The sequence below is a fragment of the Sphingobacterium sp. 40-24 genome, assembly GCF_001899705.1.
Classification (GTDB): Bacteria; Bacteroidota; Bacteroidia; order Sphingobacteriales; family Sphingobacteriaceae; genus Sphingobacterium; species Sphingobacterium multivorum.
In genome coordinates this window covers 1-57346 of record NZ_MKWH01000038.1, presented here as the reverse complement: position 1 = coordinate 57346, position 57346 = coordinate 1, and the positions used below count along the sequence as shown (strand labels likewise).

The 57346-nt window shown below is 42.6% G+C and carries 63 protein-coding genes, 1 tRNA gene and 1 pseudogene; 53 read left to right on the top strand and 12 right to left on the bottom strand.

Going from position 1 to position 57346, the window contains the following annotated elements; translation table 11 throughout:
- Positions 1-82 precede the first annotated feature (82 nt).
- The 4 genes from hpf to BGP15_RS16105 all read right to left on the bottom strand — a co-directional run bounded on the left by hpf (position 83) and on the right by BGP15_RS16105 (position 2358).
- Positions 83-442, bottom strand: coding sequence for a ribosome hibernation-promoting factor, HPF/YfiA family (hpf, locus tag BGP15_RS16120; RefSeq protein ID WP_286753256.1), 360 nt, complete (start codon positions 440-442; stop codon positions 83-85).
- 14 nt (positions 443-456) lie between these two features.
- Positions 457-1338, bottom strand: coding sequence for a tyrosine-type recombinase/integrase (locus BGP15_RS16115; RefSeq protein WP_286753255.1), 882 nt, complete (start codon positions 1336-1338; stop codon positions 457-459).
- A 101-nt stretch (positions 1339-1439) separates the two neighbouring features.
- The gene (gene rpsU / locus BGP15_RS16110; protein ID WP_046672133.1) at positions 1440-1634 is read right to left on the bottom strand and encodes a 30S ribosomal protein S21; all 195 of its coding nucleotides are present in this window, start codon (positions 1632-1634) and stop codon (positions 1440-1442) included.
- A gap of 91 nt (positions 1635-1725) precedes the next feature.
- Entirely contained in the window at positions 1726-2358 is a 633-nt protein-coding gene (locus BGP15_RS16105) for an HAD family hydrolase (RefSeq protein WP_286770096.1), read from the bottom strand.
- 263 nt (positions 2359-2621) lie between these two features.
- Between BGP15_RS16105 and BGP15_RS16100 the strand changes: the two genes are divergently transcribed.
- Positions 2622-2695, top strand: a tRNA-Ile gene (locus tag BGP15_RS16100).
- 184 nt (positions 2696-2879) lie between these two features.
- Positions 2880-4187 (top strand): phage integrase SAM-like domain-containing protein, encoded by a 1308-nt coding sequence (locus BGP15_RS16095; protein ID WP_286770095.1) that lies wholly within the window; start codon positions 2880-2882, stop codon positions 4185-4187.
- A gap of 262 nt (positions 4188-4449) precedes the next feature.
- On the opposite strand, the gene BGP15_RS16090 is transcribed toward BGP15_RS16095, so the two are convergent.
- On the bottom strand, positions 4450-4659 hold the full coding sequence (locus BGP15_RS16090; protein WP_286770094.1) for a hypothetical protein: 210 nt from the start codon (positions 4657-4659) through the stop codon (positions 4450-4452).
- A 276-nt stretch (positions 4660-4935) separates the two neighbouring features.
- Positions 4936-5829, bottom strand: a complete 894-nt coding sequence (locus BGP15_RS16085; protein WP_286770093.1) for a helix-turn-helix domain-containing protein — start codon at positions 5827-5829, stop codon at positions 4936-4938.
- A 202-nt stretch (positions 5830-6031) separates the two neighbouring features.
- Between BGP15_RS16085 and BGP15_RS16080 the strand changes: the two genes are divergently transcribed.
- The 14 genes from BGP15_RS16080 to BGP15_RS16015 all read left to right on the top strand — a co-directional run bounded on the left by BGP15_RS16080 (position 6032) and on the right by BGP15_RS16015 (position 20277).
- The gene (locus BGP15_RS16080) at positions 6032-6670 is read left to right on the top strand and encodes a flavodoxin (RefSeq protein WP_286770092.1); all 639 of its coding nucleotides are present in this window, start codon (positions 6032-6034) and stop codon (positions 6668-6670) included.
- 11 nt (positions 6671-6681) lie between these two features.
- Positions 6682-7425, top strand: a complete 744-nt coding sequence (locus tag BGP15_RS16075) for a carboxymuconolactone decarboxylase family protein (RefSeq protein ID WP_286770091.1) — start codon at positions 6682-6684, stop codon at positions 7423-7425.
- A 7-nt stretch (positions 7426-7432) separates the two neighbouring features.
- Positions 7433-8515, top strand: a complete 1083-nt coding sequence (locus BGP15_RS16070; RefSeq protein WP_286770090.1) for an alpha/beta hydrolase — start codon at positions 7433-7435, stop codon at positions 8513-8515.
- Between the two features lie 19 nt (positions 8516-8534).
- The gene (locus BGP15_RS16065) at positions 8535-9620 is read left to right on the top strand and encodes an alpha/beta hydrolase (RefSeq protein WP_286770089.1); all 1086 of its coding nucleotides are present in this window, start codon (positions 8535-8537) and stop codon (positions 9618-9620) included.
- A 12-nt stretch (positions 9621-9632) separates the two neighbouring features.
- Positions 9633-11267, top strand: coding sequence for a carboxylesterase/lipase family protein (locus tag BGP15_RS16060; protein ID WP_286770088.1), 1635 nt, complete (start codon positions 9633-9635; stop codon positions 11265-11267).
- Between the two features lie 38 nt (positions 11268-11305).
- The gene (locus BGP15_RS16055; RefSeq protein ID WP_286770087.1) at positions 11306-11794 is read left to right on the top strand and encodes a nuclear transport factor 2 family protein; all 489 of its coding nucleotides are present in this window, start codon (positions 11306-11308) and stop codon (positions 11792-11794) included.
- Positions 11795-11825: 31 nt separating this feature from the next.
- Complete coding sequence (locus tag BGP15_RS16050) at positions 11826-12887, top strand: alpha/beta hydrolase (RefSeq protein WP_286770086.1); 1062 nt, start codon at positions 11826-11828, stop codon at positions 12885-12887.
- Positions 12888-12950: 63 nt separating this feature from the next.
- A complete protein-coding gene (locus tag BGP15_RS16045) occupies positions 12951-15104 on the top strand; it encodes an outer membrane protein assembly factor BamB family protein (RefSeq protein ID WP_286770085.1) in 2154 nt (717 codons plus the stop codon).
- Positions 15105-15144: 40 nt separating this feature from the next.
- Positions 15145-15639 carry a (R)-mandelonitrile lyase gene (locus tag BGP15_RS16040; protein WP_286770084.1) on the top strand — a complete coding sequence of 165 codons (495 nt, stop codon included), beginning with the start codon at positions 15145-15147 and terminating at the stop codon, positions 15637-15639.
- Between the two features lie 210 nt (positions 15640-15849).
- Complete coding sequence (locus BGP15_RS16035) at positions 15850-17031, top strand: hypothetical protein (RefSeq protein ID WP_286770083.1); 1182 nt, start codon at positions 15850-15852, stop codon at positions 17029-17031.
- A gap of 156 nt (positions 17032-17187) precedes the next feature.
- Positions 17188-18366 carry a hypothetical protein gene (locus BGP15_RS16030; RefSeq protein WP_286770082.1) on the top strand — a complete coding sequence of 393 codons (1179 nt, stop codon included), beginning with the start codon at positions 17188-17190 and terminating at the stop codon, positions 18364-18366.
- Positions 18363-19310 (top strand): helix-turn-helix domain-containing protein, encoded by a 948-nt coding sequence (locus BGP15_RS16025; RefSeq protein ID WP_286770081.1) that lies wholly within the window; start codon positions 18363-18365, stop codon positions 19308-19310. Before BGP15_RS16030 ends, BGP15_RS16025 begins: the two co-directional genes overlap by 4 nt.
- A 142-nt stretch (positions 19311-19452) precedes the next feature.
- A complete protein-coding gene (locus tag BGP15_RS16020) occupies positions 19453-19953 on the top strand; it encodes a MauE/DoxX family redox-associated membrane protein (RefSeq protein WP_286770080.1) in 501 nt (166 codons plus the stop codon).
- A 30-nt stretch (positions 19954-19983) separates the two neighbouring features.
- A complete protein-coding gene (locus BGP15_RS16015) occupies positions 19984-20277 on the top strand; it encodes a hypothetical protein (RefSeq protein WP_286770079.1) in 294 nt (97 codons plus the stop codon).
- Positions 20278-20339: 62 nt separating this feature from the next.
- Here the strand turns inward: BGP15_RS16015 and BGP15_RS16010 are convergent, their stop codons facing one another.
- The 4 genes from BGP15_RS16010 to BGP15_RS15995 are packed head-to-tail and all read right to left on the bottom strand — an operon-like array spanning position 20340 to position 26801.
- A complete protein-coding gene (locus BGP15_RS16010; RefSeq protein ID WP_286770078.1) occupies positions 20340-21710 on the bottom strand; it encodes a RagB/SusD family nutrient uptake outer membrane protein in 1371 nt (456 codons plus the stop codon).
- Between the two features lie 11 nt (positions 21711-21721).
- Entirely contained in the window at positions 21722-24922 is a 3201-nt protein-coding gene (locus BGP15_RS16005) for a SusC/RagA family TonB-linked outer membrane protein (RefSeq protein ID WP_286770077.1), read from the bottom strand.
- 34 nt (positions 24923-24956) lie between these two features.
- Positions 24957-26411, bottom strand: coding sequence for a TlpA family protein disulfide reductase (locus BGP15_RS16000; protein WP_286770076.1), 1455 nt, complete (start codon positions 26409-26411; stop codon positions 24957-24959).
- A gap of 3 nt (positions 26412-26414) precedes the next feature.
- Positions 26415-26801 carry a hypothetical protein gene (locus BGP15_RS15995; RefSeq protein WP_286770075.1) on the bottom strand — a complete coding sequence of 129 codons (387 nt, stop codon included), beginning with the start codon at positions 26799-26801 and terminating at the stop codon, positions 26415-26417.
- Positions 26802-27427: 626 nt separating this feature from the next.
- Between BGP15_RS15995 and BGP15_RS15990 the strand changes: the two genes are divergently transcribed.
- Positions 27428-27802: a helix-turn-helix domain-containing protein gene (locus BGP15_RS15990; protein ID WP_286770074.1), complete on the top strand. Its 375-nt coding sequence runs from the start codon at positions 27428-27430 to the stop codon at positions 27800-27802.
- Between the two features lie 82 nt (positions 27803-27884).
- Here the strand turns inward: BGP15_RS15990 and BGP15_RS15985 are convergent, their stop codons facing one another.
- On the bottom strand, positions 27885-28103 hold the full coding sequence (locus BGP15_RS15985; RefSeq protein ID WP_028069958.1) for a hypothetical protein: 219 nt from the start codon (positions 28101-28103) through the stop codon (positions 27885-27887).
- Between the two features lie 363 nt (positions 28104-28466).
- Here BGP15_RS15985 and BGP15_RS15980 point away from each other — a divergent pair, with 363 nt between their 5' ends.
- The 4 genes from BGP15_RS15980 to BGP15_RS15965 all read left to right on the top strand — a co-directional run bounded on the left by BGP15_RS15980 (position 28467) and on the right by BGP15_RS15965 (position 31162).
- The gene (locus tag BGP15_RS15980; protein ID WP_286770073.1) at positions 28467-28742 is read left to right on the top strand and encodes a hypothetical protein; all 276 of its coding nucleotides are present in this window, start codon (positions 28467-28469) and stop codon (positions 28740-28742) included.
- A gap of 169 nt (positions 28743-28911) precedes the next feature.
- Complete coding sequence (locus tag BGP15_RS15975) at positions 28912-29316, top strand: hypothetical protein (protein WP_286770072.1); 405 nt, start codon at positions 28912-28914, stop codon at positions 29314-29316.
- Between the two features lie 29 nt (positions 29317-29345).
- Positions 29346-30191: a DUF8464 domain-containing protein gene (locus tag BGP15_RS15970; protein ID WP_286770071.1), complete on the top strand. Its 846-nt coding sequence runs from the start codon at positions 29346-29348 to the stop codon at positions 30189-30191.
- Positions 30192-30208: 17 nt separating this feature from the next.
- Positions 30209-31162: a DUF8464 domain-containing protein gene (locus BGP15_RS15965; RefSeq protein WP_286770070.1), complete on the top strand. Its 954-nt coding sequence runs from the start codon at positions 30209-30211 to the stop codon at positions 31160-31162.
- A 273-nt stretch (positions 31163-31435) separates the two neighbouring features.
- On the opposite strand, the gene BGP15_RS15960 is transcribed toward BGP15_RS15965, so the two are convergent.
- Entirely contained in the window at positions 31436-31732 is a 297-nt protein-coding gene (locus BGP15_RS15960) for a hypothetical protein (protein ID WP_286770069.1), read from the bottom strand.
- Between BGP15_RS15960 and BGP15_RS26990 the strand changes: the two are divergent.
- From BGP15_RS26990 to BGP15_RS15805, 32 genes and pseudogenes are all read left to right on the top strand, one after another.
- Positions 31731-32069 (top strand): annotated as a pseudogene (locus BGP15_RS26990) (DNA cytosine methyltransferase); the annotation flags it as partial. The gene BGP15_RS15960 and the pseudogene BGP15_RS26990 sit on opposite strands and share 2 nt — an antisense overlap.
- Positions 32070-32108: 39 nt before the next feature.
- Positions 32109-32780, top strand: a complete 672-nt coding sequence (locus BGP15_RS15955; protein WP_286770068.1) for a hypothetical protein — start codon at positions 32109-32111, stop codon at positions 32778-32780.
- Positions 32777-33187, top strand: coding sequence for a ribbon-helix-helix domain-containing protein (locus BGP15_RS15950; protein WP_286770067.1), 411 nt, complete (start codon positions 32777-32779; stop codon positions 33185-33187). Before BGP15_RS15955 ends, BGP15_RS15950 begins: the two co-directional genes overlap by 4 nt.
- On the top strand, positions 33184-34365 hold the full coding sequence (locus tag BGP15_RS15945; RefSeq protein ID WP_286770066.1) for a relaxase/mobilization nuclease domain-containing protein: 1182 nt from the start codon (positions 33184-33186) through the stop codon (positions 34363-34365). The genes BGP15_RS15950 and BGP15_RS15945 overlap by 4 nt, the downstream gene beginning before the upstream one ends.
- A 38-nt stretch (positions 34366-34403) precedes the next feature.
- Positions 34404-35039, top strand: coding sequence for a ParA family protein (locus tag BGP15_RS15940; protein WP_286770065.1), 636 nt, complete (start codon positions 34404-34406; stop codon positions 35037-35039).
- A complete protein-coding gene (locus BGP15_RS15935) occupies positions 35036-35383 on the top strand; it encodes a hypothetical protein (RefSeq protein WP_270089744.1) in 348 nt (115 codons plus the stop codon). Before BGP15_RS15940 ends, BGP15_RS15935 begins: the two co-directional genes overlap by 4 nt.
- Positions 35380-35700 (top strand): hypothetical protein, encoded by a 321-nt coding sequence (locus tag BGP15_RS15930; protein WP_286770064.1) that lies wholly within the window; start codon positions 35380-35382, stop codon positions 35698-35700. The genes BGP15_RS15935 and BGP15_RS15930 overlap by 4 nt, the downstream gene beginning before the upstream one ends.
- A 7-nt stretch (positions 35701-35707) precedes the next feature.
- Positions 35708-36013 carry a DUF4134 domain-containing protein gene (locus BGP15_RS15925; protein WP_270089746.1) on the top strand — a complete coding sequence of 102 codons (306 nt, stop codon included), beginning with the start codon at positions 35708-35710 and terminating at the stop codon, positions 36011-36013.
- 42 nt (positions 36014-36055) lie between these two features.
- Positions 36056-36364 (top strand): DUF4134 domain-containing protein, encoded by a 309-nt coding sequence (locus tag BGP15_RS15920; RefSeq protein ID WP_028069947.1) that lies wholly within the window; start codon positions 36056-36058, stop codon positions 36362-36364.
- On the top strand, positions 36361-36672 hold the full coding sequence (locus tag BGP15_RS15915) for a DUF4133 domain-containing protein (RefSeq protein ID WP_286770063.1): 312 nt from the start codon (positions 36361-36363) through the stop codon (positions 36670-36672). The genes BGP15_RS15920 and BGP15_RS15915 overlap by 4 nt, the downstream gene beginning before the upstream one ends.
- Positions 36644-39133, top strand: a complete 2490-nt coding sequence (locus tag BGP15_RS15910; protein ID WP_286770062.1) for a TraG family conjugative transposon ATPase — start codon at positions 36644-36646, stop codon at positions 39131-39133. The genes BGP15_RS15915 and BGP15_RS15910 overlap by 29 nt, the downstream gene beginning before the upstream one ends.
- Positions 39130-39792 carry a hypothetical protein gene (locus tag BGP15_RS15905; protein ID WP_286770061.1) on the top strand — a complete coding sequence of 221 codons (663 nt, stop codon included), beginning with the start codon at positions 39130-39132 and terminating at the stop codon, positions 39790-39792. Before BGP15_RS15910 ends, BGP15_RS15905 begins: the two co-directional genes overlap by 4 nt.
- The gene (locus BGP15_RS15900) at positions 39789-40448 is read left to right on the top strand and encodes a hypothetical protein (RefSeq protein ID WP_182982319.1); all 660 of its coding nucleotides are present in this window, start codon (positions 39789-39791) and stop codon (positions 40446-40448) included. Before BGP15_RS15905 ends, BGP15_RS15900 begins: the two co-directional genes overlap by 4 nt.
- Before the next feature lie 53 nt (positions 40449-40501).
- Complete coding sequence (locus BGP15_RS15895; protein WP_286770060.1) at positions 40502-41176, top strand: hypothetical protein; 675 nt, start codon at positions 40502-40504, stop codon at positions 41174-41176.
- Positions 41177-41178: 2 nt separating this feature from the next.
- Entirely contained in the window at positions 41179-41964 is a 786-nt protein-coding gene (locus tag BGP15_RS15890; RefSeq protein WP_286770059.1) for a hypothetical protein, read from the top strand.
- An 18-nt stretch (positions 41965-41982) separates the two neighbouring features.
- Positions 41983-43125 (top strand): TraJ family protein, encoded by a 1143-nt coding sequence (locus tag BGP15_RS15885; protein ID WP_286770058.1) that lies wholly within the window; start codon positions 41983-41985, stop codon positions 43123-43125.
- Between the two features lie 21 nt (positions 43126-43146).
- The gene (gene traK, locus BGP15_RS15880; protein WP_286770057.1) at positions 43147-43767 is read left to right on the top strand and encodes a conjugative transposon protein TraK; all 621 of its coding nucleotides are present in this window, start codon (positions 43147-43149) and stop codon (positions 43765-43767) included.
- Positions 43768-43786: 19 nt separating this feature from the next.
- Entirely contained in the window at positions 43787-44185 is a 399-nt protein-coding gene (locus BGP15_RS15875; protein ID WP_286770056.1) for a hypothetical protein, read from the top strand.
- Positions 44186-44200: 15 nt separating this feature from the next.
- Positions 44201-45364, top strand: coding sequence for a conjugative transposon protein TraM (gene traM, locus BGP15_RS15870; RefSeq protein WP_286770055.1), 1164 nt, complete (start codon positions 44201-44203; stop codon positions 45362-45364).
- 20 nt (positions 45365-45384) lie between these two features.
- Positions 45385-46233 carry a conjugative transposon protein TraN gene (traN, locus tag BGP15_RS15865; protein WP_286770054.1) on the top strand — a complete coding sequence of 283 codons (849 nt, stop codon included), beginning with the start codon at positions 45385-45387 and terminating at the stop codon, positions 46231-46233.
- A gap of 84 nt (positions 46234-46317) precedes the next feature.
- The gene (locus tag BGP15_RS15860; protein ID WP_286770053.1) at positions 46318-48354 is read left to right on the top strand and encodes a type IV secretory system conjugative DNA transfer family protein; all 2037 of its coding nucleotides are present in this window, start codon (positions 46318-46320) and stop codon (positions 48352-48354) included.
- Positions 48355-48407: 53 nt separating this feature from the next.
- Entirely contained in the window at positions 48408-48932 is a 525-nt protein-coding gene (locus BGP15_RS15855) for a M23 family metallopeptidase (RefSeq protein ID WP_286770052.1), read from the top strand.
- Position 48933: 1 nt separating this feature from the next.
- Positions 48934-49092: a hypothetical protein gene (locus tag BGP15_RS15850; RefSeq protein ID WP_286770051.1), complete on the top strand. Its 159-nt coding sequence runs from the start codon at positions 48934-48936 to the stop codon at positions 49090-49092.
- Positions 49082-50308, top strand: coding sequence for an ArdC family protein (locus BGP15_RS15845; protein WP_286770050.1), 1227 nt, complete (start codon positions 49082-49084; stop codon positions 50306-50308). The genes BGP15_RS15850 and BGP15_RS15845 overlap by 11 nt, the downstream gene beginning before the upstream one ends.
- 28 nt (positions 50309-50336) lie before the next feature.
- On the top strand, positions 50337-51152 hold the full coding sequence (locus tag BGP15_RS15840; RefSeq protein WP_286770049.1) for a DUF4099 domain-containing protein: 816 nt from the start codon (positions 50337-50339) through the stop codon (positions 51150-51152).
- 89 nt (positions 51153-51241) lie between these two features.
- Positions 51242-51772 (top strand): hypothetical protein, encoded by a 531-nt coding sequence (locus BGP15_RS15835; protein WP_286770048.1) that lies wholly within the window; start codon positions 51242-51244, stop codon positions 51770-51772.
- 117 nt (positions 51773-51889) lie between these two features.
- The gene (locus BGP15_RS15830; protein WP_286770047.1) at positions 51890-52489 is read left to right on the top strand and encodes a Crp/Fnr family transcriptional regulator; all 600 of its coding nucleotides are present in this window, start codon (positions 51890-51892) and stop codon (positions 52487-52489) included.
- 113 nt (positions 52490-52602) lie between these two features.
- Entirely contained in the window at positions 52603-53253 is a 651-nt protein-coding gene (locus BGP15_RS15825; protein ID WP_286770046.1) for an NADPH-dependent F420 reductase, read from the top strand.
- A gap of 28 nt (positions 53254-53281) precedes the next feature.
- The gene (locus BGP15_RS15820; protein WP_286770045.1) at positions 53282-53977 is read left to right on the top strand and encodes a hypothetical protein; all 696 of its coding nucleotides are present in this window, start codon (positions 53282-53284) and stop codon (positions 53975-53977) included.
- A gap of 173 nt (positions 53978-54150) precedes the next feature.
- The gene (locus BGP15_RS15815) at positions 54151-54798 is read left to right on the top strand and encodes a hypothetical protein (protein ID WP_286770044.1); all 648 of its coding nucleotides are present in this window, start codon (positions 54151-54153) and stop codon (positions 54796-54798) included.
- A 186-nt stretch (positions 54799-54984) separates the two neighbouring features.
- Positions 54985-55941, top strand: coding sequence for a restriction endonuclease (locus BGP15_RS15810; RefSeq protein ID WP_286770043.1), 957 nt, complete (start codon positions 54985-54987; stop codon positions 55939-55941).
- 54 nt (positions 55942-55995) lie between these two features.
- Positions 55996-57342, top strand: coding sequence for a PHP domain-containing protein (locus tag BGP15_RS15805; protein WP_286770042.1), 1347 nt, complete (start codon positions 55996-55998; stop codon positions 57340-57342).
- The last annotated feature ends 4 nt before the right edge of the window (positions 57343-57346 follow it).

Genomic DNA, 57346 nt, shown 5'->3' with positions numbered 1-57346 from the left:
CGCTCTTTTCTGACTATAACAACAAAAAAAGGAGGCCAGTTACTACTGACCTCCTGTATGTATTCCTATGTTTTGATCGTTATTAATCGTATTCTTCTTCCTCTTCTTCCTCTAGCGCAAGTACTTCATTACGCCCATTGATCACTGTATTTTTCGTTTTTGTTTTATGTTTGTTAATCTGTCTACGCAAGGATTCTACAGCAATATCTGTCGCCTCCTCAAAGCTTTTCGCTTGCCCTTTCGCAAAAAGCTGGCTTCCCGGGATATTTAATTTAATTTCTGAAATTTTATTTGCCTCATCATCGACATTTTCCAATCGCAGGTAGCATTCGCCACCAATAATGGAATCCAAAAACTGCTCCAATTTTCCTGTTTTCTTTTTGATAAACTCGATTAGCTTTTGATCAGCAGTAAATCGAATGGATTGCACAGTAATGTTCATTTTTCCTCCTTTTTTTAAGCTTTTGGATGAGCTTGTTTATAAATAGACTTCAGTCGTTCTGCTGAGTTATGCGTGTACACTTGCGTTGCCGCAAGCCCCGCGTGCCCCAGCAGCTCCTTAATTGCATTTAAATCCGCCCCATTATCCAATAGGGCTGTTGCGAAAGTATGTCTCAAAATATGAGGACTTCTCTTACCTTGAGTCGAAATCAGCGTCAATTGCCGATGTACAATAGCATAGATCAGCTTGGCATATGCTGGCTTTCCTTCTTTCGTAACGATTAGTAAGCTGTTATTAGTATCAACAAATTGCGTCGCCTTTTGTTGCAAATAGTTTTTCAATTCTTTCAATAAAAGATTATTGATCGGAACCAAGCGTTCTTTGTTCCTTTTACCTAATATAAGAATATTTTTATTAAAAAAATCTATATCCTGCTCCTTAATTTTCAACAATTCTGCCAACCGAATCCCAGTACCGAACAACAATTCCATCACCATATAATCGCGGCAGGATTCAAACCCATCCTGCTCCTGCCCCATCTGATCCAACAAACGGACCAGCTTTTCCTTTTCAACAACAACCGGTAATTTTTTAGCAGTTTTTAACGCTTTAATAAGCGTCATGGGATTTTTCGCAATACACTCTTCTCTTTGCAAAAATTTAAAATAAGTTCGCATTGAAGACATACTCCGGTTGACTGAACTTGCATTTTTTCCGGACTCTACCATTTGCGCAAAATAATGACGCAAATCACGGTATACGATATCCTGCACAGTCAGCCCCTCACGATTCAAAAAAGACTGGAACATCTCCAGCTCATGCTTATAGGCAATAACCGTATGTTCTGAATACCTTTTTTCAATCTGCAAAAACCGAATAAACTCCTTTTCCAACATATTTTCCCTCGCTATATAGCTTAAATTACAAACTTAAAAGCACAAAAAAAAGGGAAAAGCTAGGCTTTTCCCTTTATATTTTAAAATTCTCAGCGAATCAATTAATTAGCTACATCTTGATTCAAAGATTGTTTGTAAATCGCTTTTTTCACTTGAATGCGACGAGTTACAGATCTCTTTTCGTAAGCTTGACGTGAACGCAATTCTCTTAAAACTCCAGTTTTTTCGAATTTCTTTTTGAAACGTTTCAATGCTCTATCTAAAGATTCTCCTTCTTTTACATTTACGATAATCATGCGTTATATATACCTCCTTTCGTCGCTTTTAAATTTAAAGTGGGACAAAGGTAAGCTATTTCTTTTTAAAAAGGAAAACAAAATTATTTTTTTATAACAATCCGTATTCTTCCAACAAAACTTTTAAGGGTTTCTCCCTAGTACACAATGCTGTATGCCAACCCAATTGTTTTGCTGTCGCCAGATGTTGCGGACTATCATCAATAAATAAAGTCTCCGCCGGATCCAATTGTTGTTCTTGCATGACCAATTCAAATATTTCCGCATCTGGTTTGCGCATCCCCACTAAATGGGAATAATAGGTCTTTTCAAAAAAACCTTCATTGTCGGCAACACCATATTTTTGATGAATATCATTCATACAATAGGCATAATGAATTGCATTATTGTTACTTAACAAAAATGTTCGGTATCGATCTTTCAACTGAACTAGAATCTCATGGTAACCTTGTGGTACACCAAGCAGCAAACTGTTCCAGGCCGTATCAATCTGTTCGTCCGTCAGGGCTGGATTTTGGGTTAATGCTCTTATCCCCTCACGGAATTGCGTAGAATCAATTTTTCCTTTATCAAAATTATCAAAAAGTGCACTTTGACCATGATGTCCAAATACGGCATCCACATTTTCTATACCTAACTGAGTAAAAGCATCTTTCAATTTTACAAAGTCGATCATAAAGATCACATTCCCATAATCAAGAACAATATTTTTAATTTTTTCCATTGAATTATTTTGAAATATCGATACAAATATCGATAATTGCATCGTCAAAACGGCACAACAGCTGTTTAAATTGACAAAACAAACGACCTGCTCCTATAGCTCAGTCGGTTAGAGTAGAAGACTCATAATCTCATGGGCTAAGGCACTAAAAAAGAGTTTTTTAGTACTGAAAACCTCTCCTAAACAGAGAGAAAATTTCAGAAAGTTTAAAACTCAAAAAATTTGAGCATTTTTGTCTATATTTGACAAATAAAATAACATAAGCGCCTATAGCTCAGTTGGTTAGAGTAGGAGACTCATAATCTCTTGGTCACAGGTTCGAGCCCTGTTGGGCGCACTAAAAGCCGTTTCAGAAGAAATTTTGAAGCGGTTTTTTTTTCATTTCTTTGAGCCGATTTCGTCGGCGAGACAGTCACGGGTAAATCGCCCCTACGGCTGGTTTTACATAGTTTTTTGTTGAACTTCACGCAAAACCGTAACAAATAGGTAACGGAAATTTTTGCGTGCTAATTGAAAAAATTATGGCAACCGTAAGCGCAAAGGTTTATGAACACCACAAGAAAGCAGATGGAACTTACAACGTAAAAATTTGTGTCCATCACAAAAGTGAAAGAAAGTTTATTGACACAAATCACTTTGTTGTCAAGAAGCAACTTACCAAGGATTACAAAATCAAAGATCCTTTTATTGCAGACAAGGTCGAACAACAACTAAGAGATTATCGCAAGATGATAAGTGATCTCGACGATCGACTTGATTATTTTTCAGCTACATCATTGCGGGATTACCTGCGTGACAAGGACGGAGACATCGACTTTATTAAGTTTTGTACCCAACACATCGAACGACTAAAAAAAGGAGGAAAAAAAGAAAAAGGAACGGCAAAAAATCAAAGCACAGTTCTCAACAGTTTGATAGATTATTTCAAACGTCCAGTTGTTTCCATTAAGGAAATCAACTCCAATATGCTTGTAGCGTATGAACGATACCTAAGATCAGAACGGACAATGACACGTTACAATCAATTGGGTAAAGCTGTTACCACTACAAAAAAAGGTTTAAAAGATAGTGGACTGCACAACCACATGAGAGATTTACGAACATTGTTCAACGCTGCACGAGAACTTTATAATAATGAAGACCTCGGCATCTATCGCATCAATCATTACCCATTCAAGAAATATAAGGTTGGTTCCCCACCCCTTACCAAGAAAAGAAACAATACACTTGAAGAGGTATTAATTATCCGTGATTGTGTCACAAAACCCGGAAGCCGTGCGGAATTGGCAAAGGAACTTTATATGCTTTCATTCTACTTATGCGGAATAAACGCAGTAGACCTTTACCAACTGACAGAACGTGAAATTAGAAATGGTCGTGTGGATTATAATCGGTCTAAAACAGAGGATAAGCGCAAAGACAACGCATTTATCAGTATTAAGATCGTTGATGAAGCAAAACCTTTATTAGAAAAATATTTAGGTCAATTATCAATTCGATATTCAAGTAGTGACTGCTTAAATTGGGCGTTGTGTAAAGGCATGGAACAATTACGTAAATTGACTGGCATACCCGAACTTACTTTGTATTGGGCGAGACACACGTTTGCCAACACGGCAAGGAATGATTGCCGTATGTCCAAAGACGACGTGGCTCTTGCACTTAATCACGTTGACGAGGGCAATCGTACAACAGATATTTACATCGCCAAAGATTGGAAAATTGTGGATGACGTACAACGGAAAGTCATTGCGCAGCTAAGAAAAATTGAAATTAAGGTGATGAAGAAAGTACAGAAGGAGAACGAAACAGAAAAAATCGCCGCCTAATAAAGTAGAATGGATTACATGGGAATATTTTTCTCATGTAATTCTTTTTAAGTATTTAAACGCTTAAATTTGAATAACGATGAAAAATGTAATTTGGTTCTTTATTACCTGCATCATTTCAACAGTTGGATATTTTGCAGCCTTATCTATGAAAACTCCGTGGGTAGGATTTGCCGTTGCTTTTGGTATATGGTTTATATTTATTTGGACTACTACGAAGCCAAGAAGACGAAGACGTTAATATATTGGGTGGTGATACAATCTATTGTTCTACTACCCATTCACTCTCCTTTCTGATATTCTTTACTCCATTATTATCCAGCCATGCTTTGAAAGCGTATTCGTCATCAGGAGTAAACTTTACCGTATCGCCACTATGCAACATTAGTGTGAAATCTTTAAGAATACATATATACTTGAAAACTTCCGAAGCGGGATATTCAAAATTCGGGAAACACGTTGAGGCCGTCATATTATTAAGAGTTGATTTTAACCACTATGCCGACGTCAAAAAAAGCGTAGGCAACAACTTACAGCACTGAGGTCTTAGGAAACCCAACAACAATAAGTGCGCCCACGCCGTAGCATGAGCGTTCTACACTTGTTGTCCTGCTGTTTTGAAAGTTCCTAAGTTTCAGTGCCGGACTCAAAGCAAAAACGCTTTAAGAATATCTTTACGCAAAGATACTAATTAAGTCCAGCATTATATATAAAGAAATAGGCTGCTTAATTTAAGCAGCCTATTTCTTTAATTCAACGACCTAAATTCATTAGGTGTTATACCTGTTTTCTGTTTGAAAAGCCTTGTGAAATGTTGCGGATATTTAAAACCTAATTCGTAAGCTATTTCGCTAATGGATTTATCCACATCAAAAATCCGTTCTTTGGCTATATTAATTACTTTGGCTTGAATGTACTCTTGTGCTGAGATACCTGTTTCCTTTTTGACTAAATCCCCAAAATAATTGGTAGATAAATTGAGTTCGTCAGCACACCATGAAACGGATGGTAAACCTATACTCTGGGGTTTGTCCGAAGCAAAATAGCTGTTTAATATTTCTTCAAACCGTTCCAAAACCCCTTTATTGACATTATCTCTCGTAATAAATTGGCGGTCATAAAAACGAGTACAGTAATTCAAAAATAGCTCAATATTCGATACGATCAGTTGCTTGCTATGCTTATCAATGGCATGTTGCAGCTCATATTCGATTTTGGCGAAACAATCTTCAACGATTTTTCTTTCCTGTTCCGACAGATGCAGGGCTTCATTGACGGCATAAGAGAAAAAATGGTAATCCCCTATATTTTTCCCAAGTGACGTTCCTGCAATCAAATCGGGTTGGAACACCAAAGCAATTCCTTGTGGCTGGTAGTAATTATTGCCGTTCTCCCCTATGACCTGATTAGGAGCAAGAAAAATCAACGTTCCCCCCTCATAGTCGTAGTTGCTCAATCCGTAACGCAGATCACCACAATATATTTGTTTTAGAAAGACAGTATAAAAGCCATAACGCAACCGTCTAAGCTTTCTCGGATTGGCTTTATCCAAATGAACTACACTTACCAATGGGTGCAGGGTTTCATTTTTGTTAAAATCATTGTATTCTTTGATGCTGTTGAAATAAAGTACATCTTCCATTGCCTTATTATTTAATTACTTACTATACAAACTTACAAAATCATTCCCCTCTATTATACGCTGTTCCATCCAAATCAGTGATTTTGGTAGGTAAAACAGTAATTGGTATAAGTAGGAACCTAATAATTACCCTGAACTTTGTAATGTCAATAATTTGAGATAGTTATCACCTTTAAACATTAGGACATAAATTATATATAGAATGATGAGCAAGAGAAACTGGATAATGCAAATAGCACTTTTAATATTTATGTTGCCCGTGTCCTGCACACCAGCACAGCAGGAAACAATTAGTCCAAACGGACAATTAAACATTGATCCCGAACGCACCCTAATTGTTTATCTTTCCCGAACACAGAACACAAAGGCAGTCGCCGAAATTATCCATAATAATATAGGCGGTACTTTGGTAGCGTTGGAATTGGAGACACCATATCCCCAGCACTATCAGACAACGGTAAATCAGGTAGCCGAAGAAAACAGAACTGGCTATTTGCCACCGCTCAAAACAAAGATTGACAACATTGAAAAATACGATACAGTGTTTATCGGTTTCCCCACTTGGGGAATGCAGTTACCCCCACCTATGAAAAGTTTTTTAAACCAATACGATTTAAGCGGTAAAACGATAGTGCCGTTCAATACCAACGGAGGCTACGGCATAGGTAGCAGTTTTGAAACCGTGAAACAGCTATGCCCCAACAGTACCGTATTGGATGGCTTTTCGACCAAAGGCGGTGTAGAGCGTGACGGCATTTTATATGTGATGGAGGGCGAAAAAGAAAAACAGGTACAAGTAGAAGTCAAAAAATGGTTGCAGAAAATTAAAGCAGTAAACTAAATATTATTTGTATGAAGATACTAAATAGAAAATCAGTAACCCTATTGCTATTAGCAATAGTTGGTATTTTAAGTAATCTAAACGCCAAACAGAAGATGACAGCAGAAAACGAATTAAGCCCGAAAGAACAAAGCATAGTCGCTATTTCCTCACTTACGGCAAAAGGCGATTTGGACAAGCTGAAAACAGCTTTAAATGCAGGGCTTGAAACAGGTTTAACCGTCAATGAAATAAAGGAAGCATTGGTACACACGTATGCCTATTGTGGATTTCCCCGTAGTATCAGAGGCTTGCAAACCTTTATGGAAGTGATTGAGGAGCGCAAAGCCAGCGGCATCAATGACAAGACAGGCAAAGATGCTTCACCCATTGACCAGACAGCCAATAGGTACGACCGTGGTAAAAAAATTTTGGGAGAATTGACCAAAACGCCACAACCCGAAACGCTTTCGGGTTACTCGGCATTTGCCCCGACCATAGATACCTTTTTGAAAGAACATCTGTTTGCAGATATTTTTGAACGGGACGTACTGACCTATGCAGAAAGGGAATTAGTTACCGTTTCCGTAATAGCGTCGATTGGTAAGGCAGAACCCATGTTGCGTTCACATTTAGCCATCTGTCTGAACGTAGGCTTAACTCCCCAACAGTTGCAAGAGTTTGTTTCCGTCATTAAATCGACCATAGGTAAAAAAGAAGCCAAATCCGCACACAAAGTTTTGGACGAAGTGCTTGCAACCAATAAATCAAAATAAATATAAGATGAGAAGCATTACACTTTTAATGATAACATTCGCTATGTCAGCCTGTACAAATACAGAAAACACAGAGACACAGACCAACGGAAATTCTTTGGTCATCAAGGAACAGGGCAGTTTTGCCGTAGGCGGAACAAAGTTATCCGCACAGGGAAACTTTGATCTCGCTAACCCCTTGAAACCCGATGGACAAACCTTTCACGGCGACCATGCCTATGTTTTCTATCAAGTTCCCGCAAAGGCACGAAAGTACCCATTGGCATTTTTACACGGAGCAGGGCAGTCCAAAAAAACTTGGGAAACGACCCCAGATGGACGGGAGGGATTTCAGAATATCTTTTTAAGGAAAGGTTTCGGGGTTTATTTGCTTGACCAACCCAGACGTGGCGAAGCTGGTAGGAGTACGGTTGAAGAAACCATCAAGGCAACCCCCGATGAACAGTTTTGGTTTACCCAATTCAGAATAGGCAATTATCCCGATTACTTTCCCAACGTACAGTTTCCAAAAGACAAGGCTTCACTGGAACAGTTCTTTCGGCAGATGACCCCGAATACAGGGGCTTTTGATACCAACGTTATCACCGATGCTGTTTCACAGCTATTTGATAAGATTGGAAAAGGTATTTTGGTAACGCATTCACAGGGAGGTGGCCCCGGTTGGTTTACGGCAATAAAAAACGATAAGGTCAAAGCGGTGGTAGCCTATGAACCCTACAGCAGTTTCGTATTTCCACAAGGCGAATTACCCGAACCGATACAATCAACAGGGCTTTTCGGCGCACTGAACGGCGTAGAAATACCTTTGTCTGATTTCGAGAGGTTGACCAAAATCCCCATTGTAGTTTATTACGGCGATAACATCGCCAAAGAGCCAACCGATGTGTGGAACAAAGATCATTGGCGGTCGGGTTTGGAAATGGCAAGGTTATGGGCTGAAACCATTAATAAGCATGGAGGCGATGCAACAGTTGTACACTTGCCCGAAATAGGAATTAACGGTAATACACATTTTCCGTTTTCCGATTTGAACAATATCGAAGTAGCCGACCTTTTGGCAAAATGGCTAAAAGAAAAAGGCTTGGATTAAAGTGATATACATTAAGATAATGAACAGAAAAATCAAAAATTATGTGATGGCCTTGTCTTTGGTTGTCCTGTCCAGTACAATACTTTTAGCACAGAACAGTACGGGTAAAAAGCCGCTGATGATTGAACAACAAGGTAGTTTTTCCGTTGGAGGTACCGTCATTACAAATCCCGGCAAGTATGACCCGGTGAACCGTACACCGGACGGACAGACCTTTCATGGAGACCATGCTTATGTTTTCTATCAAAAGCCTGTTGATGCCAAAAGGTTGCCACTGGTATTTTGGCATGGGATAGGTCAATTCTCAAAAACATGGGAGACAACCCCCGATGGACGGGAAGGCTTCCAGAATATATTTTTAAGGAGAGGATTTGGTGTCTATGTCATTGACCAACCAAGACGTGGTAATGCCAGCCGGAGTACGGTCGAAGCAACGATTTCCCCTACACCCGATGAGCAGGATTGGTTCGGCACTTTCCGCGTAGGTGTATGGCCGGATTATTTTCCGGGAGTTCAGTTCTCCAAAGATCCCGAAACGCTCAATCAATATTTCCGTTCGATGACTCCGAGTCTCGGACCTATTGATCCAGCCGTGGTCACCGATGCCGCAGCGGCCCTCGCTGAAAAGGTCGGGCCTTTGATCTTGGTAACACATTCCCATTCGGGAGGTTTCGGATGGATAACAGCCATTAAAAATCAGAACGTAAAGGCTATTGTATCTTATGAACCCGGTTCGGGCTTTTTGTTTCCCGAAGGAGAGGTTCCTGTTCCTGTAGAAAGTTCCGCAGGGCCATTGGTAGCCACTGCAATTCCAAAAGAAGAATTTCAAAAATTGACTAAAATTCCCATCGTTATTTATTACGGCGATTTCATACCGGAAAAATACGATGCAGGCAATCCCGGTGCCGATGGATGGCGGGCAAGATTAGAGATGGCAAGGAAGTGGCGCGACGTTGTCAACGAACATGGCGGAGATGTAACGGTCGTCCATTTACCCGAAATCGGTATCAAGGGCAATACACACTTCCCGTTTTCCGACTTGAACAATATCGAGGTTGCAGATGTGATGTCGAAATGGTTGGCTGAAAAAGAGTTAGACAACTAAAAACATAAAAAAATGAAAAATCTGTTAATAGGCATTACGTTGTTCCTTTGTGCTACTTATACCTATGCACAAAAGGTAGCCGGACAATCTGACCATGCCATAGAAGTCAATACGGCTTCTGGAGTAGTTCGGGGATTGACCGAAAAAGGCGTTTCCGTTTTTAAGGGTATTCCCTATGCTGCACCACCGACAGGAGAATATCGTTGGCGACCACCGCAACCTGTATCTTCATGGCAGGGAGTGCGAGACGCTACCAAAGATTGTGCTGACTGTCCACAACGCTCCTGGCCGGGTTCAACGGCAATCCAGTCCGAAGACTGTCTTTTCCTTAATGTGTGGACTCCGGCAACTGCCACAGAGAAATCAAAACTACCCGTGATGGTTTGGATTCACGGTGGTGGCTTCGTAGGGGGAAGCGGCTCCGGGCCAGCTTCTGCAGGAAGTGCATTTGCCAAACAGGATGTTATCCTAATAACTATCAATTACAGGCTCGGCCGTCTTGATCATTTTGCATTTCCCGCATTGAGCAAGGAACATCCAGAAGAATTTAAGGGCAGCTACGCCTATATGGATCAGATTGCAGCACTACAATGGGTACAGAAAAATATTGCCGGGTTTGGTGGTGACCCGAATAACGTTACCATATTCGGACAATCGGCTGGCGGTGTTTCGGTACATTCGCTTTTGACAATACCTACCGCAAAAGGCCTCTTTCACAAAGCAATCAGTTTATCCGGCGGTGGACGTGATGGAGTACTTACGGGTAGACCTATCAATAAAGAAAACGCTGATCCTCTTTATACCGTTTCAGCGGAGAAAATCGGAGTAAACTTTGCACGCAAACATAACATCGAAGGTACAGATGCCAACGCATTAGCCAAACTTCGTGCATTAAGTGTGGAAGAAATCGTGGATGGTGGACAGGAAAACGACAGCTCTGGCCTTCGGATCTATTCAGGGCCAATCCTCGATGGGAAATTGGTGATAGAAACAGCGGAGAGCGCATACAACGCGGGCAGGCAGATTAATGTCCCACTCATTATCGGAAGTTGCAGCGCGGAGATAAGTGGTGCATTTGTCAATAACGCCACTTCAAAGGAAGAGTTGTTTTCAGCATTTGGCGAATTGGAAGCTGAGGCTAAAGCCGCGTTCGATCCCAAAGGCAATAAAGAATTGGCTGAGGTGATGACACGGTTAAACACGGATTGGGTATGGGCGGAGCCAGCAAGAATGACGGCAAAGGTGTTTGTTGCTGGACGGCAACCCACGTACGTTTACCAATTCGGTTTCGTCTCTCCACCACAGCGTGAGCGTTCTAAGTATGGTGCCGGACACGGCTCGGAACTACCGTTTGTGTTCAACACACTCAATGCCCGATGGGGAACAACTACCGAGCCAACACCCGAAGAAAAAGAATTAGCCAAGAACATGAATACCTATTGGGCTAACTTCGCTAAAACAGGTAATCCCAATGGCGAAAGGCTTCCGGTATGGCCCCCTTATGACACCCGGAAAGAAGAAATACTTGATATAGACTTGGATGGCAAGGCTGTCGGCAAGGCTGATCCGCGAAAGGCAAGATTGGATGTAATTGAAAAAGCATTCGAGAAGAATCGAGAACGGATACAATCAAGAGGTGGCATCTAATCTCAACAATTATTTGAAATCAAAAAAAGAATATAAAGATGAAAGCAATATCTTCTATCATTAGAATCATTATCGGGCTAATAGTTGCGCAATCGTCTTACGCACAGTTGCATCCAATAGAAACAAATAAGACTATCGGAAATTATACGATTGAACAACAGGAGATCATTAACCTATCTAAAGAAAAATGGCAATGGATGTCGGATAAAAAGGTTGATACCCTTAATACCCTTTTTCACGAGAAGGCTGTTTTTGTCCACATGGGAGGTAGCATGACAAAGGAACAAGAGCTTCGTGTTATCAAAAGCGGAGGCATTCACTACAAGCAAGCCGATATTCACGAAGTATCGGTAAATATCATGGGTACTGTTGCCATTCTCTTAAATAGGATTACACTGTTGGCTGTAGTTGGAGGGAATGAAGTAACCAATCCATTCATGGTTACTGAAGTGTATCTAAAAGAGGGAGAAGACTGGAAATTAGGTTCTATGTCATTCACAAGATTGTTAACGGCTTCCGACCGATAAGTAATTTTAATACCATAACAAATTAAATAAGATGAGAAATTTAACATCAATAATTGCAGTAGCTATGACGACAATAGCGACAGAAACAGTTAACGCTCAATACCACCAAAAGGCAGAACAAAACCCTTATACATTGGTATATGACGGAGCGATCACAGAGAACGTAAAAGGAAAAGTGAATATTCACCCTGTTACCTACAAACTGAACGGAATTGAAATAGCAGCCAATGTTTATACTCCGGCAGATTACGATGCTTCCAAGAAATATCCGGCAGTAACAGTAGCACATCCTAACGGTGGTATCAAAGAGCAGACAGCCGGACTATATGCCCAACGTTTGGCAGAGGCGGGTTATATCACTATTGCTGCCGATGCATCATATCAGGGCGCAAGTGGCGGTGAGCCCCGCCACACGGATAAACCACAATACCGGACAGAAGACGTTCGTGGTATGGCCGATTTTATTTTGCAATATCCGGGTGTCGATGCGAACCGTTTAGGAGCATTAGGTATTTGTGGAGGTGGCGGTTATACGCTAAATGCCACCAAATCAGACAAACGCTTTAAAGCGGTGGCTACGCTAAGTATGTTCAATTCAGGTGAAGTAAGACGTAACGGATTTCTTAATGCTGAATTAAATACCATTCAGGAACGTCTAAAAAAAGCGTCGGATGCCCGTTTGCAGGAAACGGCAGACGGTAAAATAATCTATGCAGGTGTAGCGAGTGTGACAGATGAAGAAATAGCTAAGGTTCCAACCAAATTTTATCGTCAAGGATATGAATATTATTATAGAACACATGCACATCCTAACTCGACATTTTTGTACACAATGAGCAGTCTTCTTGACTTGATGACTTGGGATGCAAAAGATCAGATTGAACTGATTGACCAGCCTCTACTGATGATTGCAGGAAGTGAAGCCCAGACAAAATACATGACGGATGAAGCTTTTGCGAAAGCTACCAATGCAAAAGATAAAGAACTTTTTGTGATCGATGGAGCAACCCATATTGAAACTTATTGGAAGCCCGAATATGTATCGCAAGCGGTAACTAAACTGGAAGCGTTTTTTAAGAATTATCTTAAATAATCTTCCGATAAAATTCAACAGGTACTAACGATGGTTTAGTTTATTGATAATAAGAAAAAAAACATGACAATATGCCTTAAAAATAGCTTCCGATATTTGACAGCCCTCGGTATAGTTTCCTGTCTTGTGGCATGTAGTTCCAATGAAAGTAAAAATGGAACATGGACTGCTTATAAAGGCGATGAAACAAGTTCGAGTTACTCGCCGCTGGACGAAATCAATGCATCCAACGTAAGCCAGTTGGAGAACGCATGGACTTTTCAGATGACCGATCTGGAACAGGGCGAACAACCCGTATCCAGCCAGAGCAATCCAATCATAGTGGGTGGTATCATGTATGTAAATTCCGGAAAGCAAACGGTGTATGCCATTGATGCGGCTACAGGTAAAGAAATCTGGTCTTGTAAGACCTTAGATGAGGGTGTGCCAAGTGCAGCCAGCAGAGGTGTTACCTATTGGGAAAGTGGAAACGATAAGCGGATTTTATATTCTTCGGGTAATTATTTGATGGCCATTGATGCCAAGAATGGAGAAATCATCCGTTCGTTTGGCATCAATGGAAGAATTAATCTTAATGAGGGCATGAGAGATGATCCCGAAAAAATTTCGGTAACGCTTTCTACTCCCGGAAGAATATTTAAAGACTTAATCATCATCGGGGCGCGGACACCGGACTTATATGGAGCGCCCCCCGGATATATCCGCGCCTACAATTGCAAAACAGGCAAATTAGAATGGACTTTTCATACGATCCCGCACCCCGGAGAAATCGGTTATGAAACATGGCCACCCGATGCATACAAATATGCAGGAGGTGTTAACTGCTGGGCGGGCCTTAGTATAGACACGGATCGAGGTATGGTTTATCTGGCGCTCGGCTCCCCGTCGTATGACTACTACGCTGCCGACAGAACGGGCGAAAATCTTTTTGGAAATTGTGTACTCGCATTAGATGCTGCCACGGGCCACTACAAATGGCATTTTCAAACAGTCCACCATGATTTGTGGGATTACGATCTGCCAGCTCCACCAAATTTGGTCACTTTCAAAAAAGATGGAAAGCAGATTGATGCAGTAGCACAGGTGACCAAACAGGGTTTTGTTTTTGTTCTTGACCGTGATACAGGCGAACCCATCTATCCCGTGGAAGAACGAAAAGTTCCAGCTTCCAATATGCCGGGTGAAAAAGCATGGCCTACACAGCCGTTCCCTGTAAAGCCAAAAGCCTTTGTGAAACAATTTATGACAGAGGATGATTTAAATCATTACTCCGATGAAGATCACAAAGCCATCTTAGAACAGTTCCGATCCGTTAGGTATGAGGGGTTGTTTACACCACCCGATTTAAAAGGAACATTATCGCTTCCTGCTTCAAGAGGAGGCGCAAATTGGGGTGGAGCAGCTTATGACCCTATCACTACATATCTTTATATCAGGGGAAACAATCTGCCGGAGATTCAGACTATTGTTGATCTCGATAAGCACTTTGCTACCCGTGACAACTCGATTTTTGAAACGGGTCGGGTAATTTATATGCAACACTGCTCGTCCTGTCATGGTGGAGATAAAAAGGGGGTTCCCCCTACTTTTCCATCATTGGTAGACCTTAAAGACAAAATGGAAGAAAAAGAAGCACTTGAAAAAGTAAGGATGGGCGGAGGTGCAATGCCAGGCTATAAAGGTGTACTGACCGCAGATGAGGAACAAGCTATAATGGCTTATTTATATGATAAAACAGGAAGCCAGACGGCACAGGCAACACAAGAACAACCAAAAGAAAAAGAACCCAACACTATCAGATATGGTAATATCACAGGTTACCGTACATGGTCCGGGCCAAGTGGAAATCCAGCAATGAAAGGCCCGTGGGGTACTTTAAATGCACTTAATCTTTCCACGGGTGAATATGAGTGGCAGATTCCTTTAGGTAATGACGAAAAATTACAGGAGAAAGGAGGCCCTATTACTGGTTTGCTCGGACGGTCAGGCCCGATGGTCACTGCAGGAGGATTGGTGTTTATCAGCGGTGCCGAGGACAAAAAATTATGGGCATTTGATAAACGTACAGGCAAAATGATTTGGGAAACTGAATTACCCGCAGCCAACAACGCTAATGTATGTTCTTACTATGTAAACGGTAAACAGTATGTTGCCTTGTCTGTAGGAGGCACAAAGGAAAATCCTGCGGGTTCAATTATGGCATTCAAACTTCCCTAAACATAGGATTAATGCCGCTAAACTTTAAAAGAATAAAAACATGAATATAAAAAATACAGCAATACTATTCCTTTCCGTAATGTTGGGAATTTCTTGTAATCAACAATCCCAAACAGAACAAGCTATGCAAGAGAAAACACAAGAACCTATTTTTGCCAAAGGCGAAAAGGTAACGAACGATAATTTTACGGGAACGGTTTGGGTTAATTATTTATCGGAAACAGATACCATCCATAATGTAAATATCGGTTCAGTAACATTTGAACCCGGAGCAAGAACAAATTGGCATTATCACAAAGGGGGTCAGATACTTTTGGTAACCGAGGGAAAAGGTCTGTATCAAGAAAAAGGCAAGCCAGTGGAAGTAATTAATAGAGGCGATGTAATGAAATGTCCACCCGATATAGAGCATTGGCATGGTGCTACATCCGATGAGGCGATGACACATATTGCTATCGGTACAAATACCAATGTTGGTGGAGCAGTGTGGTTGCAACCTGTTACCGATGAGGAATATAATAGTAATAAAAAGTAAATAGACGCTTACGAGCATTAACTAAACGGCAAAGTGAAATATCACATTGTATTTGATATGGCGAGTTTAAAAAATTAGCGGGTCACTATCATTAATAAATTCCAGATACACCCACTTTAGGGAGGTGTCTGGAATTTCTTTTTAAACGATTACAAATTCAAAGAGCATTATCGAACAAGAATACATTTAACTCAATACGCATATCTACTTATGGAATACGAAAAATACCCATTAGAATGGTTAGACCTATTGGTAATGGTTACTCTAAATCCAACTAAAACAGACGTTAAGGCACTTACCCAAGAACAAGCGGAACGGATCGAAAGTCGTTTGAGTGATGAAATCCTACATTTGCAGTCACTTATAAAAAGTCAAGTGTTTTTCATTAACAAGGAAGATGAAATAGGCTTACTCATAAAACAATATCATGCTTCGCTGATCGCCTTGCTTGACCAAACGATCAGGAACCAAGAACTAACAGAACCCGACGCAGAACCGATACAAAACTTAAATAAGATACTTCTTACAAGTCTTGATGAACTTTTCTCGTTTTTAGAAATTCGATTTTCCAAATATATTAGTCTCGATGAACGATTGCCTGTCACCTATTTTGATGTGACTAAACGTGAACTTAAAATAAAGATAGAGAGGCTACAAAAGTGTACTTTGGATAATCCGGTTGTGAAACTATTGGTCAATAAGATGACAAATTTTATAACATCGCCATCACATCCGTATGATCTGACTTTTAGAGTTGTGCTGTACTTTAGGGAGCTTATAAATGGATTGGAAAAGATTGATTGGTTGCATAATGACAATGAAGAATTTTCCCAATTAGAACATCTGCTGATATATTTGAATTTCAACAGTAAAAAATTTATGAATTTGCTTACTGATCGTCTTGCTACCGAAGTTAATCGTTATGAGCAGCCCGTACAAAAAATGGATAAATTATTGTATTTCTACAAAGCATATAACCAATTGCATCGTAAACCAGATATGAAACTCAATCCGAAATATCGGGATTTGGACACGGTGATCGGCAATTGGTTTTCGCAGGAAATAGTTTATTTGGAAAAGAAATTGAGATTAGTTGTATTGCCATTACAGGGTAGCAATGGTATCGAACAAACACCAAAACAAAAAATCCTTTGTGTCCTTTCAACCGATCAAATGGCATTGATACTTCGCGCTACAGACGATCTAAGGATTATCCAGGCTAAATCACTAAATGAGGTTTTTAGAACGATAGCCCCTTATCTTTCTACCCCCTATAAAGAAGATATTTCACACGGTGCAATGCGAAGCAAAGCCTATAGTCCCGAAGAAAGAGACAGACAAATTGCTATCGAAACATTGGAACGGATCATAGAGAAAATCAAAGAATATTAGCCTAAGAAAAACCTAAACCTTTTCATATTTCTGCTTAAATAACCACGGGTACAAAAAGGGAACACCAAAAGTTGTACTTGTAGCCGCTTATGCTTTGTCCTATTTTGGGTTTTATTCAAAACCTTAGTTGTATGTCAGATTATAAGTTTTGTGTTTATGGAAGGAGTATCAATGAATTGGCTGTACACATTGGAAGACAGTTTACATCCCAGTAAACTAAATATCTACGAAGAACACGACATTCTTTATCAATTAATGGCCGATTTAGAGAAAGAGATTAAGCAGTTTCGGCCTTATTTTATTGAACAGCTTGGAAATTCAGAGAAAGTTGCAAGAATTTATCTCATTCAATTAATAGAAGTGAGCAATAAAATCTATACCTATCTAACTAAAATGTCTGCATTGTGGACCAAAGGCCGTTTCCCAAACTACATACGGGATATTTATCGTCACATTCTTTCTTTATTGGGATCACTTATGGAAATGTGCGGAGGCTTTGACCGAGAAATTCAATTGGGACTTCCTTTAACAAACTATTCATTATCCAATATAAGGATCATGTTAAACCAAAAGTTTGAAATCGTCCGTAAACAAATCGGAAACTCCAATATAGATAAGCAACTAAGCGAGCTCTTGTTGTCCGGTCTGCAATCCCATATCCGAAAAAAAGAAATGAAGAAATCCGATCTGGATTATGCCTGTCTGATATTGGACAGACTGGAAGATTCGGAAAGCTATTCAACGCCGGAAATGGAAAACCTCTTGTACCAATATGATTTTAATACCCCGGCTTTTTTCAATTACTGCATCATAAATTGTAACCGAGTGCTCTTGGACACGCCAAGCCTGCACGAGCAGATGGAAATACTTATCGGATTCGAGGATAGAATAAACGGACTACCCCCAAGAACCGCTTTAAGATGGATGCTCGAAGACATATCCATTAGAGAACAATTAAGGGTATTTCTAAAAGAGAAGAAAGCATATCTTCATCAACGGATGGAGTTGCGCCGATCCGAAATTGAAGATCATAAACTCACCGAGGAAAACGAACGTATGGAGGTAAGCGTTCCTGTTACTCAATTAGGTGTATTCGTGAGGTTGTTTATGGAGAGAGGGATTTTACCTAAAGAAGATGTAGGACGGACTTTTGCACACTATGCACGACACTACCGCACACCTAAGACATCTTTTATCTCCGCCGAAAGCCTGCAAAAGAAATCTACCAATATAGAATATTCAACAGCGAATAAAGTTAAGGGGCATTTGATCGGTATGGTCAACTGGCTGAACGAGCATCACAATACGAACCGAGATAAAGAGCATACTTCATGAAGATACCCTATACACTCTATATCGACGACGAGCGGTTATACCTCAATGAGCAGCCCCAAGATTTTCCCGATTGGAATAGGTATCAGTTGCCCTTTGCTAAAGAAAAACGTCTTATGAAAGTACCGGAGTTACAATTGTTCAGTCAACAGTTGGTTCACAATCCATTCTTTATTGATCTGATTGAGATTGATGTTAAAGAACACACTTACATTCCTTTCGTTATACACGATAGGCAACTATATATGTATTTTATGTTAAAGGGAAGTTTGCTCTATACGACCGAAAAGAAAAGACCAATCGTAAGGACACAGGCCAATACGCTCATGATGTCATACTATGATAAAGGATCATATTTTGCCTATGCCAAGAAAGGAAAACATATCGCGCTGGTCGTGAGCATAGACCCCGACTGGATCAGGAGCATCACCCATGATTATAAAAATATCCAATGTATCCTGCAAAGGTTCACCCATAGTAAACGTCTTTATGATACCATGTATATGCGTCGCATGGATCGAAAAATACAGCGGTGGCTTTATAAAATTTATAGTTACTCACGGGAGAATAAGGGAGCATTAGACGGCAACTTACGTAAGTATATCAGTCTATTGCTGGAATACTACGACAAGGCATTAGAAGATCAGGACAGTGATATAGCTTTTGAAATCAAAACTTTTGTAGAAGCTAACTATCGCGATGCAAGGTTGAGCATTACGTTTTTGTCCGATCACTTCAACATGACAGAACGAACCTTGACAAATATATTCAAACGAAGATACCATCTTAGTGTCCAACAATATTACACCGATCTACGCATGGAAAAAGCGATCAACCTAATGGATCAGGAGAGCATACTCATCAAAGACGTTTATATGAAAGTTGGATATACCGATGAACGAACATTTCGCTATGCTTTAGAGAGCTACCAAAAACGCAATAAGTAAACATTTTCCCGAAAATTGAAAAATATGGTAAGATTTTAGCACAAGTTTGCTCAATTTTTACCGTTTCTTTCTTTCCCACGTTTCCATCTTTGGTGAACTTTATACCAAAGGATGATACAGCTATCATTAGCAATCAAAAGCAATGGAAACAACAATTACATATCAAGACCAACGAAAGAGAAAACAGATCGCTTTCAATATAGTAATTGCACTGTTACTACTCCTTTGGGTGCCCGTGAGCATCGATAAGATAATAGATTTTGCATCCTTTAAAGATGGTATCTTAAAACAACCTTTTTCTAATGATTTAGGCTATGTGCTAATCTATACCCTACCAGCTTTGGAGCTGTTGATCGCATTCGCCTTAGTATCCGAGAAATTCCGCAGGATAGGTTTAATCCTATCCACTTTATTGATGGCTGTCTTTACAGGATATATAGGCGTGGCTCTCCTGGGCGCATGGGAAAAACTACCCTGCGGATGTGGATCGGTGATTAGTGGAATGACTTGGATACAGCACTTTTTCTTTAACCTATTTTTCTTGGCCCTAAGTATCAGTGGACTTTATTTATGGTACAAACTACGAGGTAGTGACGTGGGAAACAGAACTACCGAGGGCGGGTCGGCCAAAAGACAGATATAAAATATTGTATAACGTCAAAATTCTAAGACAATGAAAAAGTTGAAAGTAAATTTAATGATGGTTCTTGCTTTAGTAATCGGAGTAGCAACCATGTCGTTTAAAATGGCAAGTACAGCAAGTACTTATCATTACACAGGTACTGCAAATCCGGGTGTATTTGCTGACCCTGCCAATTGGCAACCCGGAACTTCTCCAGTAGCTTGTAATACTGGAGAAGAAACGCCTTGTCAGATAACTGCGGAAAACCAAATGGACTTGCAAAGCAAGCTGAATGGGAAAGATAACGACGAAGTATTGGCTATCGTTGACAGTAAACGGGAATAATTCAGAAATATTCCAAAACGTAAAAGGGGCACTCTAAAAATAGCCCCTTTTACTTGTAGTAATTATCTTGGATTTTGCTGTATTCCACCAATTTCTATTACAGTTTCAGGAATAGCAATGGCATAACGTAAATCATTGGGTGGTAATGTTATAGTTTGACCGTTAACCGTTCGTGTTAATGTTATATTGTATCCGTCCCTATTCAACCTTTTAATATCTGACCATCTAAGGCCACGATACACCAATTCCTTTCTTCTTTCATTTAAAATCGTCTTCAATGCGACATCTTTATTAGTAAAAGAGTAAGGTATAAATTGATTGGTATCCCATCGTTTTATCAGTAATTTATTCAGCGCTTTCGCAGCTTCGCTAAGGTCATCTAATCGGGAATTACATTCTGCGATAATTAAAAGTAACTCACTTGTAGTAATTCCTGTAATAAGAGCAGTACCACCCGTATGCGTACCTTTAAATCTATACTCGCCGTCAGCAACTTCACGGAAATATATTTTTTTTCTCAAATCCCCATCATCATACAGGTTATACAGTGATAGCGATATTCTTGCTATATTAAAGTTGTTAATATTAGATGAAAACATTCGTGTTTGAAATACGATTTCTTTACTTATTTGATTTACTGCTGGAATAGGATAGTTTGCATTTGGTTCTAATCCATTAAAGTCGATCAAGTCGTTACTTATTTCAAACGCCTTTTCTGCATTATCCAATGCATCGGCATAATTTCCCATTATCAAATGAGTTCTTGCCAACAATCCATAAACAGCAGCTTTAGTCGGTAATGTAGGCGAAATAATTGTCGGCGGTAATAATGGAAGTGCATCCGTTAAATCTTTCAGTATCCGTTCGTAGGTTTCTTGTACGGATGACCTTACCGACGTAATGTTCATATCAGGGTCCAACCGCAATACCATTCCTAAGTCTGTATTTGCCGTTGACTTGTTATACACGGGAGCCCATATTTGTACACCATCAAGATAACGGGCTGCCCTAAAAACCAAAGCCTGTCCTTTAATATAATCCGCCTCTTGTCCATTCAAATTGTTTTCTTCAAGTCCTTGTAGAACCGAATTGCAGATATAAATTATTCTATAACAATTATACCATTCATCACCTGCCGAAGACAGCGGACGACTTACATAATCTGGTTGCCATGTGTACTGTCGTTTATCACTTTCATAAAACAAACCGTTATAATCTGCATCTTTTAAAAAATGGTCATCACAGCTTGCTTCCCCTATTGAGCAAAATATATGATTAATATCATAAGCATTATTAAGTAAGGATTGCAAGTCATGTAGAGTTGTAGGAATGGCTAAACTCTTATCCGATTTTTCTTCAAGAAACTTTTCGCATCCTGAAAAAAGCATTGTTAGTAACAATAAAAATGTAATTATTTGAGTGTTCTTTTTCATCGTAATATCTTTTATAGTTTGGCTTTAAGACCAAGTGAATAATTTGCAGGAGTTTTAATATTGAAGAAGCCTAAAGCAAAGTCAGGATCAATCCCTGCCTTGTTAGCTCGCCATAATACCCCAAGATTATTTGCATTGAAAAATACCTGCAATCCCTTGATACCCTTTCCTTTGTTCTCTGCAACCGTAAGGTCATAAGCGAGGTTTATATATTGGAGTCGGATATGATCGCCTTTTTCTACTAAAACGCTGGAACCATTGTAAAAGGCATCCCGATTAAGGTCTGTTGTATATGGATTTACAGGTATGTTTGTTTGTGTCTCATCACCTGGCTTTTGCCAACGTAGTGCATAATCGGAATGCCCTTGCCAGTTATAAAACAGGTTGGTATAGTTAATCGAGTTACGTCTAAACCAATAACCGAATTTGTATGAAACACCAACTTGCAAACTGATATTTTTATAGGACACTGCATTGATTAGTGAACCAAATTTGGTAGGAATTGACGAACCAAAATATTCAAGATCTTCCACCTTAGTACCTGTTCCAACAATACTGCTATAATTCTTACTTACCTCTCCATTTAGGTATCCCTGCGCTTCTCCCGTATTGGGGTCAAGTCCAGCCCATTTATACGCATAAATTGCATATACAGGATTTCCCTCAATGCCCGATATGGGTGGAGAGGAAACATTGACATATTGTTGCGCCAATGTTCTTTCTATTCGATAGCTGACAATTTTATCCTTGTATAAACTAAAATTCAGTATGGTGCTCCACTTAAATGCACGATCTATATTTATACTTTTTAGTTGAACATCCCAGCCGTTTCCTTTCATACTGGCTACATTTCGCATCATTGTGGGAGGTACACCCGTTGTATAATCCATTGGAGCCATTCCAAAAAGATTTATACCCTTTTTTTGATAATACTCTATTGAACCAGATAAACGGTCATTCCGCAGTCGAAAATCTACAGCGAGGTTTAGCATTTTTGAGGTCTCCCATTTTAATAATGGATTGTAGTAATTATTAAATTGTGCGTACACTGCCCCTGTAAAAATGTTTACATTGTTGGGATACCAAATTGTATTTACCGCAACCATAGCGGGGTCAATATTACCACTAAAACCATAAGTTGTACGCAGATTTAGATATGGTAAAAAATCAACTTTGTAAAACTTTTCATTGGATAATTTCCATGCAAGTCCTGCCGACCAAAAGGGGTTCCATTGATCGTTAGTTTTTAAACCGAAAAGGTTACTTGCATCACGACGGGCGCTTGCCGAAAGTACATATCTGTTATCAAACGTATAAGCAGCATTAGCGAAATAAGATATAAACCTTGTACTTGTTTCGCCGAGGTGTTGACCTCGATAGACTAAATCGGCTCCGCCGTGTATAAGATTTGGATATGTTTTGGTATAATCCACATTTCCCGTAGTTAAGGTGTTTGGATTATAACCATAGAAACGTGCTTGATTTAATTGGGTTTGAGCGGAACGTGCTTCCCCACCAATTAAGGCAGTTATATTGTGCTTACCATAGGTGTTGTCAAAGTTAAACTGACCACGCACATTATTAGCGCTTAAAACATTGTTGGAGTTATCCAATATGCCGCCATAAGGTACAATGTAAATTACATTCCCATTTACGATTTGAGAAAAACGATTGATATAATCCCTCGCCATATAACTGTTTTCGTCGGCAAGGCTTGTGTTTGTTCCAACCTGTCTTTCGTATTGGTAATTTACAATAGCATTTAATCCCTTAATAATTTGGTAATCGATGGTAGTCGTTGCCAGTATATCGGATACTCTGCCGTTTGAGGTTTGGTATAGCCAATCCGTTAGCGGATAATAATTCCAGTCAAGTAATTTTCCATCACCAAGATTCTGGACGTAGCTTTGATTATAGTCCCTTGCAACGGGAATGGCATTCCCATTTGCATCAGCAATCTGCATGTAGGGTACAAAACTACCACCTTTCATATAGATATTATTGTAGCCGTAACGCCCTGACTTATTTTGGTTTTGCGTATAATATAGTCCAGTACTAAGAGAAAGCCGCTCAATTGGACGGTAGGTGTTTTGAAAGCGAAGATTAATGCGCTCGTAAGTACTTCCCAAATTATCCTTATTACTGTCGTAACCCACCGAAGAAGTCCAAGAAAACTTGTTTGCTCCACCTTGAGCACTTAAAAAGTATTGCTGGTTAACTGATGGCTTGTACGTATATTGATTGAATTGATCTCTTGCATCCACATTTCTTAAAGCATCAATCTGTTTTTGTGCCTGCTCTTGTGTTAATGTCCCCGCGCGGGCTTTTTCTAAAAGGTCAATTACTGGACTGATTATCGGATGGCTTGGAGAATTAATATCGCTATCGTAATAACCTCTGTTAAACAATTCCTGCTCTACGTCAATATAATCACTGGATGACATCTGCCGTATATAACCTAAATCCGGCTTGGCCCCGATAGTTAAGTTGGAATTAAAATCTAAGGAAATAGGTCTGTTAAAGTTTCCTGTTTTCGTTGTAATAACAATAACACCGTTGGCAGCTCTTGCCCCCCAAATACTGGAAGCCGATGCATCTTTCAAAATAGTTATATTCTCTACAATGTTTGGATTGATATTGTTAATATCACCGTCATACGGGAAATTATCTACAATAATCAAGGGGTCTTTTTGCCCACTTATGGTACTTAATCCCCGTATCATCATTTGTGGCGCGCCTTGCTTTCCGTTATCCATCACCATACTATTTGCAATAGCTGGCAGTCGGGAAAGAATATCTGTACCCACTTGCTGGTTAAATAGTTCATTGCTCACCGTCGAAAATGACCCTGTTGCCCGTTCTTTGGGTATTTTCTGATACCCGGTCGATACGACATCCACTTCATCTAATAGGCGTATAGATGCAGTCAAAGAGATATTTAAAATCTCTCTTTGTGGAAGATTTACCTTTACTTTTATAGGTTCGTAGCCTACATGATTAACTAACAAAACAGCAATAGAACCACCGACCGTTTGGATAGTAAAATTACCTTTGTCATTGGTGCTAACTGATAGGTTTGTTCCTTGTAGGGATACAGTTGCTCCCTCGATAAGTGTGCTATCATTAGCGGTAATAATTCTGCCTGATATACGCTCCTGCGCATATAACGAAACAGAAATAAACGTTGTGATAAGAAGTAAAATAGTTTTCATTCATAAAAGATTTAGATAGTTAAAAATATTGAGGCTACTTGTCCTTGATTACGAACATATTGAGGTCTCTTTTCGCGGGTACGAGATCGAGATCGTAACTGTTCAACTGCTTTTTTAAACTGGCTAAGTCGTTAATACCGGAAAATTCAATATCAACATTATCAGTATAGCCAGTTTCATCTACTATAGGTAACTTAATATTCGCTCGATCACTAAGCATATTCATCACCGCAATAAGTTTTTGATTGGTCAAGATGATTGGCGACGCAGAAAAATCAATCTTAGGTTCTCCGCCTTTGCTCTTAATTTTATCTTTTTCAGAAGTTCTAACCAACACAAGGCAATCAACCATGCGTTTCTCAATAGTACCCGTGTATTCAGAATAACGGTTAAGGTCAGCCAGCATATAATAATAAAGACTGTCTGCTTTTTCTTCAGGAATAATCAACTCGTAATTGTAAAAATTAGACTTATCGGACTTTCCGTCTTTTTTTATTAGGTGTAGCAATGCAGGTTCTGCGACTTCTGTTATTATGCGTTTTGAATTAAATTGCTCGCCATTTTTACTAAATAATTCGTATAATATCGGATTATATATACTCATCATTGTCGCATTGGTCATTTGTCTACCGTAAACTTTACCGTCTTTCGTTTTCTTAAAATTATTTCCTGACGGTAATCCAGGATAATACCCCTTTGCAAAAATGGAATAGCTATTTAATTGTAAGTTATCACTAAAGTGTTCCGAAAGAAATAAAGGTCTATTGCGATCAATATCGATCTTTGCGACCATGTTCGTTTTTCGGTCATTTAACACCGCTTCTATATTAGCTTGACTGACCTGATCGGCTTGTGTTGTATTCAGCACACGCCCATCGGGCGAAATCCAAACAATATGAGGTACACCCATGTGTGGAAAGTATCGGGAAAGAACACTATCGGCAATTACCGAATGAACATAGGTATGTTCCTTACCTACACCCGTTGTAAAGAACTTAGTTATTTTGTCGGTATTTTCTGGTGTTACCGCCAAGACCTTAATCTTGTCGCCAAATTCATTTTGCAAATCATGCAGCTTAGGAAAATTTCGGATACAAGGCACGCACCACGTGCTCCAAAAATCCAAAATGATTAACTTGCCTTTATAATCGCTTAGGGTACTGCTCTTTTTACCCTCTGGATCGTTGACCACTTGTAAGGGAATACCCCACAATTCATTTGGGATCGGATCGCCAATATTAGGAGCTGTAATGTTTTGTTTGTTAACAGTCCCGAACTCGGTTCGGGACTGCGATCGGGCTCCCCCGACACTAAACAACACGAAACATAATACTAAAAAGTGCCTGCCGAACATTACCAGTCTATGCCCTCTAATGGCAGGCTTTAAATATTTGTTATATAGGAATGCAATCCTTTTTAGATCAATCATTCCATTACTTTTCCCTAACAACAGGTTAGGAAGTTTTAGCTGTATTTTTGCTCTTTCCATAACCTAAGTACTTTTATCTATTTGTGGACTATTCTGAAAAAAATCGTAGACTTTCTTACTTGTTTCCAGTTCCTCTTTGACAATGGCACGTACAGGAGAAGACAATATCTTCGATAGATCGATTTCTTTATAATGAGCAATGAGATAAGCCACAAGAACACGATATAGATCTGTTGAAAAAGCGTAAAGCTGTTCATCATCGATTTTTTGTTCTGCATTCGGGGAACGTAGTTTTAAATCTGTTTGAAGTTCAATCAAATAATCACAAATAGTATGCATCGGATATTTGCTCCAAAAAGTGCCAATAGTTCTTAAAGGATCGTACCCATCGTCGTGGATTTCATATAATGCTAAATCGAATGATAGGAATTTTGAATAATTTGGGTTCATTTTTAAGTTTTTATTCGTGAGCCAAAGGCATAGCTTTCCCTGTCCGATTGTGATCGGATATTTTAGGTGCCGAGATAATTCAGGAGAAAAAACTATGAATTGAATAATAAGTGTTAAACCACGTAAGATTGATAAGGCACTGATATGTGTGGGTTCAACATAGAGGGGTAACGGACTATTCCGGCGGACAGATTACGTTTTTGAGAAGATTATACATAGCTTACTCTTTAAATTTATGTAAAAGAGCAAGGGCCGAAACAAAATAAGCGACATGGGCCTCTGCTCGTCTCCTCCCCAGGCAAGTTCGGAAAAACGAGTGAGCGCACCATGCCGCCTATCATGTAAAATTATAATAAAAAATTATACATGCACGACATGGGGCTTCACTCGATCCGGTTGACTTCCGTTTTTGCCTGGGGAGGATCAACCGTATCATTAAAGCCGTTAAATGGCTAATATCTTATTCCCTAATTAGTTCTAAAACCAATTCTTGAACATCGTATCATCATTTATCAATACAATTATAAAAATTAATTTACATAACGACAAGTAAAATAATACGTTCGTCAATTTATATGGTTCGATTGGTAGGTGTTTTAACAATTTTCTACTATCATATTTGTTCTATGCATGAAAAAATAGGACAGATAATAAAACGAATTGCCACTTCAAAAGGGTTAAGTCAAAAACAATTTGGCGATAAAATTAACAGAACTAAACAAGCTGTTGCCGGCATTTATAAAAGGTCTACCATAGATATAGAATTACTCAAAGTGATTAGTGAACAATTGGAACACGACTTTCTTGAATACTACTATGGGGAAGAACCGTTTAAAACTTTCCGTAATTTGAAAGAAAAAGAATGGGAACAAAAGATCAGCGTATTAGAAAATGAATTAATATCAAAAGATAAACTGATAGACAAGAATGAAGAAATCTTATTGTTGCAACGAAAGTATATCGCTGAATTAGAGGAAAAACTATCGAAAAGAAACACTTAAAAAAATACGACAATACAAGACAAGGGTGAATTGTTCAAAATTCGCCTTTTTCTTTTTTAGCCCCTACCAGATAGCGTAAAATTCAAAGCTGTCTCCGTTCAAATTCTTCGAGAAGTCCTCTTTTATCCAGCATCGCCAACAGATCGGCATACCACAGATAGGTGAAATCTTTTTTCTTTCGCAGATCGGGTAGCTTAATATCCATAATGTCGCCCAGCGTTTCCAACCCCATACGTTTCGCACGCTGTATAAACTCAACATCACTCTGGATTTGGGTTAGGAATATATCTGTTGATGTCATTTTTTAAATTAGATTACGTGGTGTAAATTAAAAATAAATATCCTATCATCCCAACTTTTTCAAGTCAAATGTGAAAGATGACGTTTCTATTTCTTAACGGCAGTATGACGGATTATATTACATTCTTGCCAATACCAGACCATCCCCAAAGGTCTCCACATTTCTACCGCTTTTCCAGTCAATTCAGAACCTCTCCCTATAAAATACCGCACTTTTGAAAATCCCTAAAAACCCGTTCTAATACTATTTAAACCCACTTTTTAACGCAAGGGTGAAACGTTTCTTTCACCCCGTTACACTGTTTTTGCGTTGGCCCGTTTTCGTGCTTTGTACCCGAATGGAAGAATAAATCCATCGGGAAGAATGAAGTACACGGAACTGGCAACGCTGCTAAAAAATGCAGCCGAACAAGGAACAGCAAACGCAATCAAAGAAGAACAACCTGTTCCAGATCAGTTGACCAAAGCCGACGCTTACCGCCTGTATGGCCGTAGCAATGTAGATAGATGGCTCCGTGAGGGGCTGATCTCCAAACAACAACCTACCGACACTTCCCAAATCTTTTTTGACAGATCGGAACTCGAAGCCGTCGCGGCTTCGAGCAATCGGATCACCTACCTGCCCGTAGCGGAGAGGTAAGCGCATCCGCTGCGATAGCGGAGCATGGACGATCTTTGACATCGAGGAGTGAAGCATTATCCTGCGAGCAGCAGGAAATTTTGCGAAAGTGAGGTAAGCCGAAATACTCGGTGGTACCAATATTCTGAAAGCGCATTGGCAGGCAGTAGTCCGGTCCGTACGGACTGACGTGAGTAGCTCCGACAACTTACTATCAATCGGCAAGAGCGGATCATTTCGGGTTCGTTACCCGTTGCCGGTTCCATTGTGGGAAATCCCTTTTCCCCTTATCCGTAAACCATTAAACCCCAAACAAGCCATGAACATACTATTGACACCGCTGCAATTGCAGACATTGCTTTCTTATGCTGCCGAAATGGGCGCAAAACTGGCCCTGTCCAAAACTGGCCATATCAGGCCGTACCTCAAAAAATCAGAGGCATTCAAACGGTACGGACGAAAAAACGTAGAGCATTGGATCGGTCTGGGACTGATTACCCCGCGAAAGGACGGCGACCACTCCGCAGCGTGGAGGATCGACCGCATGGAGATCGAAGCCGTGAGTAAATCCCGTGAAGCCATGCGCTACCTATAAACCTATCCATCACATCAAAAATATTCCTTATGACATTTAACAAAAGCAACTCATCAGTTAATGACCTACTGTACATCGTTTCCCTGCTCAAAGCATTAGGGCATGAACCTGTATCAATCAATGGCGATGAATTTCAGTACGCCAGCGTGTTCGCAAAGCGAACTAATAACAAAATAGTCCTGACGGTAAATAATCGAATGAACGTTTGGTTTGACAGCTCACTTGGCAAAGGTGGTGGGCTCATGGATTTTGCCCGCACTTATTGGCCAAACCTATCTACCGAAGAAATCGGGGAACGTCTCCAAGAAATACTAAACAAAGAATTGAGGATGGTAAATCGAAAAGACAGACCCAGACGTAAACGAAAAGCAACTAAAATACCCTATTACGAAATCGACCACACAGGCCCATTAGGATACAATAAAGAGATTACCGATTTTCTGATGGAAAGCGGTCTTTGGGAACTCGCCGATCTGAACATCCAAGAAGTCTATTATTATGTAACCGACCAAAAGGGCAACCGTAAGGATTTTTGTGCAGCGGGTTGGCCTACCGAGAATGGAGGTTGGGAAGTGCGCGCCCAAAATTATACGGGTTGTATCGGCCCAAGAGGAATGACATCTATTTCGGTGAGCGAAACCGTACTTGCCATATTCCCCGAATATGTGGACTATCTGAAAAGACGGAATGACAAGCATCTGCAATACGCATCGGTGCTTATATTGAACCATCCCGAATTTTTATCCGCAGCGCTGAAACGTGCCAGCCATTTTGAAAAGGTACTATTCTATGTCGATGATATGAGGATCGGGTACCAATCAGTGCGAGAAGTATTCACGGACAAACTACCGCATGCCGAAGTTATATCCCTTTAATTATCCAATCCCTGCTTATGTCAAAATATGTAAACGTGGACGACCTGCGGGAAATCCCAATTTCGGACTTTCTGGCCCGGCTCGGCCACCATCCGGTACGGAAATCGGGCAAGGAACTCTTTTACCACAGTATGCTAAGGGAAACCAAGCAAGATACGCCATCCCTTACGGTATGGGATGAGGGTGGAAAATGGATCGACCGAGGTGGCCCAAACTCAACGGGCATACAGGGCGGTAGTATAGTCCAGCTCGGCCTTGCCTACTGGCCCCAGCTCTCCTTTGTCGAGGTACTCAATAAAATAAAGGATACCTGCGATATGCAGGTGTCCATGATACCAGCTTATAAACCTGTCAAATCCCCTACAGAACAAGAGCAGAAAGAATACACCTTTGAACTTGTGCGAATACAGCCAATAGGCAGAAACTTTGTCCTGACCAAATACCTCGAAGAACGTGGGATATTGGACGTTGCACATGGACACCTGCACGAAATCTATTACAGAAACCGTCTTGATAACGAAAATAAAAGCATTTTCTACGCCATTGGCTGGAAGAACGATCAGGACAATTGGGAGTTTACCAATGCCAAAGGTTTCAAGAGCAGTATCGGCAAAAAAGGTATTTCTGTTATACCCGGCAATCCAGACCATGCCGTTCTCTTTGAGGGGTATATGGACTACCTAAGCTGGCTCAAAGTGAACCGCCCAGATCCTGCGCCTACCGCCGTTGTCCTAAATTCCATTGTCCAATTGAAGAATGCCATCGAACGTGTCAAGAGCATACCCACCGTGGACGTGTATTTCGACAATGACGATCCCGGCCGTAACTGTACCCAAAGGCTGATCGAAGCCGTGCCACAGGCCAAAGACCGTTCAGGTGTTTATGGGGCGTACAAGGATTACAACGATATGCTAAGGGCTGCCCTAAATGAGCAGGAATTACAGCATCAACGTGCAGGCCCCAAGCGTTGATTTTTTGAGGGATCGAAATCGGTTATTCAGCTATATAGATAACGGGATATTGGTATATACCGATAGCTATCTATATAGCCATCCCGATATACAGATATTCATATATCCCGATATAGGTATATCCAGATAGGTAGCGATATGGATATATGTATAGCCACATATCCATATATATAGATATTCAGATAACTGCACATGCCGATATACAGCTATCCATATAAACACCTATACCGACAGCTGTATATATGGATATATGACCGATTTAAAAGTGATTTATCAATCGGCCATCCCCGAACCTATATGTAAAAAACACCCCCAAAAACCCACTTTTTTGCCCCTTGCGGTATAACCCTTGTTTTTTGTTTTGTATTGTGCAAGTTGTGTTTTTGTACGTACGGCTCTCGTACCTCGGCCGTACCCACAAAAACCAACTTGCCCCGGAACATCCCGGCTCCGATGGAGCGGGTCTGTACCAGGGTAGGAAAAAGGTCGCAACTCCCTTTTTCTCCTGCATAGCGTACCACATACGCCGATAACGGCAAAACATCCATAAACCTTTAAAACAATCACCATGCTAAGACACGGTAGCCTTTTTTCGGGCATTGGCGGTTTTGACATCGCCGCTTCATGGATGGGTTGGCGAAACGTTTTCTCGTGCGAGAAAGACCCATTCTGCCGAACCGTTCTCAAACATTACTGGCCAAATACAACACACTATGAAGACATCTACGATTTTCGGGCAGCTCACTATCGAGGACATATCGACATCATCAGCGGAGGTTTTCCGTGCCAACCGTTCAGTCAAGCCGGACGGAGAAAGGGGGCGAAAGATAACCGTTACCTCTTCCCGGAAACTATCCGAATTATTAAGGAAGCACGGCCGGAGTGGATCGTTCTTGAAAACGTTACTGGACTGTTCACCATTCTCGAACCCGATAGTCTTTCTGAAATGGAGATCAAAGCGGTTGAGCTTTTTTGTCAGGACAGTGAGCAACCTGCAACAAGTACCATCATCCGACTCCAACGACGCGTTATCGGAAGCATCATTTCAGAAATCGGATCAGCAGGATATGTACTTCCGACACTTGAAGACGGCACACCAATCGTTTTGTGTATTCCGGCTGCTGCCGTTGGCGCTCCACACCAACGGGATCGGGTTTGGTTTGTTGCCCACGCCGACGGCCACAGAAATAAGCAATATAAAAACAACGATGGAACAGGCGCAGGACAGAAGACGGCTAAAGGACAGGAAGAACGAGCGGGGCAACGGCGGTCAGGTTTCCCTGACGGATTTTCTGGTGTACCACGCCCTGATCTCCCTATGGAGCCCGGCAGAGGAAATAACCGAGAGGATGCCCAACGAAATACAGAAGCGTTTGCTGAAAGTGCTGCCGACAGCGGAACAGGTCGATGGCACGACATTCCCGTATGGACGGGATGGCCAAGTGAACCCCCGTTTTGTGTCCGAGATGATGGGCTTTCCGAAAGACTGGACGGAATTACCTTTCCTGCGTGGCGGGCCGAAAGCATAAAAGCCTACGGCAACGCCATCGTTCCGCAGGTCGCCCTTGAAATCTTTAAGGCAATCCAGTCCGTCACCTTGAACCACCAAGCACCATGAAAAACAGAAAAGGAAACCGAAAACCTACAGCCCATGAACAGCGTACCCGACGCTTTGAGCTCCGGTTGAGCGAAGCGGAACGGACGCAGTTTCTTGAACTTGAAAAAGCACTTGGCCTAAGCCGCGCGGACATCGTGCGTATCCGTGTGCTCCAACATTCCAAAAAGATGCTGGTCAATACAACGGAAGTCATGAAACTGCTGGACAATATCGGCACAGAGATCGGCCGATCCGGCAACAACATCAATCAATTGGCGAAACATGCCAATACCCTGCAACAGCAGGGAATGTTGCACGCTCTCCTTATCCGTGACCTTATCCCTTTGCTTACCGAATATGTCAGGTTGCAACGGGAATTGGAACAGTCCATCCGGCAGCTTATCAGGCTTATAAGGGGGCAGACATGATCGTCAAGATACTTGACCCGTCAACCACGTTCAAAGGGGTGCGTTACAATACGAACAAAGTGGACAAGGACAAAGGCGAACTGATGAAAGTATCGGGTTTCGGTGCCTTGCAGGCCCTGCAAAATCTCCGCCCAGAAGATTACGTCAATTATCTGGAAGCCCAATCCGCAGCCAGTAAACGGACGAAGTACCCACAGCTCCACGCCGTCATTTCCTGCAAAGGACGTTCCCATAGCAAGCAACAACTTACAGCCATCGCCGAACAATGGCTGAAAGGAATGGGCTACGGCCAGCAACCTTACCTCTTGGTATTCCACAAGGACACGGCAAACAACCATATCCATATCGTTTCCACACGGGTAGACCGAGACGGCAAGAAGATAAACGACAGCTTCGAGAAAATCCGTGCCTACGAAGCACTGAACCGTATCGTGGGCGTGGACGAAAAGAAAGAGATCGACAAGAACATCGAGAAAGCATTGAGGTATGGTTTCTCCACACGGGCGCAATTCATGATGATACTTGAAGCGCAGGGCTATTCGCTTAAACTGTCCGATGGGGTATATCAGATCAGCCGTTACGGCAAAAGACAAGGCGCGGTCTCTTTGGAACAAGTGGACGCCAAAATCGGTACATTCAGTAAAGACATCGTTCGGCTGGCACAGCTCCGCGCTGTCTTTGCCAAGTACCGTGGCCAGTACGATCCGGCGGTTGTCCATGTTACGGCCCCGCTTCCCGGCAATAGATCGTCCGCTCCATCGGGCTACACGTCGGCAATGGCGCAGATGCTAACGGACAAATTCGGGGTACAGATCATATTCCACGGTAAGGACGGAAAACCGCCATACGGTTATACCGTCATCGACCATTCGAGGAAAATGGTATATAAAGGCAAAGACCTTATACCGTTGGCAGAATTTATCGCACCATCGGAAAATACACCCGAAATATCTGCCAAAGCGGACAGAGCAGAGACTAAAGCGGACAGGACTGGACAAAACGAAAAGGAACAGAAAACGCCGTCCGAAGAAACCGCTACCTATACCGATCATGTACGGGGAACATCCGAGCAATGGATACCAAATATCCAGATCGACATTTCCGACGACATCGACGATGAAGCGATCCACGGACGCAACCGGAGACGTAAGCGCAAAGCCCGTACAAATACCCGCTGACATCACTTTATCAACAACACCTTTAAAACCCACGCACTATGCTCATACTTATAGGAAACCAAAAAGGCGGGGCGGGAAAAAGTACGCTCACCCTGCTGCTCGCCAACTACCTGACCCAGCAACAGGAACGGCGGGTTACGATACTTGACATGGATTACCAGCAATCACTTTCCGCCAAAGCCGAGAAAGCAAAAATCTTGGAAAATGAACCGCTGTACGAAATCGTACCCGCCGACCTCAGCCATTTTCCGGCAATGCAACGGAAGCTGGGGAAGTCACGGAACGAAATCGTACTGATAGATCTGCCGGGCAAGATGGACGACGATGGTCTGATCCCCATATTTGCTGCCGCCGATGCGGTGATCTGTCCGTTTGCCTTTGACGAGTTTTCGGTGGACTCCACATTGCTGTTTGCAATGGTCATCGGCAGGATCAACAAGCGGGCGCCCCTGATCTTCGTGCCAAACCGTATCAAGAACACCGTCAAGTACGAAACCCGGACGGAAGTCGAAAATGTCCTGCGCGGTTTCGGTACGGTCGCACCCGGCCTGCCAGACCGGATAGACTTCCAGCGGGTAAATACATTCCAGACACCGATCATCCTATATCCCGTTATCCTGCCGCTCTTAGACCTGATCTATGAACAGTACATTGCTAAGGAGGAACCATTATGAGCGGAATAAAAAGCCTTGCCGACGAGCTTCGGGATTCCATGCGGAAAGGGAAACCGCCACAGGCAAATGAAATCCCCCCGGTAGAACCACCAAAGGACACACCAAAGAAAAAAACGGAAACACTGGAACGCCTGTTTGAAAGTATCCAAAACCATGAACTGACCGGGCGTGAACGGTTACTGATCCGTCTGGACGACAAGACCCTTTTTCTGCTCAAACAACTGAAAGTTGCCAAAGGTATCGACATGACCAAGATCATATCTTACAGCCTGCACCAATTTCTAAAAACCCATCCCGAACTCACCCGATACATCAAAGAACACATTAAAACCCTTGATCTATGAACTGGACACAATTCCTGCTCGGCGTTATCGCCATCTATGGCATTTACTATGCCCTAAACGTACTGTATGACCTGTTTATCCAACGCCGTGCTCCGCGCGCGGCCGATGGAGGAAACGAATTGACATTTGATGAAGATTCACCGCCCGAAAGGGTTGTTCCCGAACCATCCAAAAGAGAAAACGAGCCTATGGTAACAGAGGGGAAACCCGTTATCACGTCCGGCCCCCTGCAATCCACAGGGGGCATAAACCTAAAGCAACTCGTATCGCTCATGCAAAACGACGTGGTCGAGTACACCAAAGCCATCCCTTATTAAATCCATTATGCGACCAATCCGCTTTGTGGCAGTATTCCTTACTGTCATTTTTTTTGCCCTGTACGCAACCGCCCAGCCCGGCCTTGCCGAATTTAGGGAAGTGCGCAAGGAAGTCAATACGTGGTATTACAACTTCTCTGACCTTGCCTTTGTCATCGGTGCCGTGTGCGGGCTGCTCGGTGGTTTGCGGGTGTACAGCAACTGGCAGTCCGGCAAGCATCATATCGATGCACAGGTCATGGGATGGTTCTTTTCCTGCCTTTTCCTATCGCTCGTCGGTGCCGCACTAAAGGCCCTTTTCGGGGTAAACTAACAATCCTATCATTTTTTTATTCACTTTTTATCCATTATCCCTATGACAGTAAACACTAAAAAACTGTTTGCAATGGCCGCGCTTTGCCTTTCGGCGGCCCAATCAACATTCGCACAAGGTGGTACCGTGGGTATCGATGCCGCCACATCATCATTGACCAGCTACGTAGACCCCATTTCGACGCTCATTCTGGCCATCGGCGCGGTCGTCGGGCTCATTGGGGGAATACGGGTGTACATCAAGTGGAACAGTGGAGATCAGGACATCAATAAAGAGTTGATGTCGTGGGGAGGTTCCTGCCTGTTCTTGGTACTCGTGTCGGTGGTCATCAAAGCGTTTTTCGGCGTATGACACACGGGCGTTATCCAGTCTATAAGGGGCTGCAAAAGCCCCTTATTTACCGCGGTTTCAAGGGCAAGTTTATCTATTGGGGCATAGGTTCCCTTATCGGTGGTCTGGCCATCGGCGGACTTATCGGCGCACTGACCAACCTGATCCTGGGCGGCTTTGCCACCCTTGCCCTGATGGGCGCAGGACTTGCCTATACATTCATGAAACAGGGTAACGGTCTCCATGACAAAACCCGCCACCGAGGCGTATTTATCCACTCCGCACATTTATCGATCAGCTATGAGAACAGAAAGAAAGACAGCCTTTGAAATGCCCTATGTGGGTATTGACCATTATCAGGGGATGTCCATACTGTACGGCGACCGGGGCGATTTTTCAGTCGTGATGCGACTGACCAATCCCGTCCTGCAGTATGGTGCCGATCCCGAAGCCTATATCGCTTTCCAACAGGTATTGCTTAACGTCATCAAGATACTTGGCGAGGGGCATATCATCCAAAAGCACGACGTATTCATCAAACGGAAATACCAGCCCAAACCTGCAACCGAGTTCTTGGAACAGAAATACCAAGAACATTTTGAGGGTCGGGAATATACCGAGATCAGAACCTATCTGACCGTTACCCGTCTGGTCAAAAAAGGGGCATTCTACACCTATGACAAAAAAGTGCTGGCCACTTTCGGGCAGAACATGGCCAAAGTATTTGACCTGCTTTCCGGCGCCTCACTTAACCCTGCATACCTTACCGAAGCGGAAATAAACCGTTTTGTAAACAGGGTGCTCGCCGTAGAGTTTGAGCAGCCACACATCACGTTGGACAATCTCCGCTCAGCAGACCGCGAGTTGCGGATCGGTGACCGGGCCGTCCGCTGTATCAGCATGGTCAACACCGATTCGGTTGACCTGCCCGAAAAGGTCGGAACCTTTACGGCCAAAAATGAAACGAACGGTATGCGCGATTTTCCGGTGGACAACCTCTTTTTCCTACACCATGTTCCCGGTTATCGCACCATTATCTATAACCAGCTATTGGAAATACCCAGCCAACAGATCACGCTTGGCAAACTTGAAGTAAAACGTAAAAGGCATTCGAGCGTACCCGATCCGGCCAACCTCATGTGCGTGGAGGACATCGACCGTTTATTGGTAGACGTGGCACGTGATAACCAGCTATTGGTAAATGCGCACTATTCCATGATCGTATGCGCCGATACGGACAAGATCGACAGAACGGCCAATTTTATCGAAGCCGCCCTGTTCCAACAGGGGATCATCCCATCACGCAATGCTTACAACCAATTGGAACTGTTCCGGTGTGCTTTGCCGGGCGTTGGCGTGGAACTGAAAAAGTACGATTGGTTCCTGACGACGGCCGATGCCGCCCTCTGTTTCTTTTTCAAGGAACGGTTGCCGACGGACGAACCCTCGGAGTTTCTGCTAAGGTTTACCGACCGTCAAGGGGTGCCCGTTGCGCTGGACCCGTCGGACCTCGTTATGAGGACAGGCCGTATAAAAAATCGCAATCGCTTCGTGTTAGGAAGCAGTGGCACGGGTAAGAGCTATGCCATAAATGCGATCGTCCAACAGTACCTACAATACAACATGGACGTGGTGATCGTGGACGTGGGGCATTCCTATTCCGGTCTTTGCAGCACCTATGGGGGCAAGTACATCACCTATTCGGAAGAAAAGCCCATTACGATGAACCCCTTTGCGATCAGCGAGGAAGAATACAACATCGAGAAAAAGGATTTTTTGATAACGTTGATCTGTCTGCTCTGGAAAGGTTCCGAGGGTTCGGTAACCACCGTCGAGCGTGACGTAATTTCCAATGTCATTTCAGCCTATTACGCCCATCATTTCGATAAAGCCATCGAAGACCGCGTAGACAGGTTGGACTTTAATTCCTTTTATGAATTTGCCGTTCGGAAAATCCCCGATATAAGGAACGAAGAAAGCATCGCTTTTGACGTGGAAGAATTTCGGTTTGTATTAAAGAAGTTTTACAGAGGGGGCGAATACGAAGCGATACTGAACGAAGATGCCGACCAATCGCTATTCAACGAACGGTTCATAGTCTATGAAATTGACAACATACAGAATAACAAGACGCTCCTGCCAATCGTAACGCTGATTATAATGGATCTGTTCGTGCAGAAGATGCGCCACAGGAAGAACCGCCGGAAAACCCTGATCTTGGAGGAAGCATGGCGGGCCATTTCCTCACCAATGATGGCAAATTTCCTTTTATACCTAAACAAGACCGTACGGAAGTTCTGGGGGGAAATCATCGAGGTAACACAGGAAATCAACGACATCATCGGCAACCCCATTATCAAGGACAGCATCATAAACAATTCGGATACCATCATCCTGCTGCAACAGAACGAGGCCGATTTTAGAAAGGTTGCCGAATTGCTTTCCATCACCGAGGCCGAACAGAAGAAGATTTTCACGATCAACCGTCTTGACAACAAGGACGGACGTGCCCGTTTCAACGAGTTCTATATCCGTCGGGGAAATGTCGGGGAAGTGTACGGCGTGGAGGTCAGTATTTACCACCATTTGGCGTTCACGACCGAAAAACCCGAAAAAAGCGCCGTGGAGATTTACGCCAAACATCATGGCAGCTACCCAAAAGCCCTAACGGCGTTCGTATCCGATATGGAAAAGAGCGGTCTTGCGTTGGGCGATTTTGTCGGGCGGGTGAACGAGAACAATGCGCCAGTTGAAACACAAAGAGAATACTTTAAACCTGATTTTACATGAAACGAATTATTGCAATAACGATCCTGTCCCTTGCTGTTTTCTATGCAAGAGGTCAAATTTACATCGACCCCGCCGTCGCAGCCGCAACGGGCGTCCATGCCGGAGTGATGAACAGCCAGCTCAATGACGTAAACAGAAACCTAACACTAATCCAGCGTGGACAGCTCGCCGTCACGGGCCAGCTCCTGATCGTGAACGATTTGCAGGACAAGATTTACAAAGGGTTAAGCGAAGTATCCGGCGTTGTCCGTTCACTGCTCACCGTAAAGGACATTGCCAGCATTTCCCTTGACATCGTTAACGACGTAGAAAAGGCAATGAACATCGCAAGGGGAAATCCGGTACTCCTGCTATTTGCCGAAGCGGGCGCACGGGAATTTAAGACACGGGCGACGAACCTGTCCGCCGAGGTCAGCACTTTTGTGCTGAAAGGTGGAAAGGATAACCTGATGGATGCGGGCGAACGGGCAAAACTGCTCAACCGGATACGTACCGAATTGACCATCCTACGAGGCGTAACCTTTGGGATGCACAGAAGTATGTATTGGGCGAAACAGCGCGGTATCCTTAACTCCCTCAACCCATACGCCGGGTTTATCAATATCGACAAACAGATTGCCGATGACATTATCCGTAATTCAAAATTGCTCAAACGATGAGATATTTTATCCTGACCCTCTTGCTTTTGGTCATAGCTTTGACCAGAGCAAATGCACAGCTCAACGTGGAACTGCTCCACCAATTGGTCGAACACAGCAAAGATGAATACGACCGCCAGATCACCGCAAGAAACAGACAGGCCATTACCTCGGCCAACGAGGAAGTAAACCGAGAAGAAACGGCAAAACTCAAAACCCGCTATCGGCAGTTGCACAGCCGTTTTCAGGTTTTGGGAACAGCATTGCAGGGGCTTAGTATGGGGCTTGAATCCGCGCCAATAGTCACCGAGATCATAAACCAACAAAAAAGGATTATAGGCATTGTTTCCACACACCCCGAATTTCTTTTGCTTGCCATCGATGCAGAAAAAGATATGGCAGAAAAAGCCGTGCAGCTCGCACGCTACCTGACCGGACTTTTTATCAGTATCGGTGACCTTAACCAGATGAAAGCAAGTGACAGGAGAATACTTTACGGACACGTCCTGCAGGAGCTTCGGAAGATCGCAGGAGCATCACGGGGGCTTGCGGCTACCCTATACTATTCGACACGAAAAAAGCTGCTCGATTCCCTCAATCCATTTTCCGGTTATATCAATGAGGACAAGCGTATAGTCGATAATATTTTAAGGCAATTGGAGGAATTTAAGCCATGAAATCTGCATGGGTATCATGTAAGCTTCATCACCATTAAAAAACAATTATATCGATGAAAACACAATTCATAATCCTTCTGTTTATCTGTCTTTCAAAGATGACTTTCGCCCAAAGCTATGTGACGATCATCTATGATGCCAAGCATCTTGCCATCGTAAACGAAAACGGTGCGGTCAGGTTGGTTTCCGAACAGACCCATAACAATATGCTGGGCAATATCCGCGGACGGATCGACGATATTAACGTCAATCTTTCTTCCGTGGTGCTGGTGCAGAACATGATCCACCGATCATTGACCGAAGTGGATCGGGCATTGAAGTCCGGCCGCTCCGCGCTCCATATTTCGAGGCTCGTACAGGACATCGCCACCCACAGCACGAAGATGCTCGAAACTGCCAAAGGCGAACCGTGGTTGCTGCTCTTTGCCGAGGACGTCGCCCGCCAACTCAAAGACAGGGGCATAAACCTTGCCGCCGAAGTCTCCGACTTCGTGCTACAAGAGGGAAAAAACGTGCTGATGGACTACGAAAAAAGAGACCACCTCATGCGGAAGATCATTCTGGAACTGAAAGTAATCCGGGCATTGGTATTCAGTATGGAGAGGTCAATGTATTATGCCAAGATCAACGGCGTACTGAAAATGGCGAACCCATACCGAAACTTTATCAACATGGACAAGCGCAAAGCGGACGAGATCATACGGAACTATTATCTACTAAAGGACTAAAGATGAAAAAGATAAATATCATTTGGCTACTGCTGTTCCTATTTTCCACGGGAACGATGGCCCAGAACGTGAAGCGACAGACCGATAAACATATCGTGAACCAACAGGAACGCGTGGTTCATAAGCAATGGGATCGAAAGAAGTTTACGCCGACCAAAGGTTTTTTGGGACTGAACTACCAATATTGGCTCACCTGGGCGTGGCACCCCAATTACCCCAAGACCGACCGCCGACCGTTGAGCGGTACAGGCCCACAGACCTTGCGCATGGGTATGGTACTGGCCATGCAACAGACGGACGAAGCCTATAAAAAACACGCCGATACTATCCGAAATGTAGCGGTCACGGAGGCCCTCAATTATTCCGGTCTGGTCACAGATGCCGACCCTTTGTGGCTTCTGTATTACCGCAAGGAATTTGGAAACCTGACGGGCGACACGGACACCGATCCGCTCGCCGGACTTTCACCGGACGTCGGAGAATATTTAAGAAATAAAGGTCTATTGGAGTGGTACAGCGAAGAACGTGCGGAACTCAAAGAACGGTTGGAAGCGACCCGAACGACTACGCTCGACCGAGGCAGCCGTATCATGGCCTATCACCGTTTGCTTGGAGAACACAGGAAACTACAGTCCGCATGGGAAGCCAAAAAGAACTATGCTGCCAAATTCCTTTTATTGGCCAAGAACCGTGACCGCCTACGTAGTGACGATCCCGATCTGCCGGAATTTGCAACGGATCGTTCCGACGTCCAGATTGCCGAGGACATCCTAAAAAGAACCCAATAACCAAAATCAGATTACTTTATGGACTTTATGAACATGACGGGGCTAATGCCCCGTTTTTTATTGCAGGGAAATCCTGTAAATGTGCCGGACTCATTTAAAGACACGTTCAATTTTTTACAAGGGAACGGGGTCTATGAGGAGGGTGTTATGCACTTTCTCAAAGGCATGAAAAACACGATATGGACGCACTTCGATACGTTCATCACCGATGCACAGGCCCTCGCCGCCATTTTCATGCTCATATTCTTTGCCATCAAATCATACGAAATGATGGCGGGCGACAAAAAAATGGAAATCATGCCACTGTTACGGCCGTTCGGGCTCGTGATGGTCATCATCTGGTGGGGAACGTTTACCCGTGTACTGGCATACCCCACGGACATCGTTGCCGCCAAGACGGAAAGCCTGTTTGACAGCGGACAGATCGAAGTTAACAACCTACGCCTGCAACGTGCAAAACTCATGGTGGACGTTGCCGACCAACTGACCACCATACAGGCCGAAACCGAGATTGCCGAAAAAGAAGCGGATACGTGGTACGGTCAGGCATGGGATGCCGTGACCTCAACCGTAAAAGAGGGTTTTGCTTCTGTATGGAATCCAATAGTCGAACTTAAAAACCGTATGCAAGTGGGGTTACAGCTACTGGCGACCTATACCTTAGAAACGTTGGCCGTCTGGCTATTGCGCATCTGCGTTTATATCATATTCATTATACAGATCATCTATTCGACCATCCTTATCATATTGGGCCCGTTTAGTGTTGCCGTATCAATTTTACCCGCCTTTAGGGATTCCTTTGGTACGTGGATAGCCCGGTTTATCGCCGTTAACCTCTATTCGGGAATTGCCTATCTGGTCATGCACGTAGCCAGCCTGTTCCAACAGTATGCAATGGAAGCCGAAATTACAAGGTATCAACAACTCCTTGAAAGTACGGGAGATACATTGGAGAAGATGGGCTGGTTTGCGGGCAACGGGATTTTAAGTTTTGGGATCGTGATCGTGACGTTCCTGATCGGAGGACTGACCATGCTCACCGTGCCAAGCATCAGCACATGGATCGTATCGACATCAGGCATCACCTCGGCAGCCGCCACAATGGGTCGCGGTGCTTCCAACGCAGCCCGTACGGCGAGAAAGCTGATCGCCAAGTTTTAAACCTTTTACACACTTCAATTCATGATAATAAAAAATATCGAAGCCAAGATCAGACTTGCCACCTTTATTGCGGGGGCAAGCCTGATAGCCGCCCTGCTCATGGTGATGGCGGTATCTTTTTTTGCCTACAAACAGGTCGGCAATGCTCGGAAATCCGTGTATATACTTGATGCCAATAATGTACCCATGTCCGCAAGCCAAACCGACGTAGAGGTAAACAGGCCCGTGGAATACCGGACACATATCAACCTTTTTCATTCGCTGTTCTTTACCCTCGCGCCCGACGAGAAGTTTATCGAATACCAGATGCGAAAAGCGATGTATTTGATCGATGAATCCGGTGCATTGCAGTACAATAACCTACGGGAAAAAGGCTTTTTTAACTCCGTGCTTTCGTCCAGCTCCGTGCTCACCATCCAGACGGACTCCATCCACGTCGATCCGGTAAAGAAATACTTTAAGTTTTACGGCAAACAGACCATAGATCGGCGAAGCTCTACCGTAATACGCTCGCTGGTCACCGAGGGTTATTTACGGGACCTTGAAATGCGTACGGAGAACAATGGTCACGGTGTACTGATAACCCGATGGAAAACACTCGAAAACAAAGACATCAGCTATGTTCAAAAAAATAACTTTTAACCGACCACCTGATACCACGTTGTGGGCAGCTTTTTACAAAGAGTTTGGCAAGTACATCGATGGGAGCATCATACGTACCAAACAGTTTCTTGAAGCCCGGCCACGGGCGGTATTTTCTGCAATGGTGGTAAGCATCCTCGTTTCTGTTGGATGCTTTCTTTTTCTCCCAAAGGAAATACCGAAGAAAGAACCCTTACAACTTTCCATGCAACAACCACTAATGGACGGAATGGGCGGTATTGTCACCACCGTTTCAGCTTTAAAGGAATTGCTTGAAATCCGTACCGTCCTTGACACGCTTATGCAAAAGGAAAGCTTGGACAGTGCCGACAGCCTGCTGATGGAAAGTGCCATCGACAGGATGCAGATACTCGAAAAGCGACTGGCCGAAGCAAACAAACACCAAAATTCACCCTAATACAATCCAACAAACATGAAAATCAATTTCAGACAACCGCGCTATGTGTTGCCCCTCATAGTGCTGCCTTTCCTATGCCTGTTTTTTTACGTCTACCAAACAGGTTTTGCAAAGGAAGAAGCACCCCAGCACGAGGGCGATCCCTTGCAGGGGCAGATTGCCGAAGTATCGGAAGACGTCAAGAACCGTGCGCTTTCGGACAAACTTGCCGCCTACCGTGAGCAGTACCGCCGTGGTGATGGCTATACGGCCATAGGCCAATTACAGGAAGAAAGAGCCGAACAATTCCGTTTTGATGAACTCTACAACGAGGAAGAAAAGCGCAGGCTTGATTCCATCGAGCGGGCGCTCAAAAATCAGCGACCTGTTTCCACTAACGGAGGTTCGGAAAACGATGACCAAGACCGAGCATTGCAACAGGCCCTTTCGGCATTACAGCGAAGACCCGAACCGACCAAAGCGGAACCGGACAAGACCGATCCGATGGAACTTTTTCGCAAACAGATGGCCTATGCGGACAGTATGGCAAGGGCGAATGACCCCGACGAACAGGCAGCCCGCAGGGAACGTGAACGCACGGAAGAAGAAAAAAGGGAACTCGAAAACCAGCCCCGTCTTTCCGTTTCCAAATACGGTACAGGTCAGGGAGCATTCAACACCATCCGACCCGAAAGCGACAATACTTTCATACAGGCCATCATTGACGAAAACATAACGGGTTATGCCGATTCCCGTCTACGGATACGGCTTATGGATGACCTATTGGTCGGCCAGCACATCGTTAAGAAAGGTACACACGTATTTGCAAGGATTTCCGGTTTTTCAGGACAACGGGTGCTGCTTACCATCACTTCCATTATGCACGAAAACAACATATTGCCCGTCCGGTTGGAAATCTACGACAATGACGGTTCACCCGGACTGTACGTGCCCGCGTCGGCATTCAGGGAGTTTAGCCGCGAGCTTGGCGGTAACACCACACAGGGAATTACCCTGCAACAACAGGCCGAAAACAATAGCCAGTTGGTCATGAGCGCCATTCAGCGGATGTTCCAATCCACAACGACCGCCGTATCAAAGCATATTCGGAAGAACAGGGCCAAACTAAAATTCAATACGATGGTGTACCTCATCGATCCCCAGGCACTCCGCCAAAACCAACAGAACTACAAACAGTAAAACCACTTTAAGATTTCACCATGAAAAAGAAACATCATTTTCTTATCCTTTTCCTTTTATGTTGTATCGGATATTCCGCACACAGTCAACAGGCTACGGATACCCGATTAGGAACACTTCCCGAACTAAGCCTGCACCGTGGACATACGGTGCATATCCTTTCACCCGAACCCATCCAATACGTTGACATCGCTTCGCACCATGTATCGGGCGACCTGCCCCTTGAAAACGTGTTGCGGATCAAATTGAACGAGGACACCACGCAGACAGAACACCTCGATTATGAACTCGGAACGGTTACCATTGTAGGCGATAACTTCGTGGCGCAATACCGACTAACGGCCCCATTATGGGTTAATGACGAGAGCATTCCGGCCATGCTGGAAATCAAACCGGAACACACCCGGCCTTTGGAACTTTCGGAAATCGGATTGAGCCGTAGCAATATGAAAAACCTTGCGCTCGGCCTGCTTACAAAAAGTGTTCACAATCCTGTACGAAGCACAAAGGAATACGGTGTAGGCATTGTACTTAACGGTATCAGCACGATAGGTGATTATATCTTTCTTGACGTATCATTTACCAATACCTCAAACCTTTCTTACAATGTGGATGAACTCCGGTTTTTCATTGAGGATAAGAAGATCACCAAAGCAACGAACGTGCAGACCGCTGAGATTAAACCCTTGTGGCAATACCAGCCACTGACGGAGTTTAAGAAAAGACACCGCAATGTGTTCGTACTGAAAAAGGCCACCTTTCCCGGCAGTAAGGTACTTCGGGTAACGCTCACCGAAAAACAGATTTCAGGCCGTACGGTCAACCTCAAAATAAAGTACGGTGATATTCTGAAAGCCGACACCTTGTAGGTCGGCTGTATCCAACCTTTGAAAATCAACAATCATGGAAGACCGCCGTAAGGCAGCCCACCAGCCATTAAAAATCAAATTATTATGGAGGAAACCAAAGAGCAACAGGGCCTTTACCGCTCCCTGCAATTTGGCATATACCTATCCGTTGTCCTCGAAGTCTTTCTTTTTTTCTATGTAGATAGCTTTCTCATGACAAGAACAACCGATAATGGGTTGTTCCTGTTTGCGGAGAGACTTTCGAGGGTACCGTTTTATGCCGAACTGATAAACAGCAAACTCTTTACACTCGTGCTGATCTGTCTGGTCTCCGTTGGAACATTGAGCCGAAAGAAAAAAGACCTCAATCCCAAGACCCAGATCGTATATCCTTTGGCATTGGGGATGCTTATCCTTTTTTCGGGCCTATGGTTGCAGGGGCGTGAAGCAGCCCCGATATGGCAATCGGTCAGTTGGTATGACCTCGCCTATGTCACGAGTGCTTTTGCGGGAGCGATTTTGGTACACATGGCAATGGACAATGTATCCAAGATCATAAGCTCCAATCTGGGAAAGGATCGCTGGAACGTCGAAGAAGAATCCTTTATGCAGCCGACCGAACCCGTGGTAAGCCCGTATGCGATCAACATCCCGACGTTGTTCTATTACAAAGGAAAAGTCCGTAAAGGGTACATCTTAATTGAAAATATTTTTAGGGGCCTGCTTCTTTGCGGGGTTCCGGGCAGTGGAAAATCGTTTGGGATCATCATGCCGATCATCCGTCAAATGCTGGCAAATTCGTTCACCATGTGCCTATACGATCTGAAATACCCTGATCTCGGCCAAATAGCCTATTATCATTACCTGCTTGCCAAACAGAACGGTCGGTGCAAGAATTACCGTTTCCATGTTATCAATCTCAACGAACCCGAAAAGAGCCGACGGGTAAACCCTTTGAAACGGGAGTATCTTAATACCCTTGCAGATGCTTCGGAAACGGCCGAAGCACTCGTTGAAGCGTTGAAAAAGGGAGACAAAAGCGGTGGTAGCGACCAATTCTTTACACAGTCTGCGATCAACTTCCTTGCCGCCTGTATTTACTTTTTCAGTAGCTATCAAGATGGACGCTATTCCAGTCTGCCCCATGTACTTGCCTTTCTTAATCTGTCTTATGAACAGATTTTTACGGTGCTGTTCAGTAACGGGGAGCTTGCTTCCCTTTTGTCGCCGTTCATGTCTGCCTACAAGGCGAAATCGTACGATCAATTGGAGGGGCAAGTCGGAACGCTAAAAATCTTTATCAGTAGAATGGCCACCAAAGAAACGTTTTGGGTTTTCGGTGCGGATGATTTTGAACTACAGGTCAGCAACCCCAAACACCCCGGTGTGCTGGTGCTTGCCAATGACCCGCGAACCCAGAGCATCAACTCCGCTTGCCTGTCGGTGGTACTTAATCGGGTGACAAAACTTATCAATACGAAAGGCAATTTACCCATCGGTTTAGTGGTGGATGAGGCCACCAGCTTGTATATTCACCGTGTGGATCTACTTGTGGCACAGAGCAGATCCAATTTCTCTGGGGTGGTCTTGGGGCTTCAGGAGTTGCCTATGTTACGCCAACAATACGGCAAAGAAACAGCGGAAACCATCACGTCCATTATGGGGAATGTACTGTCCGGTGCGGTCAGGAGCAAAGAAACATTAGAATGGCTGGAACGTTTGTTTGGCAAGGTCAAACAGACAGGAGAAAGCCTAAGCATCGACCGTACGAAAACCTCGCTTTCCTTAAATGAAAAACTCGAACCGCTGATTCCTGCCGGAAAGATAGCATCGTTAAAAGCAGGTGAAATCGTCGGCATCGTTGCCCGTGATACGATGGAAACTTATACGGGCAAATACGAGACCACGGCGGTTAACTGCCGTGTCAATCTGGACATGGAAGCCATCAAAAAAGAAGAAGCAAATTATCGGGAACTGCCGACCTATTACGACTTTGGTGATCGAAAAGAAGAAATCCTATTGGACAATTTTTTCCGTATCAACAGGGAGGTTGAAGAAATTATCGAACAGTTTATTCCCGTTCAGGACAACATACAATTCCCCACACCAAGTGAAATAACGGAGTACAACAAAAGAAAATAGTCACCCGACTTTTTTAACGGAATATAAGCCGTTAAACCAAAATCCAAAACATCATGAAGAAATCCGAACGTTCCGCATACCTACGGAACAGAATTGCCGTACCAAGCCTTTTTTGGGGGTGGTTGATGCTTGTTCCCTTTATGCTTTGTGGACAGGTTATCGACTATAGCCCACCGTTGGACAAGTTAAAGGTTACATCGCCATTCGGATACCGTATCCACCCGATCAGCGGTAAGGCTTCACACCATAACGGTGTTGACTTTGCCGCCCGTTCCGATCCCGTTTTCAATGTACTTGACGGCCGGGTTAAAGAAACCGGAAAACATAAGTTGCTCGGCAAGTACATACGTATAGTACATGGCGAAGTAGAAACCATTTACGGGCATCTTTCCCATATACTCGTTTCACCGCATGATACAGTTATAGCTGGACAGCCCATAGCCATCACCGGAAGCACAGGCAGAGCGACAGGAGAACACCTGCATTTTTCGGTGAAATTCAACGGTAAATTCCTTGACCCTTTGAAATTCCTACGCAGGATAAAAGAACAATCAGATCAATCCTTAAACATCGAATAATATGGACTATCATTTAAGATCACTGCAACAAAAATTAAGTGTTCTGGCCAGTGGTGAGGACATTGGACTGACACCAGCGGAAGCGGCCATTTATGGCGTGGAATACGCCGATGAATGGCCAGACGAAGAATCCCCGGAGGTGGACGAAGATGAGCAGTAAAAATTCAAAATCCCTGCATGAAATAGTTGCGGAGAACATTATCAAGAAACTTGAACAGGGTACAGCCCCGTGGCAGAAGCCGTGGAACAGCAACAGTCCAGTCTTTGAACTGCCCTACAATGCGATTACGGGTAACCGTTACAAAGGAATAAACAGCCTTTCGCTGTTATCGTCAGACCGTGAAGACCCGCGTTGGATGACGTTTAACCAAGCATCTGCAAAAGGTTGGAAAGTAAGAAAGGGAGAAAAGGCATCCCTAATCCAATTTGTCAAGACCCATGAGCTTGTTACAAAAAGAGACGAACAGGGCAAGCCTGTTTTAGATGAACAGGGTAAACCTGTAAAAGCCAAAGTAGGTCTGAACCGGGCAATCATTACCAGCGCATGGGTATTCAATGCGCAACAGGTCGATGGCATCGAACCTTTGGTAAAACCCGACGTAAAGCAATTCCAATGGGATGCTATCCAAAGAGCGGAAAATATCATTCAGGCGTCGGGAGCAGACATAACCCACAAAGCAGGAGATAGAGCCTATTACAGTCCGGCACTCGACAGTATCACTATGCCCATGCGTGAACAATTCGACGCATCGGATAAGTATTATGCCACGCTGCTCCATGAGCTCGGCCATTGGACGGGGCATAAAGACCGTCTGGATAGAAGTATGATTGGCAGCTTTGGCACAGAGGGGTATGCCCGCGAAGAACTCCGTGCCGAAATCGCTTCGATGCTTATCGGTCAGGAACTCAACATTGGCCATGATCCAGGCCAGCACATTGCCTACGTGGACAGTTGGATACAGATATTGCGTGATACACCTTTTGAAATACATGCCGCCGCTGCCGATGCCGAGAAAATCCTTAATTACCTTTTGGCATTTGAGCAAAAAAGGGAAATCAAAGCAGCCGCTAATGTTCAGGCCGAGGAACGGGCCGAAGCAAGACCACAAAGGACAAAAGAAAGCAGCCTTTCTATAGGTGATGAAATTGCCTATAACAATGCCGTCTACAAAGTGCAAGGTCATCTGAAACGTGGCCGTATGCGTGTGGAAGACCTGACTACGGGAAATATTTTCCCGCTATCGAAAACTGATCGGCTATACGGTTCACTGCTCCACGCCAAACAGCATCCCGATCCTGTTAAGGTAAGTGAAGAACTGCACCGCCCGGTACACGCCGAAAAGGAAGCTGTTGCCGCCTATGGTATCAGAAGATAAAATCTAAAACTTAACAAACAATTACATCATGAAATATCCCATCAACGAAAATGAAATGCCCCTAAGTGAACTTGAAAAATTGGGGCTTTACAAAGACGGAGGGTTCAGTATCAGTCCGGAGAATATCGATGCCCTGCTTGCAGGGAGAAGAACCGATATGTTGAGCATGGCGGGTCTGAACATCGACGGGCTTGCCATCCGTCAACTCGATGCCAAGTTATCCCTTACCCGGAATGAGCTCGGCGATGTCCAGCTCAACATACATCCCATTTACCGAGAACCGCAATGGCATCCATTATTGAGCGATGACGAGGAAAAAGCCCTGATCGCAGGAGAACAGCACGTAGTCAGCAAGGAACAGGAGATTGACGGCAACAAAAAGAAGAAAGTCATCATTGAATATGACGACTTGACGAGGGAATTTATAGCGTATGAACCCGACGAAGTACAGGCCCCGATCAGAGTAAACGGCGAAGAACTTTCGGAAAAGCAACAGGAGGCTTTCCGTAACGGTGAAGTGGTAGAACTAACAGATGGAACCAAAATCCAACATTCAGCTACGGACAACAAGGGTATCCGTTCCGACCGAAAACGGCTTATCCTATCGGTGCTTTTGGATGGCGGTATATCTTACTTGGTGTTCAGAGGTATCAATAACCTAAAAGGTAGGTTTGAACCGCAGAGCGAGGGATATAGTGAGGGATATAACCGCGCATTGACCGATATGATGATGGCCGATAAAAAACAAAAAGATAAAGGCAATGAGAAAACCGTTCAAGACCTCGTGCTTAATCTTCGTGATAAACAGGAAAGCAGAGGCTACGGACGTGGCGTTGCAAGGTAATGGTATTTCTCCGATTGAAGTCCGAAGTACGGAACTTCTTTGCACCACATATCACTATAGTCGAGGATAACATTCTGTTTCCTTATACAATGGAAAATCAGGTATTGACCCAAGAACATTGGAATGAAAACGGTGTCCGTATTCCTGTCTGTAAAGGTATGTGGTTGGTGACGGACGGCTTGCCTGTATCCGTCACCCATCTTTTTGTCGGTCATTCCGCAAGCGATCTGTTGTGCTTTTGCCATTATCACCCCAATTGGGTTGATCCGCCCTGTTTGAGTGCATTTGCTTCATTGGGTTTATTACCAACTAAAGAACAGTTTACATGGCTTAAAATCCAATTCCCGAACGCTAAAATACATACCATATTCGATAACGGAATAAGTGGCCGTGTAGCTGATTGCAAGGTGGCAACGTGGCAGATCGGTAAAAATGCAAGGTTTAGTCTGGCCGATGACCACGGAGAGTTTTATTACAACAAAAAGAAGCACCGTATTCCAGTCAATATTTTTTCATTGAGCCGTTTTGAAAAATTATCCGGTATCCGTTCGGGTGTCCGAACCCATAAACCAAAAGCGCCATTTGAAACGTTCTATCTGTCTTTTATAAACTCTGATTAACTATAACCCTCTTATCTTTTCTTTATCGAGATAAGAGGGTTTTTAAATTGATTGAAATATTAATAGAGAGTTACTTATAGAGTTGTAAATTTGTGTTATTACAAATGTTTCTATAAAATGAAAGACGAATTAGTGCAATCATCGGTTGAACCTTTGATAAATTATTTCAATAATCTTATTCCTCTAAACGACGAGGAAACGGAACTCGTGTCTGCCTATTTCAAACCAAGATTATATCGCAAACGGCAATATGTTCTTCAAGAGGGTGACGTTTGTAACCACTTCAACTTTGTCATTCGGGGATGCTTGAGGATGTATAAAGTGGACGAAAAAGGCAATTCACATATTATTCAATTTGCTTCCGAAAATTGGTGGCTGACGAATATCGGAAGTTTCCACGAGCGTAAACCGTCCGAATTGAATATCGATGCATTGGAAGATACGATGGTTTTGCAGATAAGTTATGATAACCTCATCGCCCTTTATATACAGGTTGCCAAGTTTGACAGGATTTTTAGGGTACTGATAGAAAACAGTTTTGTTACCCTACAAAACCGACTATTGCAAAATATAAGCTCTACCGCCGAAGATAGGTACAACTCGTTTATCGAGGTGTACCCCCATTTGTCCAACCGCTTGCCCCAAACGCAAATTGCCTCATTCTTGGGCATCACGCCAGAGTTTCTAAGCAGGTTGAGAAACCGCCGTGTAAAGTAGAAGTCTTAAACTACATCAATACTATTTCTTGACATAGTTCATTGGAGCGAAGCCATACTTTGATGCAACTTTGCACTATCAAGATTATTGTTTAATTCTAAAAAAGAAATAGTATGTCCATAACATCAAAAGTAGCCGTAATCGGCTTGGGAAACATCGGTAAAACAGTTGCCAAAAACCTTGTAAAAGGAAACCGACCTGTCATCATTGCAAGTAGAAAAATAGAGGATGCCAACGCATTAGCCGAGCAGTTAGGAAGCCTTGCAACCGCTACCGAAACCGCAGAAGCTATTAAGGAAGCTGACATTATCGTATTGTCTGTTTGGTTCAACACCATCAAAGAACTATTTGAACAATACGCAGAAGAATTACAGGGGAAAATCATTATTGACCCATCCAATCCCATTGCACCGGACGAAAACGGAGGCTTCAAAAAAATCATAGGTGATAAAGAAAGTGCCGGACAGCTGAATGCGGAAATACTTCCAAAAGGGGCAAAATTTGCCAAAGCCTTTGGTACATTGGGAGCGGTTTCATTGGCTGATACAGCTTTTCAAACACCGGAAAAATCTGTACTGTTCTATGCAACGGATGACAATACAATCGACTGTTCCGTTGAGCAACTTATCGCAGACAGTGGTTTTGATGGCATAAAAGTTGGTGGCTTAGACCAGTCCATCCGTATCGAGGTTTTCGGTGACCTGCACGAATTTGGCGCTTTGGGCAGAACCGTTACGGTAGCAGAAGCAAAAGCCAAATTGTAATTAATAAAGAGGAAATATTGTTTTAGATATGATGAAAAAGTATAAAATAACCCTATTGTTTAGCCTTTTTGCTATTGTAGCAATGGGGCAAAACCTAACCTTTAAAAAACAGGAGTTTGAGCTGAATAATGTAAAGGCATCGGTTGTAAAACTTAAAGGACAGAAAGTGCTGAAAATGGAAAGGGATTTAGAGGCACTTTCTTTTGACAAAGACAACATGGTTGCTACCGTGGATGAACCCACATACGCCAAGTTGAAAGGTGTAGACTTTGAAAATGGCATTATTGAAGTCAAGGTATTAAGCCGTTTGCTCGAAAGCGCACCCGATTTTGCCCGTGGATTTATAGGGGTTGCATTCCATATTAATGACAGCAACACGAACTTTCAATCCATATACATTCGTCCAACAAATGGTAGGGCAGAAAATCAATTCCGTCGAAACCATTCGGTACAATATTTTTCCTATCCCGACTACAAGTTTGATAGGTTACGGAAAGAGTTTCCCGAAACATACGAGACTTATGCAGATATAGGTTTGGATGAATGGATTACGTTACGTTTGGAAATCAACGATCGTAAGGTACACCTTTATATCAATGGTCAAAAGCACCCTTCGTTTGTTGTCGATGAAATGAAAGGAAATACTAAAAGCGGCTCAATTGGCTTATGGGTAGACATAGGTACAGAGGGATATTTTAAGGACTTAAAAGTTATCAATAGATAATTATTGATTCAATTTCAACCAATCTAAATCCAAACCGCTAAGAAATAATATTTTAATACATTTCTAAAAACTAATAATCTATTAATACCCTGACTTCAAACAGTCAGGGTTTTTGTTTTATGTCAGTTTGTGAAAGTAAAACAGACTCTAATTTATCATTTAATCAATTCATTATGAAAATCGAACTAAAGAGCATTTATCACAGCGCCCAACTTAGTGACGAAACGGAAGCCTTTACCGCCAATCTGTATATAAATGGCGTTCATGCAGGTTATGCCAAAAATGAGGGGCATGGAGGTAACACCGACTATTATGCAAAAGACGAAAAAGGCCGAGAGTTAATCCGTCAAGCGGAGGAACACTGTAAAAATTTGCCACCGATTGAATACCCTGCCGATAAATACATGGACGCATTTTCGGTTGACATGGATCTTGAACATTATATTGACCAGCAACTTTACAAGTACATCGAAAAAAAGGAAGCAGCTAAATTCAATGCAAAATTGAATAAAACAATGTTAAAAGGAATAGTTTACGGAGTACCCGATCAATCATACGGTTCTATTACTTTTAACCTGCCACTTGTTAACGTTCTGGCTCACCCAAAAGGTCCTCAAACCGTCCTACAAACGATTAAGGATAAAATTCTGCCTAAGCTAAACGACGGGAACAAACTTTTGAACACGAACATTCCCGAAAGTATCATTAAGGCCGCTGGTTTAAAAGAAGAACAATACGTAAAGCCCACAATTCAGAATATTAGATATGGTACAATCCCCGATGTAGACGATAATAACAATAAAAGGGGTAGATCAAGATAATTTGTAACATTTCATCAGTTTTCTGTAAATACAGGTAAATCCAAACAATCCAATGATACCCCTGATCTTTTATTGGGTCAGGGTTTTTTGTTCGTGCGCCAAATTCCCGTTCAAACACCATATACTGCCAATATTTTGCTAAATTTGGAAATAGTTATTAATTAAGTGTTTGAGAGAAAATAATATATGCAAACAGATGTTTTTCACTACCCGCCTGAACTATTCGAGCTAATTGTAGAAACTATACCACTACTAAACCGTTCAAAAAAATCTGTATTGTTGTTTTTTAAAGGTGCTGGCGTGCAAGAGAGTCTTTTTAAGGACCTATCAGATAAATTGGATACGGACAAAGACAGTATAAATAAATATGAAATTTGTCGTACAATACTTACCCGTTTAAATGAGAAAAAAGAGACATTTATTCGAGAAAGACGAGAAGTACTAAAGCGAATCGTTGAATTTGAGTCCTTTACTAATTGTTGGGAAAACGACCAATATAAAGCCAAAGGATTAGTGTCTGAAATTAGGAATATAGTAAATGTAAAGGATGCGTTTACAAGAATGAAGCAGGAGAAGGAAAAAGAACAGTCAAAGCATAGTGAAGAATATAAAAGAAAAGTCCAAGAGATTAAAAAGAGGAGCGAGCAAATCGAAAAGACTAAGAAGGAGTTTTACTCGCTATTTGGTAATATAGATCCTCATGAAAGAGGTAAGAAACTTGAAAGAGTTTTAAATTCTTTGTTTTCGATATATGGCATTTTAGTTCGAGAAGCTTTTACAAGAAAAGGTGACAATGGTGAGGGTATTATAGAGCAGATTGACGGCGTTATAGAAATCGACAATCAAATTTATTTGGTTGAAATGAAATGGAAAAAGGATAAGATTGCAAGTGAAGATATTTTTGCTCATTTGGGCCGAATATACCATAGAACAAACGCTCAAGGTATATTTATATCAGCCTCAGGCTTTTCAGCTTCGGGAATTAATGCAGCAAAAGAAGCTTTAGTCAACAAAGCTATATTATTGTTGACCGATCTTGAAGAATTTTTCAACGTCTTGGAAAACGATAAAGATTTGAGCCAATATTTAAAGGCTAAAATAAGAAAAGCGATTATTGACAAAGAACCATTTACTAAACCCTAACCATTAATTCGGTTAACGTAAACATACGCCGAATTTTATATAAAAAATCAACTTATGAATAAAACAATCGGATCGTTCTGGCGAAAAGCTGATTTCCATGTACATACACCTCATTCGGCTCTCCTAAATAATTTTGGTGATGACTTCGATACGTATGTTCAAAAATTGTTTAAAACAGCAATCGAAAAAAAGGTACATATTATAGGTATTACAGATTACTTTACGATAGAAGGGTATAAAAAGATAAAAGTAGAATATTTAGAAAACCCTGAAAAACTTAAGACATTGTTTTCAAATGAAGAAATAGAAAAAATAAAGAAAATACTGTTATTACCCAATATCGAATTTCGACTAAATAAAATTATTCAAGTAAATAAATATAAGGATGGCAAAAAAATCTCAACAGAAAATGGTAGGGTAAATATGCATGTTATATTTTCCGATGAGGTGCCAATTAAAAATATAGAGGAAAATTTTCTTCACGATCTTAGGTTTATTTATGAGGCAGATGTTGAAGAAAAAGACAAGCTTAGACCCCTCAAAATTAATAATCTTATCGAGCTTGGTGAAAGGCTAAAAGGTGAGCAACCAGATTTTGTAGGATCAGCTTTGCAAATCGGTATGACAAATGCTGTAGTAGACGATAAGGATATAAACAATATTTTAACAACAAATAACACTTTTAGGGATAAATATTTAATAGTAATCCCTGCGGATGAAGACCTATCCGAAATAGCATGGAATTCGCAAGAACATCTTACAAGAAAAGTGCTTCTTTCTCGTGCTCATGCATTTTTTAGTTCCAATCCGAACACAATTCAGTTTGCATTAGGTAGAAAAACAGAAACCCCTGAACTTTTTTTAAAAGAATTTAAGTCCTTTAAACCCTGCTTATGGGGATCTGATGCTCATGAGTATGAAAAGTTGTTTGAACCTGACTTAGCAAGGTATTGCTGGATAAAATCTGATGCAACTTTTGAAGGAATCCGGCAAATACTGTTTGAACCGGAAGATCGAGTATTCATTGGAGAACAACCAGAGCTATTCAAAAGGATATTGTCTGCGAAAGGTAAATATCTCAAATCTCTTAAAGTTGAAGCAGACGCGCAATATAAAGGGGCTAAAGGAAAATGGTTTTCCAATTTTGAACTACCTTTAGGTTTAGAACTATCGGTTATAATAGGAAATAAAGGAAAAGGAAAAAGTGCGTTAGCTGATATTATTGGACTTTTAGGCAATGCCCATGTTGATAAGAAGGATTTTTCATTTTTAAACCAAGATAAATTTTGCCAAAAAGGGTATGCTGAAAACTTCGGAGGAACTCTTAAATGGATTGACGGTTCAGTCAATGGCTATTTCGGAGTGACCATGCCATCGATTTCGGTCAAACCGTGCCACTAAAAAA

Excerpts from the sequence above, each read along its gene's own strand:
- BGP15_RS15925 (WP_270089746.1), top strand. The coding sequence starts at position 35,708 with ATGCGACCAATCCGCTTTGTGGCAGTATTCCTTACTGTCATTTTTTTT.
- BGP15_RS16040 (WP_286770084.1), top strand. The coding sequence starts at position 15,145 with ATGAATATAAAAAATACAGCAATACTATTCCTTTCCGTAATGTTGGGA.
- traM (WP_286770055.1), top strand. The coding sequence starts at position 44,201 with ATGAAAATCAATTTCAGACAACCGCGCTATGTGTTGCCCCTCATAGTG.
- BGP15_RS15855 (WP_286770052.1), top strand. The coding sequence starts at position 48,408 with ATGAAGAAATCCGAACGTTCCGCATACCTACGGAACAGAATTGCCGTA.
- BGP15_RS15970 (WP_286770071.1), top strand. The coding sequence starts at position 29,346 with ATGACATTTAACAAAAGCAACTCATCAGTTAATGACCTACTGTACATC.
- BGP15_RS15810 (WP_286770043.1), top strand. The coding sequence starts at position 54,985 with ATGCAAACAGATGTTTTTCACTACCCGCCTGAACTATTCGAGCTAATT.
- BGP15_RS16060 (WP_286770088.1), top strand. The coding sequence starts at position 9,633 with ATGAAAAATCTGTTAATAGGCATTACGTTGTTCCTTTGTGCTACTTAT.
- BGP15_RS15905 (WP_286770061.1), top strand. The coding sequence starts at position 39,130 with ATGAAACGAATTATTGCAATAACGATCCTGTCCCTTGCTGTTTTCTAT.
- BGP15_RS15840 (WP_286770049.1), top strand. The coding sequence starts at position 50,337 with ATGAAATATCCCATCAACGAAAATGAAATGCCCCTAAGTGAACTTGAA.
- BGP15_RS15825 (WP_286770046.1), top strand. The coding sequence starts at position 52,603 with ATGTCCATAACATCAAAAGTAGCCGTAATCGGCTTGGGAAACATCGGT.
- BGP15_RS16090 (WP_286770094.1), bottom strand. The coding sequence starts at position 4,659 with ATGACGGCCTCAACGTGTTTCCCGAATTTTGAATATCCCGCTTCGGAA.
- BGP15_RS16080 (WP_286770092.1), top strand. The coding sequence starts at position 6,032 with ATGATGAGCAAGAGAAACTGGATAATGCAAATAGCACTTTTAATATTT.
- BGP15_RS16000 (WP_286770076.1), bottom strand. The coding sequence starts at position 26,411 with ATGGAAAGAGCAAAAATACAGCTAAAACTTCCTAACCTGTTGTTAGGG.
- BGP15_RS16030 (WP_286770082.1), top strand. The coding sequence starts at position 17,188 with ATGGAAGGAGTATCAATGAATTGGCTGTACACATTGGAAGACAGTTTA.
- BGP15_RS16035 (WP_286770083.1), top strand. The coding sequence starts at position 15,850 with ATGGAATACGAAAAATACCCATTAGAATGGTTAGACCTATTGGTAATG.
- BGP15_RS16115 (WP_286753255.1), bottom strand. The coding sequence starts at position 1,338 with ATGTTGGAAAAGGAGTTTATTCGGTTTTTGCAGATTGAAAAAAGGTAT.
- BGP15_RS15885 (WP_286770058.1), top strand. The coding sequence starts at position 41,983 with ATGGACTTTATGAACATGACGGGGCTAATGCCCCGTTTTTTATTGCAG.
- BGP15_RS15990 (WP_286770074.1), top strand. The coding sequence starts at position 27,428 with ATGCATGAAAAAATAGGACAGATAATAAAACGAATTGCCACTTCAAAA.
- BGP15_RS15900 (WP_182982319.1), top strand. The coding sequence starts at position 39,789 with ATGAGATATTTTATCCTGACCCTCTTGCTTTTGGTCATAGCTTTGACC.
- BGP15_RS15960 (WP_286770069.1), bottom strand. The coding sequence starts at position 31,732 with ATGGTGATTGTTTTAAAGGTTTATGGATGTTTTGCCGTTATCGGCGTA.
- BGP15_RS15965 (WP_286770070.1), top strand. The coding sequence starts at position 30,209 with ATGTCAAAATATGTAAACGTGGACGACCTGCGGGAAATCCCAATTTCG.
- BGP15_RS15835 (WP_286770048.1), top strand. The coding sequence starts at position 51,242 with ATGGAAAATCAGGTATTGACCCAAGAACATTGGAATGAAAACGGTGTC.
- traK (WP_286770057.1), top strand. The coding sequence starts at position 43,147 with ATGATAATAAAAAATATCGAAGCCAAGATCAGACTTGCCACCTTTATT.
- BGP15_RS15830 (WP_286770047.1), top strand. The coding sequence starts at position 51,890 with ATGAAAGACGAATTAGTGCAATCATCGGTTGAACCTTTGATAAATTAT.
- BGP15_RS15895 (WP_286770060.1), top strand. The coding sequence starts at position 40,502 with ATGAAAACACAATTCATAATCCTTCTGTTTATCTGTCTTTCAAAGATG.
- BGP15_RS15890 (WP_286770059.1), top strand. The coding sequence starts at position 41,179 with ATGAAAAAGATAAATATCATTTGGCTACTGCTGTTCCTATTTTCCACG.
- BGP15_RS16065 (WP_286770089.1), top strand. The coding sequence starts at position 8,535 with ATGAACAGAAAAATCAAAAATTATGTGATGGCCTTGTCTTTGGTTGTC.
- BGP15_RS16020 (WP_286770080.1), top strand. The coding sequence starts at position 19,453 with ATGGAAACAACAATTACATATCAAGACCAACGAAAGAGAAAACAGATC.
- BGP15_RS16095 (WP_286770095.1), top strand. The coding sequence starts at position 2,880 with ATGGCAACCGTAAGCGCAAAGGTTTATGAACACCACAAGAAAGCAGAT.
- rpsU (WP_046672133.1), bottom strand. The coding sequence starts at position 1,634 with ATGATTATCGTAAATGTAAAAGAAGGAGAATCTTTAGATAGAGCATTG.
- traN (WP_286770054.1), top strand. The coding sequence starts at position 45,385 with ATGAAAAAGAAACATCATTTTCTTATCCTTTTCCTTTTATGTTGTATC.
- BGP15_RS15850 (WP_286770051.1), top strand. The coding sequence starts at position 48,934 with ATGGACTATCATTTAAGATCACTGCAACAAAAATTAAGTGTTCTGGCC.
- BGP15_RS15985 (WP_028069958.1), bottom strand. The coding sequence starts at position 28,103 with ATGACATCAACAGATATATTCCTAACCCAAATCCAGAGTGATGTTGAG.
- BGP15_RS16025 (WP_286770081.1), top strand. The coding sequence starts at position 18,363 with ATGAAGATACCCTATACACTCTATATCGACGACGAGCGGTTATACCTC.
- BGP15_RS16070 (WP_286770090.1), top strand. The coding sequence starts at position 7,433 with ATGAGAAGCATTACACTTTTAATGATAACATTCGCTATGTCAGCCTGT.
- BGP15_RS16055 (WP_286770087.1), top strand. The coding sequence starts at position 11,306 with ATGAAAGCAATATCTTCTATCATTAGAATCATTATCGGGCTAATAGTT.
- BGP15_RS16105 (WP_286770096.1), bottom strand. The coding sequence starts at position 2,358 with ATGGAAAAAATTAAAAATATTGTTCTTGATTATGGGAATGTGATCTTT.
- BGP15_RS15945 (WP_286770066.1), top strand. The coding sequence starts at position 33,184 with ATGATCGTCAAGATACTTGACCCGTCAACCACGTTCAAAGGGGTGCGT.
- BGP15_RS16015 (WP_286770079.1), top strand. The coding sequence starts at position 19,984 with ATGAAAAAGTTGAAAGTAAATTTAATGATGGTTCTTGCTTTAGTAATC.
- BGP15_RS16045 (WP_286770085.1), top strand. The coding sequence starts at position 12,951 with ATGACAATATGCCTTAAAAATAGCTTCCGATATTTGACAGCCCTCGGT.
- BGP15_RS15815 (WP_286770044.1), top strand. The coding sequence starts at position 54,151 with ATGAAAATCGAACTAAAGAGCATTTATCACAGCGCCCAACTTAGTGAC.
- BGP15_RS16005 (WP_286770077.1), bottom strand. The coding sequence starts at position 24,922 with ATGAAAACTATTTTACTTCTTATCACAACGTTTATTTCTGTTTCGTTA.
- BGP15_RS15805 (WP_286770042.1), top strand. The coding sequence starts at position 55,996 with ATGAATAAAACAATCGGATCGTTCTGGCGAAAAGCTGATTTCCATGTA.
- BGP15_RS15915 (WP_286770063.1), top strand. The coding sequence starts at position 36,361 with ATGACACACGGGCGTTATCCAGTCTATAAGGGGCTGCAAAAGCCCCTT.
- BGP15_RS15995 (WP_286770075.1), bottom strand. The coding sequence starts at position 26,801 with ATGAACCCAAATTATTCAAAATTCCTATCATTCGATTTAGCATTATAT.
- BGP15_RS16085 (WP_286770093.1), bottom strand. The coding sequence starts at position 5,829 with ATGGAAGATGTACTTTATTTCAACAGCATCAAAGAATACAATGATTTT.
- BGP15_RS15920 (WP_028069947.1), top strand. The coding sequence starts at position 36,056 with ATGACAGTAAACACTAAAAAACTGTTTGCAATGGCCGCGCTTTGCCTT.
- hpf (WP_286753256.1), bottom strand. The coding sequence starts at position 442 with ATGAACATTACTGTGCAATCCATTCGATTTACTGCTGATCAAAAGCTA.
- BGP15_RS16010 (WP_286770078.1), bottom strand. The coding sequence starts at position 21,710 with ATGAAAAAGAACACTCAAATAATTACATTTTTATTGTTACTAACAATG.
- BGP15_RS15845 (WP_286770050.1), top strand. The coding sequence starts at position 49,082 with ATGAGCAGTAAAAATTCAAAATCCCTGCATGAAATAGTTGCGGAGAAC.
- BGP15_RS15980 (WP_286770073.1), top strand. The coding sequence starts at position 28,467 with ATGAAGTACACGGAACTGGCAACGCTGCTAAAAAATGCAGCCGAACAA.
- BGP15_RS15910 (WP_286770062.1), top strand. The coding sequence starts at position 36,644 with ATGAGAACAGAAAGAAAGACAGCCTTTGAAATGCCCTATGTGGGTATT.
- BGP15_RS16075 (WP_286770091.1), top strand. The coding sequence starts at position 6,682 with ATGAAGATACTAAATAGAAAATCAGTAACCCTATTGCTATTAGCAATA.
- BGP15_RS15955 (WP_286770068.1), top strand. The coding sequence starts at position 32,109 with ATGGAGATCAAAGCGGTTGAGCTTTTTTGTCAGGACAGTGAGCAACCT.
- BGP15_RS15940 (WP_286770065.1), top strand. The coding sequence starts at position 34,404 with ATGCTCATACTTATAGGAAACCAAAAAGGCGGGGCGGGAAAAAGTACG.
- BGP15_RS16050 (WP_286770086.1), top strand. The coding sequence starts at position 11,826 with ATGAGAAATTTAACATCAATAATTGCAGTAGCTATGACGACAATAGCG.
- BGP15_RS15950 (WP_286770067.1), top strand. The coding sequence starts at position 32,777 with ATGAAAAACAGAAAAGGAAACCGAAAACCTACAGCCCATGAACAGCGT.
- BGP15_RS15935 (WP_270089744.1), top strand. The coding sequence starts at position 35,036 with ATGAGCGGAATAAAAAGCCTTGCCGACGAGCTTCGGGATTCCATGCGG.
- BGP15_RS15930 (WP_286770064.1), top strand. The coding sequence starts at position 35,380 with ATGAACTGGACACAATTCCTGCTCGGCGTTATCGCCATCTATGGCATT.
- BGP15_RS15820 (WP_286770045.1), top strand. The coding sequence starts at position 53,282 with ATGATGAAAAAGTATAAAATAACCCTATTGTTTAGCCTTTTTGCTATT.
- BGP15_RS15860 (WP_286770053.1), top strand. The coding sequence starts at position 46,318 with ATGGAGGAAACCAAAGAGCAACAGGGCCTTTACCGCTCCCTGCAATTT.